51 protein-coding genes, 1 pseudogene and 1 riboswitch (2 of these 53 running past the window's edge) are annotated in these 57,671 nt (G+C 68.1%); of the genes and pseudogenes, 24 read left to right on the plus strand and 28 right to left on the minus strand.

Annotated elements, in window-relative coordinates; all coding sequences use genetic code 11:
* Positions 1-467 carry the 3' portion of a glycosyltransferase family 1 protein gene (locus E3T34_RS07835; RefSeq protein ID WP_134342659.1) on the plus strand. 679 nt of this gene lie to the left of the window's left edge, so only the last 467 of its 1,146 coding nucleotides appear in the window; its start codon lies off the left edge, out of view; the stop codon is at positions 465-467.
* A gap of 50 nt (positions 468-517) precedes the next feature.
* Here the strand turns inward: E3T34_RS07835 and E3T34_RS07840 are convergent, their stop codons facing one another.
* The 3 genes from E3T34_RS07840 to E3T34_RS07850 form a co-directional block, all read right to left on the minus strand.
* On the minus strand, positions 518-1,876 hold the full coding sequence (locus tag E3T34_RS07840) for an LCP family protein (protein ID WP_134342693.1): 1,359 nt from the start codon (positions 1,874-1,876) through the stop codon (positions 518-520).
* Positions 1,876-2,343 carry a 5-(carboxyamino)imidazole ribonucleotide mutase gene (purE, locus tag E3T34_RS07845; protein WP_104100370.1) on the minus strand — a complete coding sequence of 156 codons (468 nt, stop codon included), beginning with the start codon at positions 2,341-2,343 and terminating at the stop codon, positions 1,876-1,878. Before purE ends, E3T34_RS07840 begins: the two co-directional genes overlap by 1 nt.
* Positions 2,344-2,430: 87 nt before the next feature.
* Positions 2,431-3,567 carry a 5-(carboxyamino)imidazole ribonucleotide synthase gene (locus tag E3T34_RS07850; RefSeq protein ID WP_104100328.1) on the minus strand — a complete coding sequence of 379 codons (1,137 nt, stop codon included), beginning with the start codon at positions 3,565-3,567 and terminating at the stop codon, positions 2,431-2,433.
* A gap of 120 nt (positions 3,568-3,687) precedes the next feature.
* On the opposite strand from E3T34_RS07850, the gene E3T34_RS07855 reads away from it, so the two are divergent.
* Positions 3,688-4,179, plus strand: coding sequence for a GtrA family protein (locus E3T34_RS07855; RefSeq protein WP_134342660.1), 492 nt, complete (start codon positions 3,688-3,690; stop codon positions 4,177-4,179).
* On the opposite strand, the gene E3T34_RS07860 is transcribed toward E3T34_RS07855, so the two are convergent.
* A complete protein-coding gene (locus tag E3T34_RS07860; RefSeq protein WP_241977364.1) occupies positions 4,176-4,733 on the minus strand; it encodes a PH domain-containing protein in 558 nt (185 codons plus the stop codon). The two genes, E3T34_RS07855 and E3T34_RS07860, sit on opposite strands and share 4 nt — an antisense overlap.
* A gap of 6 nt (positions 4,734-4,739) precedes the next feature.
* A complete protein-coding gene (locus E3T34_RS07865; RefSeq protein ID WP_134342661.1) occupies positions 4,740-5,582 on the minus strand; it encodes a biotin--[acetyl-CoA-carboxylase] ligase in 843 nt (280 codons plus the stop codon).
* Positions 5,583-5,767: 185 nt separating this feature from the next.
* On the opposite strand from E3T34_RS07865, the gene E3T34_RS07870 reads away from it, so the two are divergent.
* Complete coding sequence (locus E3T34_RS07870; protein WP_369827947.1) at positions 5,768-7,381, plus strand: acyl-CoA carboxylase subunit beta; 1,614 nt, start codon at positions 5,768-5,770, stop codon at positions 7,379-7,381.
* Between the two features lie 9 nt (positions 7,382-7,390).
* On the plus strand, positions 7,391-7,684 hold the full coding sequence (locus tag E3T34_RS07875; RefSeq protein ID WP_241977365.1) for an acyl-CoA carboxylase epsilon subunit: 294 nt from the start codon (positions 7,391-7,393) through the stop codon (positions 7,682-7,684).
* A 384-nt stretch (positions 7,685-8,068) separates the two neighbouring features.
* Here the strand turns inward: E3T34_RS07875 and E3T34_RS07880 are convergent, their stop codons facing one another.
* The 4 genes from E3T34_RS07880 to E3T34_RS07895 all read right to left on the minus strand — a co-directional run bounded on the left by E3T34_RS07880 (position 8,069) and on the right by E3T34_RS07895 (position 12,470).
* Complete coding sequence (locus E3T34_RS07880; RefSeq protein WP_134342662.1) at positions 8,069-9,109, minus strand: hypothetical protein; 1,041 nt, start codon at positions 9,107-9,109, stop codon at positions 8,069-8,071.
* Positions 9,106-10,404, minus strand: a complete 1,299-nt coding sequence (locus tag E3T34_RS07885; protein WP_134342663.1) for a sensor histidine kinase — start codon at positions 10,402-10,404, stop codon at positions 9,106-9,108. The genes E3T34_RS07880 and E3T34_RS07885 overlap by 4 nt, the downstream gene beginning before the upstream one ends.
* Positions 10,391-11,077 carry a response regulator transcription factor gene (locus tag E3T34_RS07890; protein ID WP_134342694.1) on the minus strand — a complete coding sequence of 229 codons (687 nt, stop codon included), beginning with the start codon at positions 11,075-11,077 and terminating at the stop codon, positions 10,391-10,393. Before E3T34_RS07890 ends, E3T34_RS07885 begins: the two co-directional genes overlap by 14 nt.
* A gap of 79 nt (positions 11,078-11,156) precedes the next feature.
* The gene (locus E3T34_RS07895; protein ID WP_134342664.1) at positions 11,157-12,470 is read right to left on the minus strand and encodes a class I SAM-dependent RNA methyltransferase; all 1,314 of its coding nucleotides are present in this window, start codon (positions 12,468-12,470) and stop codon (positions 11,157-11,159) included.
* Between the two features lie 45 nt (positions 12,471-12,515).
* On the opposite strand from E3T34_RS07895, the gene E3T34_RS07900 reads away from it, so the two are divergent.
* Positions 12,516-13,169, plus strand: a complete 654-nt coding sequence (locus tag E3T34_RS07900; RefSeq protein WP_134342665.1) for a nucleoside triphosphate pyrophosphatase — start codon at positions 12,516-12,518, stop codon at positions 13,167-13,169.
* Between the two features lie 109 nt (positions 13,170-13,278).
* The gene (locus tag E3T34_RS07905; protein ID WP_134342666.1) at positions 13,279-15,075 is read left to right on the plus strand and encodes a biotin carboxylase N-terminal domain-containing protein; all 1,797 of its coding nucleotides are present in this window, start codon (positions 13,279-13,281) and stop codon (positions 15,073-15,075) included.
* An 87-nt stretch (positions 15,076-15,162) separates the two neighbouring features.
* On the opposite strand, the gene E3T34_RS07910 is transcribed toward E3T34_RS07905, so the two are convergent.
* Positions 15,163-16,599, minus strand: coding sequence for an NAD(P)H-quinone dehydrogenase (locus tag E3T34_RS07910; RefSeq protein WP_104194458.1), 1,437 nt, complete (start codon positions 16,597-16,599; stop codon positions 15,163-15,165).
* 191 nt (positions 16,600-16,790) lie between these two features.
* Here E3T34_RS07910 and E3T34_RS07915 point away from each other — a divergent pair, with 191 nt between their 5' ends.
* Both E3T34_RS07915 and E3T34_RS07920 read left to right on the plus strand, forming a co-directional pair.
* Positions 16,791-17,624, plus strand: coding sequence for a purine-nucleoside phosphorylase (locus E3T34_RS07915; protein WP_134342667.1), 834 nt, complete (start codon positions 16,791-16,793; stop codon positions 17,622-17,624).
* Between the two features lie 140 nt (positions 17,625-17,764).
* Positions 17,765-19,558 carry a phospho-sugar mutase gene (locus E3T34_RS07920; RefSeq protein ID WP_134342695.1) on the plus strand — a complete coding sequence of 598 codons (1,794 nt, stop codon included), beginning with the start codon at positions 17,765-17,767 and terminating at the stop codon, positions 19,556-19,558.
* Between the two features lie 113 nt (positions 19,559-19,671).
* On the opposite strand, the gene E3T34_RS07925 is transcribed toward E3T34_RS07920, so the two are convergent.
* The 10 genes from E3T34_RS07925 to E3T34_RS07970 form a co-directional block, all read right to left on the minus strand.
* Positions 19,672-19,944, minus strand: a complete 273-nt coding sequence (locus E3T34_RS07925) for a PTS sugar transporter subunit IIB (RefSeq protein ID WP_104100338.1) — start codon at positions 19,942-19,944, stop codon at positions 19,672-19,674.
* A complete protein-coding gene (locus E3T34_RS07930; protein ID WP_104171377.1) occupies positions 19,941-20,405 on the minus strand; it encodes a PTS sugar transporter subunit IIA in 465 nt (154 codons plus the stop codon). The genes E3T34_RS07925 and E3T34_RS07930 overlap by 4 nt, the downstream gene beginning before the upstream one ends.
* A 41-nt stretch (positions 20,406-20,446) precedes the next feature.
* Positions 20,447-21,568, minus strand: a complete 1,122-nt coding sequence (locus E3T34_RS07935; RefSeq protein ID WP_104100340.1) for an adenosine deaminase — start codon at positions 21,566-21,568, stop codon at positions 20,447-20,449.
* 96 nt (positions 21,569-21,664) lie between these two features.
* The gene (locus tag E3T34_RS07940; protein ID WP_104100341.1) at positions 21,665-22,978 is read right to left on the minus strand and encodes a thymidine phosphorylase; all 1,314 of its coding nucleotides are present in this window, start codon (positions 22,976-22,978) and stop codon (positions 21,665-21,667) included.
* 2 nt (positions 22,979-22,980) lie between these two features.
* Entirely contained in the window at positions 22,981-23,418 is a 438-nt protein-coding gene (locus E3T34_RS07945; protein WP_255409024.1) for a cytidine deaminase, read from the minus strand.
* Positions 23,415-24,710 carry an ABC transporter permease gene (locus tag E3T34_RS07950; RefSeq protein WP_369827948.1) on the minus strand — a complete coding sequence of 432 codons (1,296 nt, stop codon included), beginning with the start codon at positions 24,708-24,710 and terminating at the stop codon, positions 23,415-23,417. Before E3T34_RS07950 ends, E3T34_RS07945 begins: the two co-directional genes overlap by 4 nt.
* The gene (locus tag E3T34_RS07955) at positions 24,707-25,975 is read right to left on the minus strand and encodes an ABC transporter permease (protein ID WP_174722148.1); all 1,269 of its coding nucleotides are present in this window, start codon (positions 25,973-25,975) and stop codon (positions 24,707-24,709) included. The genes E3T34_RS07950 and E3T34_RS07955 overlap by 4 nt, the downstream gene beginning before the upstream one ends.
* A complete protein-coding gene (locus tag E3T34_RS07960; protein WP_104100342.1) occupies positions 25,972-27,492 on the minus strand; it encodes an ABC transporter ATP-binding protein in 1,521 nt (506 codons plus the stop codon). Before E3T34_RS07960 ends, E3T34_RS07955 begins: the two co-directional genes overlap by 4 nt.
* A 177-nt stretch (positions 27,493-27,669) precedes the next feature.
* A complete protein-coding gene (locus tag E3T34_RS07965) occupies positions 27,670-28,764 on the minus strand; it encodes a BMP family protein (protein WP_104100343.1) in 1,095 nt (364 codons plus the stop codon).
* A gap of 212 nt (positions 28,765-28,976) precedes the next feature.
* Positions 28,977-30,098 carry a mannose-1-phosphate guanylyltransferase gene (locus tag E3T34_RS07970; RefSeq protein WP_134342668.1) on the minus strand — a complete coding sequence of 374 codons (1,122 nt, stop codon included), beginning with the start codon at positions 30,096-30,098 and terminating at the stop codon, positions 28,977-28,979.
* 79 nt (positions 30,099-30,177) lie between these two features.
* On the opposite strand from E3T34_RS07970, the gene E3T34_RS07975 reads away from it, so the two are divergent.
* The 9 genes from E3T34_RS07975 to E3T34_RS08015 all read left to right on the plus strand — a co-directional run bounded on the left by E3T34_RS07975 (position 30,178) and on the right by E3T34_RS08015 (position 39,105).
* A complete protein-coding gene (locus E3T34_RS07975) occupies positions 30,178-31,332 on the plus strand; it encodes a glycosyltransferase family 1 protein (RefSeq protein ID WP_134342669.1) in 1,155 nt (384 codons plus the stop codon).
* A 113-nt stretch (positions 31,333-31,445) separates the two neighbouring features.
* Positions 31,446-31,859 carry a succinate dehydrogenase, cytochrome b556 subunit gene (gene sdhC, locus E3T34_RS07980; protein ID WP_104100346.1) on the plus strand — a complete coding sequence of 138 codons (414 nt, stop codon included), beginning with the start codon at positions 31,446-31,448 and terminating at the stop codon, positions 31,857-31,859.
* 13 nt (positions 31,860-31,872) lie between these two features.
* Positions 31,873-32,325: a succinate dehydrogenase hydrophobic membrane anchor subunit gene (locus E3T34_RS07985; RefSeq protein WP_104100347.1), complete on the plus strand. Its 453-nt coding sequence runs from the start codon at positions 31,873-31,875 to the stop codon at positions 32,323-32,325.
* Between the two features lie 17 nt (positions 32,326-32,342).
* Entirely contained in the window at positions 32,343-34,157 is a 1,815-nt protein-coding gene (gene sdhA / locus E3T34_RS07990; protein WP_104100348.1) for a succinate dehydrogenase flavoprotein subunit, read from the plus strand.
* A gap of 1 nt (position 34,158) precedes the next feature.
* The gene (locus E3T34_RS07995; RefSeq protein ID WP_174843130.1) at positions 34,159-34,959 is read left to right on the plus strand and encodes a succinate dehydrogenase iron-sulfur subunit; all 801 of its coding nucleotides are present in this window, start codon (positions 34,159-34,161) and stop codon (positions 34,957-34,959) included.
* A gap of 99 nt (positions 34,960-35,058) precedes the next feature.
* Positions 35,059-36,150: a YihY/virulence factor BrkB family protein gene (locus E3T34_RS08000; RefSeq protein WP_134342670.1), complete on the plus strand. Its 1,092-nt coding sequence runs from the start codon at positions 35,059-35,061 to the stop codon at positions 36,148-36,150.
* Positions 36,151-36,169: 19 nt separating this feature from the next.
* Positions 36,170-37,096 carry an exodeoxyribonuclease III gene (locus tag E3T34_RS08005; RefSeq protein ID WP_134342671.1) on the plus strand — a complete coding sequence of 309 codons (927 nt, stop codon included), beginning with the start codon at positions 36,170-36,172 and terminating at the stop codon, positions 37,094-37,096.
* Positions 37,097-37,160: 64 nt separating this feature from the next.
* Positions 37,161-38,165 (plus strand): tryptophan--tRNA ligase, encoded by a 1,005-nt coding sequence (trpS, locus tag E3T34_RS08010; RefSeq protein WP_134342672.1) that lies wholly within the window; start codon positions 37,161-37,163, stop codon positions 38,163-38,165.
* Positions 38,166-38,301: 136 nt separating this feature from the next.
* Positions 38,302-39,105, plus strand: coding sequence for an HAD family hydrolase (locus E3T34_RS08015; RefSeq protein ID WP_134342673.1), 804 nt, complete (start codon positions 38,302-38,304; stop codon positions 39,103-39,105).
* 545 nt (positions 39,106-39,650) lie between these two features.
* Here the strand turns inward: E3T34_RS08015 and E3T34_RS08020 are convergent.
* The 4 genes from E3T34_RS08020 to E3T34_RS08035 form a co-directional block, all read right to left on the minus strand.
* Complete coding sequence (locus E3T34_RS08020) at positions 39,651-40,541, minus strand: endonuclease domain-containing protein (protein WP_134342674.1); 891 nt, start codon at positions 40,539-40,541, stop codon at positions 39,651-39,653.
* Positions 40,542-40,979: 438 nt separating this feature from the next.
* On the minus strand, positions 40,980-42,494 hold the full coding sequence (gene glpK / locus E3T34_RS08025) for a glycerol kinase GlpK (RefSeq protein WP_104100354.1): 1,515 nt from the start codon (positions 42,492-42,494) through the stop codon (positions 40,980-40,982).
* A gap of 68 nt (positions 42,495-42,562) precedes the next feature.
* A complete protein-coding gene (locus E3T34_RS08030; RefSeq protein WP_104100355.1) occupies positions 42,563-43,327 on the minus strand; it encodes an MIP/aquaporin family protein in 765 nt (254 codons plus the stop codon).
* A gap of 206 nt (positions 43,328-43,533) precedes the next feature.
* Complete coding sequence (locus tag E3T34_RS08035) at positions 43,534-45,222, minus strand: glycerol-3-phosphate dehydrogenase/oxidase (RefSeq protein ID WP_241977369.1); 1,689 nt, start codon at positions 45,220-45,222, stop codon at positions 43,534-43,536.
* Between the two features lie 168 nt (positions 45,223-45,390).
* On the opposite strand from E3T34_RS08035, the gene E3T34_RS08040 reads away from it, so the two are divergent.
* A complete protein-coding gene (locus E3T34_RS08040; protein WP_104100381.1) occupies positions 45,391-46,359 on the plus strand; it encodes a sugar-binding transcriptional regulator in 969 nt (322 codons plus the stop codon).
* A gap of 58 nt (positions 46,360-46,417) precedes the next feature.
* Here E3T34_RS08040 and E3T34_RS08045 read toward each other — a convergent pair whose 3' ends face one another.
* From E3T34_RS08045 to dhaK, 4 genes are all read right to left on the minus strand, one after another.
* Positions 46,418-47,563: a glycerol dehydrogenase gene (locus E3T34_RS08045; protein ID WP_104100357.1), complete on the minus strand. Its 1,146-nt coding sequence runs from the start codon at positions 47,561-47,563 to the stop codon at positions 46,418-46,420.
* A 338-nt stretch (positions 47,564-47,901) separates the two neighbouring features.
* Positions 47,902-50,352: a phosphoenolpyruvate--protein phosphotransferase gene (gene ptsP / locus E3T34_RS08050; RefSeq protein WP_134342676.1), complete on the minus strand. Its 2,451-nt coding sequence runs from the start codon at positions 50,350-50,352 to the stop codon at positions 47,902-47,904.
* A 3-nt stretch (positions 50,353-50,355) separates the two neighbouring features.
* Complete coding sequence (dhaL, locus tag E3T34_RS08055; protein ID WP_104100359.1) at positions 50,356-51,000, minus strand: dihydroxyacetone kinase subunit DhaL; 645 nt, start codon at positions 50,998-51,000, stop codon at positions 50,356-50,358.
* A 4-nt stretch (positions 51,001-51,004) separates the two neighbouring features.
* On the minus strand, positions 51,005-52,003 hold the full coding sequence (dhaK, locus tag E3T34_RS08060) for a dihydroxyacetone kinase subunit DhaK (protein ID WP_134342677.1): 999 nt from the start codon (positions 52,001-52,003) through the stop codon (positions 51,005-51,007).
* A 208-nt stretch (positions 52,004-52,211) separates the two neighbouring features.
* Between dhaK and E3T34_RS08065 the strand changes: the two genes are divergently transcribed.
* From E3T34_RS08065 to E3T34_RS08090, 6 genes and pseudogenes are all read left to right on the plus strand, one after another.
* Positions 52,212-52,967, plus strand: coding sequence for an IclR family transcriptional regulator (locus tag E3T34_RS08065; RefSeq protein WP_134342678.1), 756 nt, complete (start codon positions 52,212-52,214; stop codon positions 52,965-52,967).
* A 111-nt stretch (positions 52,968-53,078) separates the two neighbouring features.
* Positions 53,079-53,210: riboswitch (FMN riboswitch) on the plus strand.
* 98 nt (positions 53,211-53,308) lie between these two features.
* Positions 53,309-54,325, plus strand: a complete 1,017-nt coding sequence (gene ribD, locus E3T34_RS08070; protein ID WP_134342679.1) for a bifunctional diaminohydroxyphosphoribosylaminopyrimidine deaminase/5-amino-6-(5-phosphoribosylamino)uracil reductase RibD — start codon at positions 53,309-53,311, stop codon at positions 54,323-54,325.
* A gap of 7 nt (positions 54,326-54,332) precedes the next feature.
* Positions 54,333-54,965, plus strand: coding sequence for a riboflavin synthase (locus E3T34_RS08075; RefSeq protein WP_134342680.1), 633 nt, complete (start codon positions 54,333-54,335; stop codon positions 54,963-54,965).
* Entirely contained in the window at positions 54,962-56,224 is a 1,263-nt protein-coding gene (gene ribB, locus E3T34_RS08080) for a 3,4-dihydroxy-2-butanone-4-phosphate synthase (RefSeq protein WP_104100364.1), read from the plus strand. Before E3T34_RS08075 ends, ribB begins: the two co-directional genes overlap by 4 nt.
* Positions 56,221-56,691, plus strand: coding sequence for a 6,7-dimethyl-8-ribityllumazine synthase (ribH, locus tag E3T34_RS08085; RefSeq protein ID WP_104100365.1), 471 nt, complete (start codon positions 56,221-56,223; stop codon positions 56,689-56,691). Before ribB ends, ribH begins: the two co-directional genes overlap by 4 nt.
* Positions 56,692-56,785: 94 nt before the next feature.
* Positions 56,786-57,671: pseudogene (locus tag E3T34_RS08090) on the plus strand (MFS transporter) (it continues 200 nt past the right edge of the window).

A 57,671-nucleotide genomic window follows, 5' to 3' on the forward strand; every position in this document is an offset into this window, starting at 1 on the left:
TGCCGGGAGCGCCGGATCTCCCGCTGATCGTTCTGGGACCGGCCGCCTGGGGTGAGCTCGACGTGGCATCCGTCGCCGACGAGGCCGGCCTCCCGTGGGGCCGGGTGCGCGCCCTGAACGGGCTGACCGACGAAGAGTTGGCCGTGGTCATCTCCCGGGCGGCCGTGTTCGTCTACCCCAGCCGGGAAGAAGGCTTCGCCGGGCCGATGATCCAAGCGTTTTACCTGGGCACCCCGGTCGTGCATTCGGACGCCCCGGCCCTGGTCGAGGCCGCCGGCGACGCGGGGCTGGTCGTCGAGCGTGAGGATGCATCCGGGTACCCCGAGCGACTGGCTGCGGCCGTCACCCAGGTGCTGAGCGACACCACTCTCGCAAACCGGCTGCGCATCTTCGGTAGCGATCGAGCCCAGGCCTTCACCTGGCGCGATTCCGCCGAGCGCATCTGGCTGCTGCACGCGGACCTGTAACAGCACCACCGAGTCCGGGGCCGTTCGACCGAACCCGAACCCAACCGACCCTACGGAGCCGGTTCCGCCGTGGGCGGCGGAATCAGGGCGGCTTCGATCAGGCTGCGGATGACGTCGTAATCGGGATCCTCCGGGTCGACGTCGTTTTCCGGCACCAACTCGACGGACTGGATCGGCAGCGCCTTCGTCTTCGACGCCAGGTGCGTGAAATAGCCGAGCATGCCCTGAGGGATGTCGGTCTTCACGACCTGGCTGCCGGCCGATGCAACCGCCTGGAACTTCGTCAGTACGTTGGCGGGGCTCGCCTGCTGCAGGATCGCCTCCTGCACCTGCCGCTGCCGCACCATCCGGTCGTAGTCGCTCGTGTCATGGCGTGAGCGTGCGTACCAGAGGGCGTGGTACCCGTCCATGTGCTGCCTGCCGGGCTCGAACCAGAAGGCAACCTCGGTGAAGGTCTCGTCGGTATGCACGGGGACACGGTGGTCGACGTTGATGTCGACTCCGCCGAGCGCGTCGACGAGGTCGGAGAATCCCTGCATGTCGATCAATACGTAGTACTGGATCGTCAGCCCGGTCACGCCCTGGGCCGCGTCGCGCATGCCTTCGATGCCCGGTTCGCTGCCGCTGCCGACAGCATCCGGGTACATCTCCGGGCTCTTCACCTCCACCTCGGTGTAGATCGAGTTCAGCATGCACGCGGAGACCTCACAGCCGTCGATCGATCCGTACCCTTCCGGGTACAGGTCGGCGAGTGGCCCCGCAGAGAACGGCACGTCCTCCAGGTTGCGCGGCAAGCCGATCATGCTGGCCTGGCCGGTCTCCGCATCGATGCTGACCACGGAGATGCTGTCGGGGCGTAGACCCTCACGGTCGGGGCCGGCGTCGCCGCCGAGCAGCAGGATGTTGTAGCGGCCGTCGGAGGGCGGCTCCGTCGGGCCTGCCACGAAGACCGAGGAGAGGAACCCGCTGGCCGTCGTGGCCACGTACGCGCCGTACCCGGCCGTGCCGACCACGCCCACCATCAGCACCGTCGCGAGCCCGGCGATGATCGGGCGGGCCTTGGGGGTGGCGCGCACGAGGCGCACGAGGCGCAGCGTGTCCAGGGACAGGATCAGCCAGACCACACCGGAGAAGGCCAGCAGCAGGGCGGCCGCCCACAGGCCGATCGAGTTGGTGAACACGGTCAGAGCGACGGCAGGCCAGAGAGTGTAGACGACCCCCACGACCACCGCGAGGGCGAGCAGCGTGAGCGTCATGCCGAGGCCGAACCGGCCGAGCCGACGGTTGCCGGCCAGCACCTGCGCGGAGCCGGGCAGCACGAAGTTGAGCACGACGAGCCACCAGGCCCGTTTGGTCATGATCGGGGCGGACCCGAGATCCGGATGCCGGATCGGCGTGCGTGCACTGATCATAGTTTTGCTTGGAGGTCCAGGTTCTTCTGCTCGACTTGTGCGGCGAGCATCTCCCGATAGCCGAGCAGCTTGACCCGCAGGGAGTCGTCGGCGATGGCGAGGACCTTGACGGCGATCAGGCCGGCGTTGCGTGCTCCGCCGATGGAGACGGTGGCCACGGGCACCCCGGCCGGCATCTGCACGATCGACAGGAGCGAGTCCAGGCCGTCGAGCCGACCCAGCGGAACGGGCACGCCCACCACCGGCAGGGTGGTCACGGCCGCGAGCATGCCGGGCAGGTGGGCGGCGCCGCCGGCGCCGGCGATGATCACCCGGATGCCGCGCGCATGGGCGCTCTGGCCATAGGCGATCATCTTCTCCGGGGTGCGGTGCGCGGAAACGACCTGCACCTCGAAGGGAACGTCGAAGTCGCGCAGGAGTTGCGCCGCGTCGCTCATCACCGGCCAGTCGGAATCGGAGCCCATCACGACGCCGACCAGCGGCACCAGGGCGGTTTCGCGCGGGGCGGTCTCGAGCTCAGGGTTGTCTGTCACGCAGTCGATCCTATTTGGTCAGTCCTGAAAAACTGCCGCTGCGGCCCGCGCCTGGTACGCGACGAGGTCCAAATCGTCCCCACCGACGGTCACGTGGCCGACCTTGCGCCCCGGCCGGGGGTCCTTGCCGTAGGTGTGCACCTTGGCGGCCGGGTAGGCCTCGAACGCGGTCGGGTAGCGCGCGGACAGGGGCTCCGACGCCGGCCCGCCGAGGATGTTGACCATGACCGTCCACGGGTCCCTGACGTCGGTCGCCCCGAGGGGAAGGTCGAGCACGGCGCGCAGGTGCTGCTCGAACTGGCTCGTCGTCGACCCCTCGATCGACCAGTGGCCGCTGTTGTGTGGGCGCATCGCCAACTCGTTGACCAGGATGCGCTCATCCGTCGTCTCGAACAGTTCGACGGCCAGCATGCCGGTGGCGCCGATGCCCTCGGCGATGCGCACGGCGATGTCGGCGGCGGCCCGGGCCAGCCTGCCCTCGGACTGGGGTGCGGGCGCGATGACCTCGGCGCAGACGCCGCCCTGCTGCACGGTCTCCACCACGGGCCAGAGCGCGATCTGGCCGGACGGGCGTCGCGCGACCAACTGGGCGAGCTCGCGACGGAACTCGACCAGCTCCTCCACCAGGAGGGCGCCGTCGTTGCCGTCTTCGGCGAGCGCGGCGAACCAGTCGTCGGCCTCGTGCTCGTGGGTGACCAGCCGAACGCCCTTGCCGTCGTAGCCGCCGCGGGCCGTCTTGACGACCCCGCGACTGTTGTGCGCGGCCAGGAACGCGCCCAACTCAGCGGCGTTCTCGACCCGCGCCCAGTCGGGCACGGGCAGACCCAGCTCGCTCAGGCGCTGACGCATCAACAGCTTGTCCTGGGCGAAGAGCAGCGCGTCGGGGCCCGGGTGCACGGCCACGCCCCTGGCCACGAGCTCGCGCAGGATCCCCTGCGGCACGTGCTCGTGGTCGAACGTGACGACGTCGACGGTGTCGGCGAAGGCCAGCACCACGTCTCGGTCGCGGTAGTCGCCCACCTGCACCGCGGCCAGGTCGGCCGACATACCCTCGTTCTCGGCCAGCACCCGGATCCGGATGCCCAGGTTGACGGCCGCCGGAATCATCATCCTGGCCAACTGGCCGCCGCCGATAACGCCCACAGTCGTGTTCATCGCTCCACCAATTCCTTGGTACCGGTCATTGCCGGTACGGGTTCTCTCAGGCTGCAGGCTGGACCTCGCCGTAGACTCGGGTTCTCGACCTCTATCTTTGCCCATCATCCGGAGGGATGCATGCCGAGTACACAGCGCCGGTCAGCACGGCTTCTGGCCTTCGCCCACCAACTCGGCAAGTTCGGGGCTGTCGGCCTCGTCGGTTTCGTCGTGGACTTCACGGTCTTCAACCTGCTGCGCACCACGGTCTTCGACCCCGCCGTGGTGGAGTCCGGACCGATCTACGCCAAGGTCGTGTCGACCACGCTGGCCATCATTGTGAACTGGATCGGCAACCGCTTCTGGACCTTCGGGGCCAACCGCCAGTCGCGCACGTTGCGCGAGGCGGCCGAGTTCTTCGCGGTCAGTCTCGTCGGCATGGCCATCGGCCTCGCCTGCCTCTGGGTCAGCCGCTACGGGCTCGGCTACACCAGCCTGCTCGCCGACAACATCTCGTCGAACGTGATCGGGCTGGGGCTGGGCTCGGCCTTCCGTTTCGTGCTCTACCGGCACTGGGTGTTCTCCCCGCGGCGCGCGGCGACGGCCGACTCGGAGCGGGCGCTGGCTGCCTAGCGGGAGCCCCAGCGCGCGGTCTCGTCGGCGAGTGCTGACTGTTCCTGGCGGCGCAAGCCCATCAAGGTATGCGAGGACTCCATCAGGTCGTGCAACACCTGTTGCACCAGGGTGGCGTTGGGCACGTCTTTCAAGACGAGCGGATGCTCCAGCCCGGCGTTGATCAGAACGTCACCCGAGTGGGCCAGCGACTGCAGCCAGTTCTGGCGCACCGTCACGTCGTAGCCGCGGCTGTGCAGCAATTCCTGGCGGGTGCGCACGAAGAATCCGTGCCGGAAGATGATGCGCCGGGTGGTGATCGTGTAGCGGTTGTTCAGCCACGACATCAGCGGCAGTAGCCAGAGCAGCAGCACGAGGGCGGCCGCGGCAGCCAGCAGCGCGATATTCTGCCACGGCTCCGGCAGGGAACCGTAGAAGTACCCGGTGGCCGCGGAAATGGCCAGCAGCGCCAGGGTGGGCCAGAACAGGATTCGGGCGTGCGGCCGGAGCCCGGCCACGACCGACTCGGCCGGGGGAAGCACCTCGGCCGCCCCGAAGCCCGCTGTCTTTGTCATAATCCATTAATACCGCAGGTGGGTGACATCCCCGGCGGCGACAGCCTGCAATTCGCCGCTCGTCTGGTCTTCGACGATGAGCCGGCCGCTCCGGTCGAGCGCAATCGCGGTGCCGACCAGGTCGGTGCCACCGGGCAGTTCCACCCGCACGACCCCGCCGAGTGTGCCGCACGCTTCGGTCACCGCGCGCAAAAGCCCGCTTTGGACCGGGTCGCCCTCCGCGTCGAGGAAGGCCCGGGTGAGCTGCCGCAGTTCGGTGAGGTAGCGGGCGAGCACGGCATCCGGATCGGGGGCCGAACCGGTCACCAGCAGCAGCGACGTCGAGGTGAGCGTGGGCAGGTCGTGCTCGTCGAGGGACACGTTCAGGCCGGCGCCGATAACCAGCCCCTGCGCGCCGGGCAGCAGCTCCGAGAGGATGCCCGACACCTTGTAACCGTCGATCAGCACGTCGTTGGGCCATTTCAGGGTGACCTCGTGTCGGGGCGCCTCCTCGCCGGGTTCGTCCACCCGGGCTGCCAGGCTCGCCTCGACGACCGCGCGCACGGCCCGGGTCATCGCGGCTCCGGCGAGCAGGGGGAACCAGCCGAAGTGGTCGATCGGGAGCGGGGCGGCCGAGGCCCTCGGGCGGAGCAGCACCGAGATAGCGAGCGACTTTCCGGTGGGGGCGAGCCAGGTGCGACCCAGTCGGCCGCGACCGCGAGTCTGGTTGTCGGTGACGACCGTCGACAGGTCGGGCCAGGCTGCGGCATCCTCGCCCGCAGTGTGGGCGACGAGCACGTCGTTCGTCGACCCGGTCTCGGGCAGGTACTCGAAACGCGGCACGACCTCGCGGCTGAGCGGAAACTCCATCTGGTTCTCTCTCCCTGTGGCTAACTCCTGTAATTCTGGCGAATACGAGCGCAAATGGCACAATTCCGGCCCGAATCCGCCAATCCTCAGGAGTTGGCCACAGGAAGGCAGACGCACCCGACCAGCAAACCGGCCGGTTTTTGTAGACAATCGTCAACGATCGGGAGCAGGGGCTGGCCGGTAGAGTGAACCGCGTGACTGAGAACTCGCCCCTTGCGGGCCCCGACCTGTACACGACGGCTGGAAAGCTCGCCGACCTCAAGCTGCGCTATCACGAAGCCGTGACCGCCAGCGGCGAGGCCGCGATCGAGAAACAGCACGCCAAAGGCAAGATGACCGCGCGGGAACGCATCGACCTGCTGCTCGACCAGGGCTCCTTCGTCGAGATCGACGAGTTCGTGCGGCACCGCACGCACGCATTCGGCATGGAGAAGAAGCGGCCCTACGGCGACGCGGTCGTCACGGGCACCGGCACCATCCACGGCCGCCAGGTCTGCGTCTACTCGCAGGACTTCACCATCTTCGGCGGCTCGCTCGGCGAGGTTGCCGGCGAGAAGATCATCAAGGTGATGGACCTTGCCCTCAAGACCGGGGTGCCCATCATCGGCATCCTCGACTCCGGCGGAGCGCGCATCCAGGAGGGCGTCGTCGCCCTCGGCAAGTACGGCGAGATCTTCCGCCGGAACACGGCCGCGTCAGGCGTCATCCCGCAGATCTCGATCATCTGCGGCCCCGCCGCCGGCGGCGCCGTCTACTCCCCTGCCCTGACCGACTTCGTGATCATGGTCGACAAGACCAGCCAGATGTTCGTCACCGGCCCCGACGTGATCAAGACCGTCACGGGCGAAGACGTCGGCATGGAAGAGCTCGGCGGCGCGCTCACGCACAACACGATCTCCGGTGTGGCGCACTACCTGGCCAGCGACGAGCCCGACGCCCTCGACTACGCCCGCACCCTGCTCAGCTTCCTGCCGGACAACAACCTGGCCGACCTGCCCGTCTTCGACAGCGACATCGAGCTCGAGACGACGGATGGCGACCGGAACTTGAACACGATCATCCCCGATTCCGCGCACCAGCCCTATGACGTGAAGACCGTGATCGAGCACATCGTCGACCACGGCGACTTCCTCGAGACGCAGCCGTTGTTCGCCCCGAACATCGTCGTCGGCTTCGCCCGCGTCGAGGGACGCTCGATCGGCATCGTCGCCAACCAGCCCAACGCCATGGCCGGCACGCTCAACATTCCGGCCGGCGAGAAGGCCGCCCGGTTCGTGCGTTTCTGCGACGCGTTCTCGATTCCTATCCTCACCCTGGTCGACGTGCCGGGCTTCCTTCCCGGCACCGACCAGGAGTGGACCGGAATCATCCGCCGCGGCGCCAAGCTGCTCTACGCCTACGCGGAGGCGACCGTGCCTCTGGTCACCGTCATCCTGCGCAAGGCCTACGGCGGTGCATACATCGTGATGGGCTCCAAGCAGCTCGGCGCGGACATCAACCTGGCCTGGCCGACCGCGGAGATCGCCGTGATGGGAGGCCAAGGCGCCGTGAACATCCTGTACCGTGCCGAGATCAAGAAGGCCGAAGCAGCCGAGGAGGATGTTGCCGCCGTGCGCACCCGGCTGGCCAACGAGTACACCTACAACGTGGCGAGTCCGTTCCTGGCGGCCGAGCGCGGCGAACTGGACGGCATCATCGAGCCGGCCACGACCCGCGTCGCGGTGACCAAGGCCCTGCGCGCCCTGCGCACCAAGCGAGCGAGTCTGCCGCCCAAGAAGCACGGGAACATTCCGCTGTAGGCGGGTGCTATGACCGATTCATCGAATGTTACGAATGCCCCGAGCGCCCCGAGCTCAGCCGAGGAGACCGAGTCTGCGTCGCCCGAGGGTCCCCCGGTGCCCGGGCTGCGTTTCCTGACCCGCGGCGTCTCCCCCACCGAGGCGGCCGCCGTGTCGGCCGTGCTGCACGGCCTGGTGCGCGAGGAGGGCGACAACCTGCGCCAGGCGCCGGTGCGCGGCCAGAGCGCGTGGCAGCGCAGCCAGCGCAGTGTCCGGGTGGCTCTGACCCCCGGCGCGGGCCGCTGGCGCGGGTTCTCGGCCTGACCCTTCGGTTCCCAACCGTCGGGGGCTCCCGGTCCCCCTAAATGCCGACTTTTTTTACCGAACCGGTTCGACCAGTATTGGCATTGCTCGGTGATGCTCTTAAGAGTTCACGACTAAAGCCCGTCGACTAGGGTAAGCAGTCGGGTTTTGGGGGCGCGTCAGGGTGACATTCGGGTTGTCGCCCTGGCACGAAAGTCGAAAGGGATCAACCACGGTTGGTCCCTTTCGCATTTGCCGGCGTGGCCCGGGTGTAACCCCGTCTCGAACGAATTCGACGGAGATTTTGAGGAAAACGGCCCCAAACACTCCGAAAAAGTGGTTGCAGACGAAAATCTCCGTCGAATTGGTGTGCGCTCGGCGCACGGTGCTCCGCGTGCTGACCAACTAGCCCGGGCCGGAGGACGTCAGGACCGGGTTGCGCGGGATCTCCAGCCACAGGTGCACCTCAGGCTCCGGTGACTCCTGGCCGAGGGCGATCAGCTTCGCGTCTGCGCTGCTGAGACCCACCACGGTGACCGCGGTCGCGGACCCGTCGCCGGCGGTCCGGGCGATGATCGTGTCCGCCAGGGTGGAGTTGATCGCGGTCGCCAGAGTGTTGAGCACCGATTCCAGCTCCGCGCCGCGGATGTCGTCGATACTGCCCTCGTCGAGCAGGGTGACGATGGCGCCGCGGCGACGCGCGGCCATGATCGCGTCACGCACGGCGTCATTGAGCAGCTTCCGTCCGCGGATCTCGTCCCGCACAGCCGCCTCCAGGTAGCGGGACTCCTGACGCTGCTCGTCGTTCAGCACCCCGCCCTGGTCGATGATCCGGCGCAGCATCGGGGCCGCAAGCCGGATGGTCTGGGCGAGCCGAACCTGGCGCTCGTAGAGGTGCGCGTCCTGGGCGGCCTGCCACTCGGTGGCCTCCTGCTCGGCCAGGGCGTACTGCCGGGCGTCGCGGCCTGCCTTGGCCAGCGCCCGCGCCAGGATGACCGCGACCGCGACCCAGACCACACTGCCGATGACGCCCATGGAGCCCAGGGCCGCCGGGCCAGCCCAGAAAATCGTGTGCACGACCAGCGTCGCGGCGCCGACCCAGGCCAGGCCTGGGCGCCGGCGGGTGGCGGTAATAGTCATCAGGGTGCCCACGGCCGCGACATTCCAGGTGGCGTAGCCGTTGTCGACGGAGCCGTCGAGCTGGCTCCCCACGAGCAGCGGCAGCATCGCACAAACAGCGACGTTGAAGAACGCCAGCCACACCGGCATCCGCATCGGGCTCGTCGGCCAGAGGCTGAGCACGGTCGCCACACCGTAGACGAGCAGCGCCAGGATCGCCGGCACCGGGCTGCGCGGTTGGCCCAGCGAGTAGAAGCCGAGCACGATGTGGTAGGCGGAGAACATTGCGGCCAGGGAGAGCACGAGTCCGCGCGGAACGGTGATCACTCGGGACGTCCTTTCTGGGCCGGCGGCCACTCGATGGTGATCGTCGTTCCGCGGCCCACCCCGGCGCGCACGCGCACGGATCCGCCGGCGCTGGCCACCCGGTCCTGGATCGAGATGCGCAGTCCGAGCCGTTCCGCCGGCACAAGCTCTGGGTCGAAGCCCACGCCGGTGTCGGCGATCGTGATGGTGCAGCCCCCCCGGGCGTTCCCGCTCATCGTGAGGGCGCGGTCGGGCTCGAAGCTCGGCGTGCCGGCATGCTGGGCGCTGTTCACCATGGCTTGCACGCTCGCGGCGAGGATCGCCTCGCTCGCGTGGACCGGGAGGCGCAACCCGTCGATCTCGCACTCGTCGACGGTGAACGGCACCGGCAGCCGGTCGGCGGCGGCCCGGATCTGCGCACTGAGCTCGCTGAAGGCAACCGTGCTGTCGTCACCGGCAGGCACGATGGCGGCGTCGTTGAGCCGGGTGAGGGCATCAGAGGCCATGCCGGAGGCCAGCTCGGCCGCCTTCGGGCTGCCGGCCGCGGCGGCGGCGAGGAACGTGGCCAGCACGCTGTCGTGCACGATCGAGTCGACCTGCACGCGCTCGACCTCCGTCGCGTGCTGCCGCACGGCGTTCCCATACTGGTGCAGCGCGTTGGTCTGCGCGTTGTCGACCGCGAGGGCCGTCTGCCGCAGCATGAAGATGATGATCAGGATGACCTGGCCGAGGATTATCGCGTAGACCGTGTCCAGAGACGACAGAAGAACATCGGCGTCGCCGCCGGACGGTGTCGACCGCACCACGCCGTAGACGATCGGCACGACCACCGTGTAGATGACGGCCCAGAACACCGGGAAGGCCAGAGCGGCGCAGGCCGTTGCGATGGTGCACATGTACCAGAGCCACGGTTTGCCGTCGAGCACGGCCGCGGGGTCACGCATCAGCATGGGCCAGGCCAGCAGCGCCGCCAGATAGAGCATCGCCACGGTTCCGGCAGATGCCCGCACCCCGACCTTGGTCACGGCGGCCACCACGACCGCCGCCAGCGACAGGCCGAGCAGCAGCGGCGCGAGCAAACCCATCACCGGCACCCGCACCGGGGCCTGCGCGAGCATGATCGGCATCGCCTGGAGGGCGAAGACCACGCCGACGCCGGCGACGGAACGCGAGGCCACGACTTCGATCCGGGTGCGGCTGATCGGGTTGCGCGGCTGTTTGGGCCCCACGATCGGGTCGGAATCGAGCAGCTCGGCGTCCGAGTGCGCCGCGGTGGAGCCCAGAGGGCCGGAGCCCGCGGGCTTACCCGCGGGCATCTCCGCCATCCGGGTCGAGGCCCGGCAGGATTCCGTCTTCGACGGCGCGCCGGAGCAGGTCCACCTTGGTGGGTGCCGGACGGCCGACCTCCACGTATTTCACCCGGATCCGGTCGAGGTACTCACGGGCGGTCGAGTGCGCGATGCCAAGCTGCATCGCCACCATTTTGAGGGGGAGCCCCGACGCGTAGAGGTGCAGCACGTCACGTTCGCGCCGGCCGAGCTGGGCCTTGGCGAAGTCGCGGTCGGCGTCGATGGCCGTGGCCCACTCGAGGTTGTTGAGAACGTCGCCGCGGGCCACGGATGCGACGGCCGCCATGACCGTGGTGGTGGGGGACGATTTGGGGATGACGCCGGCCGCGCCCGCGGCGAGCGCCTCGCGCACCAGGGCGACCCGATCGGCGATGCTGTGCACGAGGACCGACGCGCCCGTGCTCCGGGCACGGTGCACATTGTCGGTGACGCGGGATCCATCGCCCAGCGACAGATCCAACACGATGACGTCTACGGCGCGGCCGTCGATGCCGTTCACGAGCTCCTGCACGGTGGGCGCGGTGAAGACGACCTCGTAGCCGACGTTCTCACAGGCCGCCTTGATGCCCAGGCGCACCGACTCGTGATCGTCGGCGATGCCCACCCGCACGGGATGGCCGAGTTCGAGGGCGCCGGGAATTCCCGGGGCCGAGGGGAGAGGTGTTGCTGGCTGGTTCACGGTTCCTACATCCTCACGTTGTCGTACAGGTCAACGATAGCTACCGGGACAGGAGCGCGACGGCTTCGACATGGTGGGTATTGGGGAACAGGTCGAAGGCACGCAGCCGGCGCAGGATGTACCCGTGACCGGCGAGGAGGGCGATGTCGCGGGCCAGGGCGACGGGGTCACAGGCCACGTAGACGATCTGGGCCGGTTCCACGGCGCCGAGCAGGTCGATGACCTCCTTGCCGGCGCCGGAGCGTGGCGGGTCGAGGATCACCGTGGCGGCCGACTGGCGAGCCTTCTCGGCGGCGCTCGAATCGCGCACGAGCGCGTTCAGGAACCGGTCGACGCGGGAGGTCTGCACGCTGGCCCCCACCCATTCGGCGAGGTTCTCAGCCGCGAAGTCCGTGGCCTGCGGGTCGCTCTCGACGCTGGTCATGCGCACCACGCTGCCGAACCGGTCGCCCACGGCGGCGGCGAGCAGGCCGACCCCGCCGTAGAGGTCCAGGTTCGCGGCCCGGGGGTCGAAGGCGTCCGCGTCGATGATGTCCTGCACCGCGCGGTAGAGGGTCTCGGCGGCGCTGGTGTGCACCTGCCAGAACCCAGCGGCGTCGAGGCGGAACTCGCGCTCGCCCACAACCTCGCGGATCAGCGTTTTCGGGGTGTGCCGGCGCCGGCCCTTGTCGTCCTGCTCCGCCACCAGGATCTGCACGGTGCCCAGGCTCGGGGCGACGATGTCGACGGATGCGGCGCCGGGAAACATTTTGTCCAGCGGTGCGGCCGCCTCGAGCAGGCGGTCGGCCAGCGGCAGGTCGCCGACCGGGATCACCCGGTGCGAGCGGGCGGCATAAGGGCCGACAGAGCCGTCCTCGTCCACGTGCAGGCGCACGCGGGTGCGCCAGCCGGTGCCGTCGGCGGCGTCGCCGGGCGAGGCGTTGGGGCCGACCGGGACCGGCTCGACCATGACCTCGGACTCGATACCGGCCATCCGTTTCAAGGCGTCAGCCAAAACCTGGCGCTTCAGCTCGCGCTGGAAACCGAGCTCGATGTGGCCGAACTCGGCGCCGCCGGCCCGGTCTACGGGGTCGCGGTCGAGGGCGGCGGCGGCCCAAATGTGCGGCTGACGCTCCGGTGCCGGGGTGAGCACTTCGACGGTCTCCGCCCGCCAGAAGCTTTTGTGGCTGGCCGAGGTCAGCCGGGCGCGCACGCGCTCCCCCGGCAGTGTGTCACTCACGAAGACCACGCGGCCCTCGTGCCGGGCGATGAAGATGCCGCCGTGGGCTACGTTGGTGACGTCGAGTTCGAGTTCCGTGCCCACTTCTGCGGAGTGCCCGTTCGAATCTGCCTGAATGTCATTGCTGGAGCCCATCCTTCGATGATCCCACACCACGTGCACCCCCACCGAAGGAAACCCATGCGCTTGTACCTGGCGTCCACGTCTCCGGCCCGGCTGATGCTGCTGCGCACCGCGGGGATCGAACCTGTCACAGTTGCGCCCGACGTCGACGAGGACGTGGTCGCCGCCGACGCGGCCCGGTCGGGCGGCGGACCACTGACTCCCCACCGGGTCGTGGAGCTGCTGGCGCGGGCCAAGGCGGAGGCCGTGTCCCGCGTGTTGACCGACAGCGGCGACATCACCGACGGCCTCGTGCTCGGCGGCGACTCGGTCTTCGTGATCGACGACGTCATCTACGGCAAGCCGCACACCGCCGAGAAGGCGCGGGAACGCTGGCACCTGCAGCGCGGCCGAACCGGGCAGCTGTATTCGGGCCATTGGCTGATCGACCACTCGGCCGGCGTGGCCGGGCACGGTGTCGGCGCCGTCGCCGTCGCGGACGTCACCTTCGCCGACGACATCGAGGATGCGGAGCTGGACGCCTATATCGCCACCGGCGAGCCTCTGCTCGTGGCCGGGGCCTTCACCATCGACAGCCTCGGGGCGCCGTTCATCACCCACATCAGCGGGGATCCGTCCACCGTCGTCGGGCTCTCGCTGCCGACGCTGCGCCGGCTGGTGACCGGTCTCGGGCACGCGTGGCCGAGCCTGTGGAACCGCACCGACAACTGACAGATTGCTGGTTTTCGAGGTTGTTTGTAGGCATCCGCACCTTTCTCCGGCCTCTTTTTGTGGGAGAGAACCAAAAACCCGGTCGCTCTGCCCCATAAGCTAGGGCACTGTGCCCCCAATAACGAAGGTCCTCATCGCAAACCGGGGCGAAATCGCCGTCCGGGTGATCCGAGCCGCAAAAGACAGCGGCATTGCCTCGGTTGCCGTCTACGCTGACCAGGATCGCGACTCGATGCATTCGCATCTGGCCGACGAGGCCTACGGTCTCGACGGAACCACGAGCGCCGACACCTACCTCGTCATCGAAAAGCTGCTCTCCGTGGCCCGACGGTCCGGCGCCGATGCCGTGCACCCCGGCTACGGGTTCCTCGCCGAGAACGCCGACTTCGCCCGCGCCGTGATCGGGGCCGGCCTGATTTGGATCGGCCCCTCCCCCGACGCCATCGAGAAGCTCGGCGACAAGGTCTCCGCACGGCACGTCGCCGAGAAGGTGCATGCGCCGATGGCGCCCGGCACCCTCAACCCGGTGGCGGATGCCGCGGAGGTGCTCGATTTCGTCGACCTCCACGGCCTGCCGGTCGCGATCAAGGCGGCCTTCGGCGGCGGCGGTCGCGGCCTCAAGGTCGCCCGCACCCGCGAGGAGGTGCCCGAGCTCTTCGACTCCGCCACCCGCGAGGCCATTGCCGCGTTCGGTCGGGGCGAATGCTTCGTTGAAAAGTACCTGGACAAGCCGCGCCACGTCGAGACCCAGTGCCTCGCCGACGCATCCGGTACGGTCGTTGTCGTCTCCACCCGCGATTGTTCCCTGCAGCGCCGCCACCAGAAGCTGGTCGAGGAGGCCCCCGCGCCGTTCCTGACCGACGCGCAGCGTAACGAGATGTATCGCGCGTCCAAGGCGATCCTCGCCGAGGTCGGCTACGTGGGCGCCGGCACCTGCGAGTTCCTGATCGGCCAGGACGGCACCGTCTCGTTCCTGGAGGTCAACACCCGGCTGCAGGTCGAGCATCCCGTGTCCGAGGAAGTGACCGGAATCGATTTGGTGCGCGAGCAGTTCCGCCTGGCCGAGGGCGGTCGCCTCGACTACCCCGACCCGGAGCCGATCGGACACTCCTTCGAGTTCCGCATCAACGGCGAGGATGCCGGCCGCGGCTTCATGCCGGCCCCCGGCCCCGTGCACGTCTTCAAGCCCTCCGGGGGCCCCGGGGTGCGCGTGGACAGCGGCGTCACCGCCGGCGACGTCATCTCGGGTTCGTTCGACTCCCTTCTCGCAAAGCTCATCGTCACCGGCGCCACCCGCGAGGAAGCGCTCGAGCGTTCCCGCCGGGCCCTGGACGAGTTCGAGGTCGCGGGTCTCCCCACCGTGCTGCCGTTCCACCGCCGGATCGTGCGCGACCCCGCGTTCGCCCCTGCCGACGGTGAGCCGTTCACGATCTTCACCCGGTGGATCGAAACCGAGTTCGTCAACGACATCGAGCCGTGGAACGGCTCGCCGGAAGTGCTGACCGGCCCCGCTAAGCGCCACAACGTCGTCGTCGAGGTGGAGGGGCGACGGATCGAGGTCAGTCTGCCGGTCCGCCTGCTGCCCGGCGCCGCCTCCGAGAACACGGCCGGCCCGGCACCCCGTCGGCGCGGCGGCTCCCCCTCCGTCAGCTCGGCCACCGGCGACGCCGTACACGCCCCGATGCAGGCGACCATCGTGAAGCTGGCCGTGGCCGAGGGCGACCTCGTCGTCAAGGGTGATCTGCTGCTGGTGCTGGAGGCCATGAAGATGGAGCAACCACTGACCGCCCACAAGGACGGCATCGTCGGCAACGTGGGGGCGATCATCGGCGCGACCGTGGCCTCTGGCTTCCTGCTGATGGCCGTCATGGACGCCGTGGAAGCCGTGGAAGCCGTGGACGCCTGACCCGCGTCACCGGCTGACACGTCAACGCCCTCGTTCCAAGAGCGAGGGCGTTGTCTTTTCTTTCGTTTGTGGTGTCTCTCGAAGGCGTCAGAGCACGATGTGCATGGCGCGGGCGGCATCCGTGATCGAATGCGTCAGCGACGGGTAGACCGGGAACGCTCGTGCGACCTCGTCGACGGTGAGCCGGTGCTCCACGGCCAGGGCTAGCGGGAAGATCAGTTCGCTGGCCTTAGGGGCCACGATCACGCCGCCGATGACGGTGCCGGTGGTGGTGGTGGCGAACAGCTTCACGAAGCCGTCCTTGATGCCCATCATCTTGGCCCGAGGGTTCGAAGCGAGCGGAAGCTTGTAGATGCTGCCGCGAGTGAGGCCGTCCTCGATCTGCTTCTGGGTCCAGCCGACCGTGGCGATCTCCGGCTGCGTGAAGATGTTGGCCGCGACGTTGCGAATCTCGATCGGGTTGACCGCGTCGCCCATGGCGTGGAACACGGCCGTGCGGCCCATCATCGAGGCGACGGATGCCAGCGGCAGCTCGGTCGTGCAGTCCCCGGCCGCGTAGATGTTCGGCATCGACGTGCGCGCGACCCGGTTCACCCGGATGTGACCGGAGTCAGTGAGCTGCACGTCGGCTTCCTCGAGGCCGAGGCCCTTCGTGTTCGGCACGGACCCGACCGCGATCAGGCAGTGGCTACCCTCGACGGTTCGGCCGTCGGCCAGCGTGGCCAGCACTCCACCCACCGTGCGCACGACGGACTCGGCGCGGGACTTGCTGAGCACGACCATGCCGTTGCGCTTGAATACGTTCTCGACCACGTTCGCGGCGTCGGCGTCCTCACCGGGCAGCACGCGGTCGCGGCTGGAAATCAGGGTGACCTTGGCACCGAGGGCGCGGTAGGCGGAGGCGAATTCGGCCCCGGTCACCCCGGAGCCCACGACGATGAGGTGTTCGGGTACGGCCCGCAGGTTGTAGAGCTGCGTCCAGGTGAGGATGCGCTCGCCGTCGGGGAGCGCGGTGGGCAGGATGCGCGGGGTTGCCCCGACGGAGACGACAATCGTGTCGGCCTCGATCCGGTCGAAGTCCGTGCCGGAGCCGTCTTCGGCCGTGGACACGATCACGCCGCTGGTACCGTCCAGCCGGCCGTGGCCGTGCACCAGGTTGACCCCGGCGCGCATGAGGGTGGACTTCATGTCTTCGGACTGCTGGCGGGCCAGTGCCAGGAGCCGCTTGTTGACCGCGGCGAGGTTGATGGCCACCTCGGGGCGGGCCGGCTTGCCTTTTTCGCCGCGCACGAACAGCTGTACGCCGAGCTCGGTCGCGTCGTGGATCGAGTTGGTGGCCTCGGCCGTTGCGATGAGGGACTTGGACGGGACGACGTCCGTGATCACGGCCGAACCGCCGACGCCGACACGCTCGATCAGGGTGACCTCGGCGCCCTGCTGAGCGCCGGCCAGGGCGGCCTCGTACCCACCGGGGCCTCCGCCGAGGATAGCGATGCGCTGCTTGCGTTCGAAGTCGTAGGCCATGCTCATATTCTCCTGCCCCGGCGCGCCCGCCGCCAAACCCCGGGGCTCCGCTCCCCCGTCGACGAACCAATTCGACGGAGATTCTGCCCAAAATTGACGTTCAGGCCCCTTTTTCGCCGTGAAATCCCAAAATCTCCGTCGAATTGAACAAGGGAACGGTCCCGAAATCGGCGGGCAATTAGAGTAGGGGGATGCTGAAGACCGACAATAACTTGCTTGACGCGCCAGAAACCGATCCGTTTGATGTTGCACGGACCGCCGCTTCTGAAATCGCCGAAGCCACGGGCGTAGCCCGCCACGACATCGCCCTGACCCTGGGCAGCGGATGGGGCAAGGCCGCCGATCTCATCGGCGAGACCACGCACACCCTCGACGCGCAGTACATCACCGGTTTCAGTGCACCCGCCCTGGCCGGCCACGCCGGCACTCTGCGCTCGGTGCTGCTGCCCAGCGGCAAGCGCGCCCTCCTCATCGGCGCCCGCACGCACTATTACGAAGGCCACGGCGTGCGCCGGGTCGTGCACAGCGTGCGCACCGCCGCCGCCACCGGCGCGACGACCATGATCCTCACCAACGGTGCCGGCGGCATCCGGGAGACCTGGAAAGCCGGCACCCCCGTGCTGATCAGCGACCATATCAACCTCACCGCCGACTCGCCCCTCGAGGGCGCGACGTTCGTCGACCTGACCGACCTCTACTCGCGCCGCCTGCGCGACCTGGCCCGCACCATCGACCCATCGCTCGACGAGGGCGTGTACTGCCAGTTCCGCGGCCCGCACTACGAGACGCCGGCCGAGGTGCAGATGGCCAAGGTCATCGGCGGCCACATCGTCGGCATGTCGACCGCCCTCGAGGCGATCGCCGCCCGCCAGTCGGGCATGGAGATCCTCGGTCTGTCGCTGATCACCAACCTCGCGGCCGGAATCCAGCAGGACCCGCTCAGCCACTCGGAGGTGCTCGAGGCCGGAAAGCTCGCCGAGCCCTTCATCAGCGCGCTCCTCGCCCGGATCGTGGCCGCACTGTGAGCCTCGACAATACCGACCCGCAGATCACCGGCCGGCATTCCGCCGCTGCCGACGCTGCTCCCGCGTCCGCTGCCGGTGCCGATGCCGGTGCCGATGCCGCCACCGGCACCGGCGCCACCGAAACAGTCCTGCCCGACACGATGGTCATCAACACCATCGGCGCCGACGACGACACAGGCACCGGCACCAGCACGGATGCCGTGAGCGGCAGCGAGACCGGCACCGACTCCGCTCCGGCCGCGGCTGCCACGCCGACCGTGATCGCCGTGGCCAATGCCTGGCTCAGCCAGGACCCCGATCCCGAGACCCAGGCCGAGCTGCGCCTCCTGCTGCGCGGGGCCGGCGACGGCGACCCCGTCGCACTCGCGGAGCTGCACGCCCGCTTCGACGAGCGCCTCGCCTTCGGCACGGCGGGTCTGCGCGGCGCCATCGCCGCAGGCTCCAACCGGATGAACCGCGTACTCGTCTGCCAGGCAGCCGCCGGCCTCGCCGCGTTCCTGACGAAGAACGCCGCCCCGGGCCGGGTCCCCTCGGTCGTCATCGGCTATGACGGGCGCAAGAACTCGCAGGTCTTCGCCACTGACTCGGCCGCGATCATGGCCGGTGCAGGGGTACGCGCCATCCTGCTCCCCCGTTTACTACCGACCCCCGTGCTCGCGTTTGCTGTGCGCCACCTCGACGTCGGCGCGGGCATCATGGTCACCGCCTCGCACAACCCGCCCAACGACAACGGCTACAAGGTCTACCTGGGCGGCGCCAACCAAGGCTCCCAGATCGTTTCGCCCGACGACGCCGCGATCGCGGCCGAGATCCTGCGCGTCGCCGCGGAGGAACGGGTTCCCGACCTGCCCCGGGCACCCTACGAGACGGCGCCCGAGTCGATCGTGCAGGCCTACATCGACGCGACGGCAGGTCTTGCCCGCCGGCCCCTCGCGCAGGTCAACACGGTTTACACGGCCCTGCACGGCGTCGGCTGGGACACCACCCGCCGGGTGCTTCAAGCCGCCGGCTTCGACCTTCCCACGCTCGTCGACGCCCAGATCGCCCCGGATGCCGCCTTCCCCACGGTCTCCTTCCCAAACCCCGAAGAACCCGGCGCGATGGACCTCGCCTACGAGACGGCCCGTGAGACCGGCGCCGAGCTGATCATCGCCAACGACCCCGACGCCGACCGCCTTGCGATCGCCATCCCGCAAGAGGGGTCCCCCGACGGGTACCGGCGTCTCAGCGGCAACGAGGTCGGGGCGATCCTCGGCTGGCGAGCCGCGGAACTGGCCGCGAGCGTCACCGGTGACGGCGGCGCCACCGGCACCCTCGCGTGCTCCATCGTCTCCACCCCGGCGCTGGAGGCCGTGGCGAAGGCCTACGGGCTGCGGTTCACCGACACCCTCACCGGCTTCAAGTGGGTGTCGCGCGCGCCCGACCTGATCTTCGGCTTCGAGGAGGCCCTCGGCTACCTCGTGAACCCCGAGACCGTGCGCGACAAAGACGGCATCTCCGCCGCCGTGGCGCTGCTCTCCCTGGTCAGCAATCTGAAGGCGGAGGGCGTCACCCTCGCCCAGCACCTCGACCGTTTCAGCGAACGCTTCGGCCACTTCGCCTCCGGCCAGATCTCGGTGCGCGTCACCGACCTGACCGAGATCGAGCAGGTCATGGCGCGGCTGCGCGAGACACCCCCGGTCTTCGTCGGCAGCATCGCCGTCGACCACATCGACGACCTCTCCGGGGGCTTCAACGGCCTGCCGCCCAGCGACGTGCTGCGCATCCGGCTGGCCGACGGCTCCCGCGTCATGGTGCGCCCGAGCGGCACCGAGCCCAAGCTCAAGGTCTACCTCGACACCAGCAGTTCCGTCGGCACGGTCGCCGAACGCCGGGCCGCCGCCGAGGCAACCCTCGCGGAGCTCGACCGGGGCATGCGCGACCTGATCGCGTAGCCCCGCGAAGCGCGGTGCAGCATCCGTTCGCACGGCGCGCGGGTGTTGCGCCGCTGCGCGGGTGGCGTGCCTCGCGCGCAAGGGCGCAGCTGCAGCGCACCGCCGCGAGGGCGTCAGCCCAGGGCGGTCTCCAGCTTGGCGGTGAGCTCGTCCACATCGAAGTAGTTGTCGATCACGACGATATCGGCATTGGTCTTGCCGATGGCGTCGACCAGCTCCGACGAGGTCAGGATGACCTGGGCATCCGCCCCGACCGTGCTCACCCCGGCGATGTCGGTGGCCGTGACGAAGGCTTCGATATCGAGGCGTTTGAGCGCGCGCTCGGCGTTGATTTTGAGGATGGCGGAGGTTCCCACTCCCACCCCGCAGAGTGCGACGATCTTCATGAGGGCTCCTCGGTTGCGGTCGGCACGCCGAGCAGGGCGCGGATGGCGTCGGCATCCGTGGCCGCGGCGAGCGAGGGGATGACGTGCGCGTCGTTGAAGACGTTGGCCAGCTCGGCCACGAGCAGCACGTGCTCGTCGGAGCTGGTGACGGCGAGCCCGAGCACCACGCTGACCGGGTCGTTGTGCGGATGTCCGAACGCGACCGGGTCGGCCAGGGTCACGATGCTGAGACCCTCGGTGTGCACATCGGGTCCGGGTCGGGCGTGCGCGAGCGCCAGCCCGGGGGCGATGACCACGTAGGCACCGAATTCCTCGATGACGGCGATCATGCGCTTCGTGTATTCGGGGGCGGTGGCGCCGGAGCGCTCGAGGGCGCCACCGGCGGCGGCCACCGCGCCGCGCCAATCGTCGACGTGGACGCCGATCGCGATGGCTTCGAGGGGCAGGGGCGGAAGGGGCATGGGAACTTTCACGGGGTAGGGGGTCGGCTTTCGCGAGTCGCTCAGGCGCTTTCGAAACCGGCGACGATGGCGTCCGCCAGTTCTTCGCGTTCGTCGAGCGGAAGGAACGCGGCCTGCGCCGCGTTGAGCTGGAAGACCTCGAGGTCGTCGATGTCGTAGCCGAACGCATCGCTGAGCAGCGCGAGTTCCTGGGTCAGGGTGGTGCTGCTCATCAGGCGGTTGTCGGTGTTGACCGTGACTCGGAAGCCCAGCTGGTAGAGCAGGTCGAAGGGGTGGTCGAGCAGGTCCGCGCCCCACGCGGCGATTGCGCCGGTCTGCAGGTTGGACGACGGGCTGAGCTCGAGGGCGATGTCGCGGTCGCGCACCCACTGCGCCACCGGGCCGAGCGTGACGTAGGTGTTCTCCGCGTCTTCGCGCCCGATCACGATTTCCTCGGCCAGACGCACGCCGTGGCCCAGGCGCAATGCCCGGCCGTCGTAAAGCGCCCCACGGATGCTCTCCAACCCGTCAGCCTCGCCCGCATGCACGGTGACGGGCAGGAAGGCCTTCGCGAGGAAGTCGAACGCGTCCCGGTGGTGGTGGGCCGGGAACCCCAGTTCGGCCCCGGCGATGTCGAAGCCGACAACCCCGTTGGAACGATGCCGCACGGCGAGTTCCGCGATCTCCAGGCTGCGCTCGGCATGCCTCATGGCCGTGATCAGCTGGCCGATCCGAATGCGGGACCCGGCACCCGCGACCAGCGCGATGCCGGCCTCGATGCCCTCCTGCACCGCCTCGACGCTCTGGTCGAGGGTGAGGCCGCGGGCCAGGTGCTGCTCGGGGGCCCAGCGGATCTCCCCGTAGATCACGCCGTCGGCGGCGAGGTCCTCCACGAATTCGCGGGCCACGCGCACCAGGGCCTCGCGGGTCTGCATCACGCCGACGGTGACGTCGAAAGTCTTCAGGTAGTCGACCAGGGTGCCGGAGTCGGCCTGGGTGCTGAACCAGGAGCCGAGCGATCGGGCATCCGTCGCCGGCAGCGCCAGCCCGACCGCGCCGGCCAGCTCGATGATGGTCTGCGGGCGCAGGCCGCCGTCGAGGTGGTCGTGCAGGGAGATCTTCGGCAGTGCGTTGATGCTCGTGCCGGCACCGGGCAGCAGGTAGTCCTCAGGGCTCGTGTTCACCCCCCTAATCTACCGGCTGGGTGCTGAGAGTCACACTGCTGGCTGAGCCGGCCCGCACATCCGTTCAGATGCACGGGCCGAGACCGGCCGGGCGGTTCAGCGGCCGATACGCTCGGCGATCAGCGGGCCGCCGTCCTGCACGGGCTCGCCGGGGTCGCCGATGCGATATGCGCCGTCCACGGCCTCCAGGGCCCGCGCGAAGCGCTCGGGTTCGTCGGCACTGAGGGTGAACAGGGGCTGGCCGGCGCGCACGGTATCGCCCGGCTTGGCGTGCAGGTCGATGCCGGCGGCGTGCTGCACCGGATCCTGCTTGCGGGCGCGGCCGGCGCCGAGGCGCCAGGCGCCGATGCCGAACGGCAGCGCCTGCTGCTCGACGAGCACACCGTCGCGCAGGGCGGTGACGACGTGGGTCTCCCGGGCCACGGGCAGCGGGGCGTCGGGATCGCCGCCCTGGGCACGGATCACGTCGCGCCACTTGTCCATGGCGCGTCCGTCCGTGAGAGCGGATTCCACGTCGACGTCGGTGATGCCCACCAGAGCGAGCATCTCCCGGGCCAGGGCCACGGTGAGCTCGACGACATCCGCCGGCCCGCCGCCGGCGAGAACCTCGACCGATTCACGCACCTCGTTGGCGTTTCCGATCGCGAGCCCGAGCGGCACGTTCATATTGGTGAGCAGAGCGGATGTCGCCACGCCGGCGTCCTCGCCGAGGGCGACCATGGTGCGGGCGAGCTCCCGGGACCGTTCGATGTCTTTCAGGAACGCGCCCGACCCGAACTTCACGTCCAGGACGAGGGCGCCGGTGCCCTCCGCGATCTTCTTCGACATGATCGACGACGCGATCAGCGGGATCGCCTCGACGGTGCCGGTGATGTCGCGCAGCGCGTAGAGCTTGCCGTCGGCCGGGGCCAGACCGCCGCCCGCAGCGCAGATCACGCCGCCGAATTCCTGCAGCTGCGCGAACATCTCCTCGTTGGTGAGGTGCGCACGCCAGCCGGGGATGGATTCGAGCTTGTCGAGGGTGCCGCCGGTGTGGCCGAGGCCGCGGCCGGACAGCTGCGGCACGGCCGCACCGAAGACCGCCACGAGTGGCATCAGCGGCAGGGTGATCTTGTCGCCGACGCCGCCGGTGGAGTGCTTGTCGGTGGTCGGCTTGCCGAGTCCGGCGAAGCTCATCCGCTCACCGCTGCTCAGCATCGCCATGGTGAGATCCTTGATCTCCCGGCGATTCATGCCGTTCAGGAAGATCGCCATGGTCATGGCGGCCATCTGCTCGTCGCCGACGTAACCGCGCGTGTACGCGTCGATCAGCCAGTCGATCTGCGGCGTGCTGAGCTCGCCCCGATCACGCTTGGCATGGATCAGGTCCACGGCGTCGAAGGCCTCGATACGGTTCTCGTTGGTGCTCACAGCTACTCTTCCTGATATTCGGCGAGCTGCCTCGGCCCGAAGGCGTCCGGCAGCACTTCATCGATGGTGCGCACACCCGACACCGTCTCCAGCAGCATGCCGGGCGCGGAATGTTCGTACAACAGCTGGCGGCAGCGGCCGCAGGGCATCAGCGTTCGGCCGTTGCCGTCGACGCAGGTGAACGCGACGAGGTGGCCTCCCCCGGTCAGGTGCAGCACGGAGACGAGGGCGCATTCGGCGCAGAGGGTGAGCCCGTAGGAGGCGTTCTCCACGTTGCATCCGCTGATCACACGACCGTCGGTGACCTGCGCCGCGGCGCCGACCGGGAACTTCGAGTACGGCACATAGGCCTGGGCCATCGCCGTCGTCGCGGCCTCCCGCAGCGCCGCCCAGTCGATGTCGCCGGCCGCTGGCGAGGCGCCGTGGCTCACGCCGGTCACGATTTGATGTAGGGCTTGCCGGATGCCGCCGGTCCCCGCGACGTTCCGACGAACCCGGCAACGGCGGCGATGGTGATCAGGTACGGCAGCATGAGCATGAACTCGCTCGGCACCGGCGAACCGATGACACTGAGCACGTTCTGCAAGTTGCTCGCGAACCCGAACAGGAGGGCGGCCAGCGTGGCCCGGATCGGATCCCAACGGCCGAAGATCACGGCGGCCAGCGCGATGAAGCCGGCTCCGGCGGTCATCTCCTTGCCGAAAGCGCCCACCGAACCGAGGGTGAAGTAGGCGCCGCCGAGGCCGACGATCGCGCCGGCGAGCGACACGTTCCAGAACCGGGTGCGGCCGACGTTGATGCCGACGGTGTCTGCCGCCTGGGGGTGCTCGCCCACGCTGCGGAGGCGCAGGCCCCACCGGGTGTGGAAGATGCCGTAGTACACCAAGGCGACGGCCACATACATGATGTAGACGATCAGGGTCTGCCGGAACAAGACCGGTCCGATGATCGGGATCTCGCTGAGCAGCGGGATGTTGATCCGCTCGAATCGAGGCGGCTGGTTGAGCAGGGCCGCGTTGGGCGCCATCACCTGGGAGTAAAGGAAACCGGTGACGCCGATCACGAGAACGTTGAGCACGACACCGACGATGACCTGGTCGACGAAGTACTTGATCGAGAACGAGGCGAGCACCATCGAAACGAGAACGCCGGCGAACATGGCCGCGACGAGGCCGAGGATGGGCTGGTTGGTCAGGGACGCCACCATGGCCGAGGTGAACGCCCCGGCGAGCAGTTGCCCCTCAATGGCGATGTTGACCACGCCGACCCGTTCGGAGATGACACCGCCGAGAGCACCGAAGATCAGCGGTACAGCCAGGCTGAGCGAACCGAACAGCAGCCCGGGCACCGGGATGGACTCGCCGGCGGCGGCCCAGACCAGGAATCCGATCAGGAAGAGCACCGCGTAGACGGAGATAAGCCAGATCGGCACCTGACGCCGGGACTGCACCAGCCACACGCTCACGCCCGTGATCACAAGCAGCAGCACACTGATGACGATGCCGGTCAGCCGGGTGGGCAGCAGGAGATCGGGAAGCTGGATCAGGTCGCTCGAGGTGGAGAGCCGCATGGTGCTGACGCCCTCGCGGCCGAAGGCCACGAAGAGCGCGAAGGCGACGACGGTGAAAATCGCCAGGGCGATGGGCGACTTCCAACTCTTCACGATTTTGAAGTCGGGGCGATCGTCGGCGGTCGACGATACGGGCTGGACGGCCGGGGCAACGGTGCTCACTGTGCAGCCACCTCCTGGGAAACGTTGGGCAGTGCCCGGCGGGGCGCGGAGCCCGGGGCCGGCAGTCGGAAGATGGCCCGCACGAGAGGCGGAGCCGCGATGAAAAGCACGATCAGTGACTGCACGACGAGCACGATGTCGATCGGCACACCCTCGGCCGCCTGCATCGAGAAACCGCCGGCCTTGAACGCGCCGAACAGGATGCCCGCGGCGAACACACCCCAAGGCTTGGAACGGCCCAGCAGCGCGACCGTGATCGCATCGAAGCCGATACCGGAGTCCAGTCCGGCGCCGAAACCGCTGGTCGTGGTGCCGAGCACCTGGTTGATGCCGGCCAGGCCGATCAGTCCACCCGAGAACAGCATCGCGTAGACGTAGATGCGCTTGACGCTGATGCCGGCGACGCGCGCCGCGTGGGGGTTCAGTCCCACGGCCCGGAACTGGAAGCCCAGGTTCGACCGGGACAGCAGCCACCAGGTGAAAACCGTGGCGGCGATGGCCAGGATGAAGCCGAAGTGCAGCGAGTACGTCGAGCCGAGAAGGTCGGGGAAGACCGCGGTGACCTTCGTCGCCGGGCTCTTCGGGTTGTTCGATCCGGGGGTCTTCAGGAAGCCCTCACGCAGCAGGTAGCTGACCAGGTAGAACGCGACGTAGTTGAGCATGATCGTGGTGATCACCTCATGGGCGCCGGTGCGGGCCTTGAGCAGACCCACGATCCCACCCCAGAGGGCGCCGCCGAGCACGCCGGCCACGAGGGCCGCGACCATGTGCAGGCCGTAGGGCAGGTCGACGGCGAAACCGACCCAGCCGCCGAGGGCGGCGGCGATCAGCATCTGGCCGCGGCCACCGATGTTGAACATGCCCACCCGGAAGCCCAGCGCCACGCCGAGCCCCGCCATGATCAGCGGGGTCGCGAAGGTGAGCGTCTCGGTGAGCGGCTTGATGCCGGCAGCGAAGCTCGGTCGACGGAAGTTGTAGACCGACCCCTGGAACAGGGCCGAGTAGGCGCCGGACACGGAATACCAGACTTCCCGCAGCAGGTCGCCGGGCCGGGAGAAGAAGTAGCCTGCGGCTTCCTGAACGCCCTCGTTGGTGAAGGCGATCATGATGCCGCCGACGAAAAGCGCGAGCACGACGGCGAGCACGGAGATGATCGCGTTGCCGGTGGTGATCTCGCGAAACGCCTGGTTCCAGCGGGACGGCTGTTCGGGGGCCGGGATTGACGGCGTTCCTGACTCGGTCGTGGGACCCTGTGTCGCGCTCACGCGGCAGCTCCTTCTCCGGCGGGCGTTTCGCCGGCCATCATCAAACCGAGTACGGCGCGCGGCGTGTCACCGGGAACGATGCCGACGATGCGACCGCGGTACATGACCATGATCCGGTCCGCGAGGGCTGCCACCTCGTCGAGCTCCGTCGAGATGACGATCACGGGCGTGCCGGCATCCCGGGTGGCCACGATGCGTTCGTGGACGAACTCCACCGAGCCGACGTCGAGCCCGCGGGTGGGCTGGGCTGCGACGAAGAGGCGCAGATCGCGGCCGAGCTCGCGGGCGAGCACGACCTTCTGCTGGTTGCCGCCGGAGAGCTTGCCGACCGGGGTCTCGATGCCCTGGGCGCGCACGTCGAACTCTGTGACTTTTTTTTCGGCGAACGCGGCGAGGAAGGCCCGCTGCACGTTCCACCGTTTGACGAAGGGGAGCTTGTTCGAGCGGTCGAGCATGAGGTTCTCGGCGATGGTGAACTCACCGACCAGTCCGTCTTCGTTGCGGTCTTCCGGCACGAATCCGACTCCGGCGTCGAGTACCTGGCGCACCGAATGCCCGCGCAGCGACTTGCCGTCGAGGGTGATCTCCCCGGAAACCCGCGATTGGAGCCCCATCATCGCCTCGGTGAGTTCGGTCTGGCCGTTTCCCTGCACCCCGGCGATGGCCAGGATCTCGCCCTTGTGCACCTCGAAGCTGACGTTGTTGACCAGGATCTGGCCGTGCGGGCCCAGCACGGTGAGGTTCTTCACCGACAGAACCACCTCACCGGGCAGTGCCGGGGACTTGTCCACGGTGAGGTCGACCGCACGGCCGACCATCTGGGTGGCCAGCTCGACGTTGCTCGCGGTCGGGGACGCCTCACCGACGACCTTGCCCAGACGGATGACGGTGATCCGGTCGGCGACTTCGCGCACCTCGCGCAGCTTGTGGGTGATGAACACGATGGAGGTACCGCTCGCCTTGAGCTGGCGCATGATGACCATCAGCTCGTCGGTCTCCTGCGGCGTGAGCACGGCGGTGGGCTCGTCGAAGACGAGCACCTTCGCGTCGCGCGAGAGCGCCTTGATGATCTCGACCCGCTGCTGCACGCCGACGGGGAGGTCTTCGACGAGCGCATCCGGGTCGACGTCGAACCCGAACCGTCGGGAGATCTCGCGCACGTGCTTGCGGGCCGCGGGCAGGTCGAGGCGACCGCCCGCCTTGGTCTCCTCATGCCCGAGCATGACGTTCTCGGCGACGGTGAACACCGGGATGAGCATGAAGTGCTGGTGCACCATGCCGATGCCGGCGGCCATGGCGTCGCCGGGGCCGCTGAAGTGCTGCACCACGTCGTCGAGGAGGATATCGCCCTCCTCGGCCCGGTACAGGCCGTAGAGCACGTTCATCAGGGTGGATTTCCCCGCGCCGTTTTCGCCGAGCAGTGCGTGGATTTCTCCGGCCTCGACGGTGAGGTCAATGTGGTCATTCGCGACCAGGGCACCGAATCGCTTCGTAATGCCTCGAAGTTCGAGCTTCATGTCGTCGATTCTATTCAGTGACGAGCGAAAGTTGACGCTCTTGCTCATATGTTGGCGGGGTGGCACCGTTCGCTTGGGTGTGCAGGCATCCCGGCCGACGACATCCGCCCACTGACGCAAGAGGGGAGGCCCGCAAGATGCGTGCCTCCCCGACTGCGTCTGAGTGCTGCTTCGGTGCTACTTCGGGGTCGCGGGCGACTCAACCTTGAGAGCACCGCTGATGATGTCGGCCTTGATGGCCTCGATCTCGGTCATGACCGCGGGGTCGACCTTGGACTCCCAGTCGTGGAGCGGGGCGATGTCGACGCCCTCGTTCTCGAGCGTGCCGACGTAGGGGGTGGACGAGAAGTCGCCCTCAGCGTCGTCGAGGATGATCTGCTCGGTGGCATCCGTCATCTGCTTGAGTACCGAGGTGAGGTACAGCGATGCGAACTCGGGCGTGGTCTCGAACAGGTCGCTGTCGACACCGATGATGGCGACGTCCTTGCCGGAGTCCTGAATGGCCTGCGCGGTGCCCTGGAAGAGCGGTCCGGCGACCGGGAGGATGATGTCAGCGCCGGCGTCGATCAGAGTGGTGCTGAGCGCCTTGCCCTGGTTGATGTCGTCGAAGCCACCGGCGAACAGGCCGGTCTGGGTGGCCTTGTCCCAGCCGCTGACGGTGACGTCGGTGCCCTTCTTCTCGTTGTGGTACGCGACGCCGTCGACAAAGCCGTCCATGAAGATGGTGACCGACGGGAACTGGAGTCCGCCGTAGGTGCCGACGACTCCGGTCTTGGTGGTGCCCGCGGCCAGGTAGCCGGCCAGGAACGCGGCCTGCGCCGTGTCGTACAGCACCGGCTTCACGTTGTCGAGCGTCAGTGGGCTGAAGTCGTCATTGGAGAGCGCGGAGTCGATCAGCGCGAAGTTGGTGTCGGGCGCGGCCTGGGCGGCATCGCGGGTGGCGTTGGAGAGGGCGAAACCGACGGTGAGGACGAAGTCGCAACCCTGGTCGACCATGCTCGAGACGTTCGGGCCGTACTGGTCTTCCGACTTGGACTCGGCCTGCTGGAATTCGATGCCGAGCTCGTCGGAGGCCTTGGTGATGCCCTCGAAGCTGGACTGGTTGAAGGACTTGTCGTCGAAGCCGCCGAAGTCGGAGACGATGCAGGGCAGGTAGTCGGATTCGGCACCGCCACCAGCGGTTCCCTCATCGGTCGGCGCCGGCGCACAGGCTGCGAGAAGGGCCACGACGCCCAACGTGGCAAGGCCGCTGAATGCGACCCGTCGTTTCATGATTGTCAAAATGACCTCCAATGGTCGCCCGGCGCGGGTTCGCAAGGGGCTGTATTGGTTTACACGCTATCGAATGATTCTCTGCTCAGAGGAGCAAAACGGGCCCGCGGGCGAAAGGTTATCAAGACGCGATACTGGTCCGCGGGAGGCCCGCCGGACGCCCCGGCCGAATCGGGCCCGAAAATGCCCCCGATCGGGGGGTTTGATGCCGATTAGAGCACGTCGTTGCTGCCGGACAGCTTTAGCGCGTCGACGACGGCCTTGACCTTCTGCGCGTTGGCGCTGGTGGTGATGAGGAGGGCGTCCGGGGTGTCGACCACGACGATGTCCTCGACGCCGATTAGGGCGATCATGCGCCCGGTGTGGCTGACCACGATCCCGCTCGAGGAGTCCGCAAGCACCCGGGCACCGTCGCCGAGGATGGCGAGATCGCGCTTGCGGCCGTTGGCGTGGATTTTCGCGATCGATGCGAAGTCACCCACGTCGTCCCAGTCGAACTGGCCGGGGATCACGGCGAGCCTGCCGCGGGCGGCCGCCGGTTCGGCGACCGAGTAGTCGATCGCGATCTTCTTCAGGCGGGGCCAGACGCGGTCGACCACGGCGCCGCGGCGCGGGGTATCCCAGGCCTCGGCCAGTTCGAGCAGCCCGGCGAGAAGTTCGGGCTCGGACGCCCCGATCTCTTCCAGCAGGCGGTCGGCGCGGGCGATGTACATGCCGGCGTTCCAGAAATAGGTGCCGTTGGCCAGGTAGTCCTGGGCGGTGGCAAGGTCGGGCTTCTCCACGAAGGAGTCCACCGACAGGGCGCTGGCGGCGCCGGCAATGTGCAGCGCGCCGGCGGTCTTGATATAGCCGAAGCCGACGGCCGGCTCCGTGGGCTGGATGCCGATGGTGGCGATGTAGCCGGCGTCGGCGGCGCGCACGGCCTCGGCGACCGCCTGGCGGAACAGGTGGTGTCCCTTGATCACGTGGTCGGCGGCGAAGGAGCCGATGATGACGTCCGGTTCGCGTTTCTCCAGAATCGCCGCGGCCAGGCCGATGGCGGCGGTGGACTCGCGCGGCTCGCTTTCGAGCACCACGTTCAGGTCGGCGAGCTCGGGGAGCTGCTCCTCGACGGCGGCGCGGTGCGCGCGGCCGGTGACCACCATGATGCGCTGCTCGCCCGACAGAGGTGCGAGGCGATCCCAGGTGGCCCTGAGCAGGGTCTGGCCGGAGCCGGTCAGGTCGTGCAGGAATTTGGGGGCGTCGGCGCGGGACAGCGGCCACAGCCGGGATCCGATCCCACCGGCGGGAATCACGCTGTAGAAACGATCGAGTGGTTCCGTGGAAGGCAGCATTCGGCCAGACTACCGCCCGGTCCACGCCGTTCACGGTGCGTTCACCTGCGCGCCGGAGGGCGTGCCTAGGGTCACCCTCATGAGGGTTGCACTCATCACCGAAAGTTTTCTGCCCACGGTCAGCGGAGTCACCACGAGCGTGTGCAAGGTGCTCGAGCATCTTTCCCGCACGGGCCACGACGCGATGGTCATCGCCCCGGCCGGCGCCCCGGCCGAGTACGCCGGGTTCCCCGTGCACGGTGTTCCCGCGGCACGCTACCGGCAGTTCCCGGTGGGAATGCCCAGCCCGCAGGTGCACCGCCTGCTGGCCGATTTCGCCCCGGACGTGCTGCACGCTGCGTCGCCGTTCCTGCTCGGCGCACAGGGCATCGCGGCCGCGAACCGGCAGGACGTTCCCAGCGTCGCCGTTTTCCAGACGGATGTCGCCGGCTACGCCCGCCGCAACCGGCTCGGCCCGGCCGCGCAGTCCGTCTGGCGTTTCGTCAAGTGGGTGCACGAGGGAGCCGACCTCACCCTGGCTCCCTCCTCCGCGTCGATGGCGGACCTGCGCCGCATCGGCCTGCGGCGGCTGGCGCACTGGACCCGCGGCGTCGACCTGGTCGGCTACCACCCCAACCGGAGATCCGACCCGGAGGCGTCGGCGCTGCGGAGCCGGCTGGCCCCGAACGGGGAGGTCGTCGTGGGCTACGTCGGCCGCCTGGCACCGGAGAAGCAGGTGGAGAGGTTCCGGGCCCTGCACGGGCTGCCCGGCATCCGTCTCGCCCTCGTCGGCGACGGCCCGTCGCGGCCGGCGCTCGAGCGGGAGCTCGCCGGGATGCCGGTGACCTGGCTCGGCCGCCTGGACGGGGCGGATCTCGCCCGGGCTTACGCGAGCTTCGACCTGTTCCTGCACGCGGGCACCGAGGAGACCTTCGGCCAGACCCTGCAGGAGGCGCACGCCGCCGGGCTGCCGGTCGTCGCACCGCGGGCCGGCGGCCCGATCGACCTGGTCAGCCACGGTGAAAACGGTTTCCTATTCATTCCGGACGACGAGAGAGACCTGCGCCGCTGCGTCGCCCGGCTGGTCCTGGACCCTGCGCTGCGGCGGCGGATGGGCGAGGCGGGACGACGGAGCGTGCTCGGTCGATCCTGGGAAAACGTGTGCGGCGCGCTGCTGGCGCATTACGAGCAGGTCGTCGACGAACGAGCCGCCGTTCGCGCCATGGTTGCGGTTCCGCTGTCAATGCAGCGCTAGCCGGACATTCGCGTTTTATCTCGGCACAGAGACACTTATAATTGTTCTGTGCGCGCACGGCGCATTGTCGGCCAGCTTCGTCGAGGCCGCCACACAGCCAGGGAGGGTTGGTCATGCCAGAGCAGGCAGCGACACTGACATCCCAGCAGAAGACGACATCACGTCGCCCCGCCGGAACCCTGTATCGGGGCCGTGAGGGCATGTGGTCGTGGGTCCTCCACCGCATTACGGGTGTTGCGATCTTCTTCTTCTTGCTGGTTCACATCTTGGACACCGCGCTGGTGCGCGTCAGCCCGGAGGCCTACAACGCGGTCATCAGCAGCTATCAGACGCCGATCATGGGCCTCGGCGAAACCGCGCTCGTCGGGGCCATCGTGTTCCACGCCTTCAACGGGATTCGGATCATCCTGATCGACTTCTGGAACGCCAAGTACCAGAAGGCCATGTTCTACGTCGTGGTCGCCCTGTGGGTGGTAACGATGCTCGCCTTCGTGCCGCGCCACCTGATCAACGTGTTCAGCCACTAGAACGGGGAGAGCCATGACATCCACAATCGAAGCTCCCCGCAGCCCCTACTCCCGCGCGCCGCGCTCCCGCGGCGTGAACTGGGAGAAGTGGGGCTGGATCTACATGCGCGTCTCCGGCGTCGTGCTGGTCGTGCTCATCTTCGGACACCTCTTCGTCAACCTGATGGTCGGCGAGGGCGTCAGCGCCCTCAACTTTGCTTTCGTCGCCGGCAAGCTGACCACCCCGTTCTGGATGGTCTGGGACGTTCTCATGCTCTGGCTCGCCCTGATCCACGGCGGCAATGGCATGCGCACGCTGGTCAACGACTACGCCACGCAGCGTCTGACCCGCGGCATCCTGAAGTCCGCCATCCTGGCGGCCGTCGTGATCCTGATCGTGCTCGGCACGCTCGTGGTCTTCACGTTCGACCCTTGCCCGGCCGGTTCGCCCGCCGATCTTCTTCCCTCGTTTTGCTCGGCCATTTAGGAGCTGCTAAAACCCATATGACTACGGATGCTTCAACCGCGCCCTCAGAGTCCACCGTCATCGACGGTGTGCACTACCACCAGTTCGACATCGTCATCGTGGGAGCCGGGGGTGCCGGTATGCGTGCCGCCATCGAAGCCGGCTCCGGCGCCAGCACGGCCGTGATCTCCAAGCTGTACCCGACGCGTTCGCACACGGGTGCGGCGCAGGGCGGGATGGCCGCGGCCCTCGCCAACGTCGAAGAAGACAACTGGGAATGGCACACCTTCGACACGGTCAAGGGTGGCGACTACCTGGTGGACCAGGACGCGGCCGAGATCCTCGCCAAGGAAGCCATCGACGCGGTCATCGACCTCGAGAACATGGGCCTGCCCTTCAACCGAACGCCGGAGGGCAAGATCGACCAGCGCCGGTTCGGCGGCCACACCAGCGACCACGGCAAGGCACCGGTACGGCGGGCCTGCTACGCCGCCGACCGCACCGGCCACATGATCCTGCAGACGCTCTACCAGAACTGCGTCAAACGCGGCATCAACTTCTTCAACGAGTACTACGTGCTCGACCTGGTCATGACACCGGTCGACGGGGTCGACCAGCCCTCGGCCGTCGTCGCCTACGACCTGTCCACCGGCGAACTGCACGTCTTCCAGGCGAAGGCGTTCATCTTCGCCACCGGCGGGTTCGGCAAGATCTACAAGACCACCTCCAACGCGCACACCCTCACGGGCGACGGCGTGGGCATCGTGTGGCGCAAGGGCCTGCCGCTCGAGGACATGGAGTTCTTCCAGTTCCACCCGACCGGACTGGCGGGCCTCGGCATCCTGCTCACCGAGGGCGCGCGCGGAGAGGGCGCCATCCTCCGCAACGCGGCCGGCGAACGGTTCATGGAGCGCTACGCGCCCACCATCAAGGACCTCGCCCCGCGGGACATCATCGCCCGTTGCATGGTCAAGGAGGTCGCGGAAGGCCGCGGTGCCGGTCCCAACAAGGACTACCTGTACCTCGACTGCACCCACCTCGGTGCCGAGGTGCTCGAGACCAAGCTGCCCGACATCACCGAGTTCGCCCGCACCTACCTGGGCGTCGACCCGGTCACCGAACCGGTGCCGGTCATGCCCACCGCGCACTACGCGATGGGCGGCATCCCCACCAACGTGAACGCGGAGGTGCTGCGCAACAACACGACCGTCGTGCCCGGCCTCTACGCGGCCGGCGAATGCGCCTGCGTGTCCGTGCACGGCTCCAACCGCCTCGGCACCAACTCGTTGCTCGACATCAACGTCTTCGGCAAGCGCGCCGGCAACAACGCCGTCGCCTATGTCACGACGGCCGAGTTCACGCCGCTGCCGACCGACCCGGCCCGGGGTGTGCGGGAGCTGCTGGAAGGAATCCGCACCTCGACCGGAACCGAGCGCATCGCCGTGCTCCGCAAGGAGCTGCAGGAGACGATGGACGCCAAGGCGCAGGTGTTCCGCACCGACGAATCGCTCTCCGACGTCACCAACGTGATCCACGGCCTGCGCGAGCGGTACAAGAACATCGGCGTGCAGGATAAGGGCCGCCGGTTCAACACCGACCTTCTCGAGGCCGTCGAACTCGGCTTCCTGCTCGACCTGGCCGAGGTCGTCGTGTACTCCGCACGCAACCGCAAGGAGAGCCGCGGCGGGCACATGCGCGACGACTTCCCCCTGCGCGACGACGCAAACTACCTTGTGCACACCATGGCCTACCTGACCGGAGACCCGCTCTCCGCCGACGCCGCCGACCACATTGCGCTCGACTGGAAGCCGGTCACCATCACGCGCTACCAGCCGATGGAAAGGAAGTACTGAGTTGAGTACCGCAACCGCAACCGCAACCGCAACCGCAACCGCTACCGCACCGACAACTGCGAGTGCCCCGGTCGTGCCGGAGGAAATCCAGTCCTTCACCGTGACCCTGATCATCCGCCGGTACAACCCGGAGGTCGACGACGAACCGCACTGGGACGACTTCGACGTACAGATGTACCCGACGGACCGCGTGCTCGACGCTCTGCACAAGATCAAGTGGGAGCAGGACGGCTCACTAAGCTTCCGCCGCTCCTGTGCGCATGGCATCTGCGGCTCGGACGCCATGCGCATCAACGGCCGCAACCGCCTGGCCTGCAAGACCCTGATCAAGGACCTCGACATCACCAAGCCGGTATACGTGGAGGCGATCAAGGGCCTGCCGCTGGAGAAGGACCTGATCGTGGACATGGAGCCGTTCTTCGAATCGTTCCGTGCCGTGCAGCCGTTCCTGGTGGCGAACAACGCCCCCACCGATGGCAAGGAGCGCATCCAGACCGTCGCCCAGCGCGAACGCTTCGATGACACGACGAAGTGCATCCTCTGCGCCGCGTGCACGTCGAGCTGCCCGGTGTTCTGGACCGACGGACAGTACTTCGGTCCGGCCGCGATCGTCAACGCGCACCGCTTCATCTTCGACTCGCGCGACGACAACGCCGCCGTGCGCCTCGATATCCTGAACGACAAGGAAGGCGTGTGGCGCTGCCGCACGACCTTCAACTGCACCGAGGCGTGCCCCCGCGGGATCCAGGTCACGCAGGCCATCTCCGAGGTCAAGCAGGCCATGCTGCGCGGCATGGTGTAGCCGGTCCGAACCCTGGGGCCGGTCTTGTCACGACGTTTCGTCGTGGCGAGACCGGCCTTTCGCTTTCTCCGCTGCCCGGCTGCCGCTTAGGCTGAGCGGGTGAACACTCCCACGGCGATCGACCGGATCAAGACCCTCATCGCGCGGGTCATGCGCTCGCGCCCGGTGCGGGTCTTCACCCGGTTCGGTGAAAGCGGCGGCGGCATCCTGGCCGGCGGCATGTCCTACCAGGCCATCTTCGCGACGTTCGCGGCCCTCTGGCTGACCTTCTCCATCGCGGGACTGTGGATCACGTCCAATCCCGACCTCGAGCTGACGCTCTACTCCTTCATCAACCAGTCCGTGCCCGGGCTGATCGGCGAGGAAGGCGTGATTGACCCAAGCGTCCTCGCCGACGCCAGGGTCCTCGGCTGGTCCGGCGTCATCGCACTGGTCGGTCTGCTCGCGACCGTGCTCGGCTGGCTCTCGACAACGGCGCAGGCGGTGCGCACAATCTTCCGGATGCCGCCCGACAAGACCTTCATCCTCCTCGTCAAGCTGCGGGAGCTGGGCCTCGGAGTGCTGTTCGCGGTCGTGCTCGTGGTGTCGGCGTTGATCTCGATCGCGAGCACCGAGGCGCTCGGGGCCCTGTTCGGGCTTTTCGGGGTGTCCCGGGATTCGTTCTGGTTCAACGGCGCCGCCCGAGCGGTCGGCCTGCTCCTCGTGCTCCTGATCGACACGATCACCCTCGCCGCACTGTTCCGGGTGCTGTCGCGGGTGCGGATCCCCGTCCGCCAGCTCATCACCGGCTCCATTCTGGGCGCGGTGGGCCTCGGTGTCCTCAAGGTCCTCGGCAGCACGCTGCTCGCCGGCGCCGGCCGCAACCCGCTGCTCGCCGCATTCGCGGTGATCATCGGACTCCTGATCTGGTTCAACCTGACCAGCACCCTGACACTGCTCGCCGCATCCTGGATCGCCGTCGGCATGGACGACGCCGGGTTCTCACCGCGACGGATCAGCGCGGACGAGGTTGCCTCCGAGAAGCGCCGGCAGGAGGAGGAGGCGTTCCGCGTGGTGGTGCAGGCCGAGCTTCGGGAGGCCCGCCTCGCGCACGACACCGCGGCCTGGCCCCAGCGGCTGCTCACCGCGCGTCGCCTGCGCGCCGCCGAGAAGCGAGCCGCTGAGCTGACGAACGACGGCCCCAAGGCCTGAGCCAAAGTAGAATTGGGGAATGCCTTCCGCCTCGACTGCCGCTTCCACCCCGGCCGCGTCCGACCCTGCTTCCTCCGCCGCCTCCGCCGACTCCGCTGTGTCCGCGGCTTTCGCCGGCGAGCGCCTGCGGATCGCGAGCGTGAACGTGAACGGCGTGCGCGCCGCCTTCCGCAAGGGAATGGGCGACTGGCTGTCCGAACGCGACGTGGACATCCTCGCCCTTCAGGAGGTGCGTGCCTCGACCGAGGACCTCGAGGGTCTGCTCGGGCCGGGGTGGAGCATCCTGCACGACGCCGCCACCGCGAAGGGCCGGGCCGGGGTGGCCCTGGCCAGCCGATCGACCGCGGCCATCCACCGGGTCGAGCTCGGTGCCGCCGAATTCGACAGCGCCGGCCGCTGGCTCGAAGCCGACTACGAGGTCAACGGCAAATTGATCACCGTCGTGAGCACCTATGTGCACTCCGGCGAGGTGGGTACCCCGAAGCAGGTCGAGAAGTACAGGTTCCTCGACGCCATGCTCGAACGACTGCCCGAGCTCGCCGCGCACAGCGACCGGGCCGTCGTGCTCGGTGACCTGAACGTCGGGCACCGCACGCTCGACATCAAGAATTGGCGCGGAAACGTGAAGCGCGCCGGGTTCCTGCCCGAGGAGCGCGCCTACTTCGACCGCATCGTCGGCGCCGAAGACGCCCCGGACTACAACGCCGGGGCCGGACTCGGCTGGATCGACGTGGGGCGCCGGTGGTCCGGCGAAGTGGACGGGCCGTTCACCTGGTGGTCGTGGCGCGGCCAGGCGTTCGACAACGACACCGGCTGGAGGATCGACTACCAGCTGGCCACATCGGCGCTCGCGGCATCCGTCACCGGCTACGTCGTCGACCGCGCGGCCGCCTACGACCAGCGCTGGTCCGACCACACCCCCGTGGTCGTCGACTACACCATCTGACTTCCCCTTCAACTCGCGCCTTCGGCCCGGCCGGCGGCCACACGCTACGAAAAGATCTGATCCCATGACCAAGCCCCGCCTCTACTCGGGCATGCAGCCGAGCGCCGATTCCCTGCAGATCGGCAATTACATCGGCGCCCTCCTGAACTGGAAGGCGCTGCAGCAGACCCACGACGCGTACTTCTCCATCGTCGACCTGCACGCCCTGACCGTGGCGCAGGACCCGGTGAAGCTGCGGGAGAACACCCGCCGCACCGCCGCCCAATACATCGCGAGCGGCATCGACCCGTCGGCGTCGACACTGTACGTGCAGTCGCATGTCGCCGCGCACGCCCAGCTGGCCTGGGTGCTGAACACGATCACCGGTTTCGGCGAGGCCAGCCGGATGACCCAGTTCAAGGACAAATCCGCCCGGCAGGGATCGGACGCGACCACCGTGGGACTGTTCGCCTACCCAATGCTGATGGCCGCGGACATTCTGCTGTACGACACCGAGATCGTGCCGGTCGGCGAGGACCAGCGTCAGCACGTCGAACTGACCCGCGACCTCGCGGCGCGCTTCAACGCCCGGTTCGGGCAGACATTCACAGTGCCGGAGGTCGCCATCGTCACGGAGACCGCCAAGATCTACGACCTGCAGAACCCGACGTCGAAGATGTCGAAGTCGGCCGAGTCGCACGCGGGCGTGATCTGGCTGCTCGACGAGCCGGCAGTGACGAATAAGAAGATCATGCGCGCGGTCACAGATGCCGAGGGCGGCGTGGTCTTCGACCGCGAGAACAAGCCGGGCGTGGCCAACCTGCTGACGATCTACTCGGTGCTCGCGGAACGCTCGGTGGGTTCGATCGAGGACGAGTACGCCGGCCGCGGCTACGGCGACCTGAAGAAGGGTCTCGCCGAGGTGGTCACGGGCACGTTCGGGCCGATCCGGGCGCGCGTTCTCGAGCTGCTCGACGACCCGGCCGAACTCGACCGACTCCTCGCCCTCAACGCGGACCGGGCGGCGACGGTGGCCAACGAGACGCTGGCGCGCGCCTACGACCGCGTCGGCCTGCTACCGCGGCGCTAGGGCGGTGGTGGCGATTGTGGTGAGCTCGCTACTGATGGGGCGGGGCCGGCCCCTCGTCGTCATGGTCGTCATGGTCGTCGACGTCGTCGTTGACGTCGTCGTTGACGTCGTCGTTGACGTCGTCGTCGGGTAGCGGATGTCCGCGCCCGCGCCCGCGGTCGTTCTGTTCGACCTCGATGACACCCTGTTCGCCCATCGCGGTGCCGCGGCCGACGGCATCCGCGCCTACCTCGGCTCTCTGGGCGGCACCTTCACCGACGCCGACCCCGGCGCGGCGCTGGCGCTCTGGGACGACCTGGAAGAGCGGCATTACCACGCCTACCTCGCCGGCAGTCTGGACTTCGCCGGGCAGCGCCGGGAGCGGGCCCGCGACTTCGCGGCGGCGCACGGCGTGACCCTGACCGGGCCGGCTGCGACGAGCTGGTTCGACGCGTATTTTCTACACTATCGGGCGAGCTGGCGCCTCCACACCGATGCGCTCCCCTGCCTCGACGCGCTGGCCGTCGCCTTTCCGGGCGTGCGGATCGGGCTGATCACCAACGGTGAGTCGACGCCTCAGGGGCACAAACTGGCGGACACCGGGCTCGACGTGCGGTTGGAGCACGTAATCGCATCCGGCAGCCTGGGCTTCGCCAAGCCGGATCCTCGCATCTTCCGGCATGCCTGCATGGTGTTCGGGTCGGAGTCGGAGCAGACCGTCTACGTGGGCGACCGGCTGCGCACGGACGCGATCGGAGCCGCCGCGGCGGGGCTGACCGGAGTCTGGCTGGACCGGACCGCGGCCGGGGCTGGGGGTGGTGCTGGAGGTAGTGGTGCCGGGGCCGGGGCGGATGCGGCCGAGGCCGCCCGGCTGGGCATCATCCGGATCACCAGCCTCGCCGCGCTGCCCGGGGCCCTCGCGGCCCGCAGCCTCGCCCCACTGACCGCCGGCCCCCGCTGACGGCTGGCCTCCGCCCCGCTGACGGCTGCCCCCCCTGACGGTGCCGCCCCCCTGACGGTGCCGCTGGGGTCCCCCTGGCCTGCCCCGGTGTGGCCAACTCAGGACATCCGTCGCATTCGTTTCTATTTGACCAGGAAACACGCGGGTCTGATACTGCGATTCGGCAGATTTCCTGAGTTAGCCACACGAGGGTGGGTCTCGACCGCAAGGAGGTCGGGTCCGCGGGCGGGCCGCCCCGCTGCGCGCGCCGCCCGGCCACGCTGACGGCAACGCCGGGCTCGAAGCAGGCACGGCTCCTGCCTGCGTGGCCAACTCAGGACATCCGTAATATGCGTTCCTCTTCGCCCCGGAAACACGCGGGTCTGATACTGCGATTCGGCAGATCTCCTGAGTTAGCCACATGGGGGTGGGTCTCAACCGCATGACCGGCAGGTTGGGCGTCCGCCGAGCCGGACCCGGCAGCCCCGCGGGAGCGGATGTCGGCTTGCCGCGAACCGACTAGACGATGGAGGTGCGGGAGCGGATGTCGGCTTGCCGGGAACCGACTAGACGATGAAGGTGCGGTAGTGACTGGTCGACGCCAGAAGGCCGGTGATCGCGGCGATGACGCGCTCCGGGTGGTGGATGATGTCCCGGTAGAGAACCCGCAGAGTCAGGTACCCCCGCATGGCGAGGTCGCAGTCGCGGGTGCGGTCGCGCGCGTGCGCCTCCCAGCCGTCGTGGAACTGCCGACTGTCGGCCTCGACCGCTATGCGCCCCTCGACGATCATATCGACGCGACCGACGCCCCCGATCTCGACCTGGATCTCGACGTCGAAGCCGGCTCCCGTGATCACGAGGCGGAGCACGGTCTCCTGGCCCGATTCGCTGCGACAGTCGATGAGCGGGCGCAGGGACTGCAACTCCGCGGGCAGGGCTGCGAAGATCTGGGCCACGGTCTGCTCCGCGAGCAGTCTCTTGTACAAGGCATTATCGAGTGACGCGATCGCGAATCTCGGTTCCTGGCACCGGAAAACCTGGACCAGCGCATCGGCCAGCCCGATACGGAACTCGGTGCCGCCGCAGGGGTCGAGCAGCTGACCCCAGTGGAGTTCCACACCGTCTCGGTTGTGAGCGTTGAGCTGCTGAAATCGATCGTGCGGCGCCCGCAACCGGGAAGCGGTGGGGTCGACATGGATGTGCGCGAAGGTGCTGTCCAGGGCGAAGATCCCGGTATTCGCAACCGCGGAGACGCAGGCGAGTCGCCCACCCAGCCGCACCGCTTCGAGGATGTGCGAATCCGTATCGGGAAGCGCATAGTGCCCTCGACGCGCCCTCACCAGATATCCACTCTCCACGGCCGCCCTCAGCACCCGCCAATTGGCGCCGGCGGCGTTCAGCGCCCCGGTTTCGGCGATCTGCACATTGTGGACGCGGAAGTACTCTGCCCAAGTCATGTCGACAGTGTGGACAGCGCGGGCCCCGTCTGCCGCGTCGGCTGCCCACCTGTGGCCTGCTCCGGTCAGCCTGTGCTGTGGAGGATCCGAGGTGTCGCCGCCGACCCGTGGCTAATTCAGGAGAAACGGCTGTGAAGCGAGGGACAAACTACACCAGTCCGGCATCCGTTGGCGCCGCCGGGGTAGATCTCCTGAGTTAGCCACACACCACCCACGGGAGCTGCCCTCCGGGAAGCGCCACGAAGGAACTGTCCGACGGGGCACGGATGCCGGCCGGCGCGAGGGGAAGACGGGGACGGGCACGGGCACGGGGAACTGGCCACGGGGCACGGGGAACGGGGAACGGATGCCGAAACCCGGCGGCCAGGGGCGGCCGCCGGGTCTCGGTGGGGTGCGTCGTGCGCGCGCGGGAACGCGGGGGGAAGAAGGGGGCGCGGGCTAGATCACGTCGGCGTCGACCCAGTCCAGGGACTTGGTGACGGCCTTCTTCCAGTTGCGCAGCAGACGGTCGCGCTCGGCGATGTCCAGGCTCGGCTCCCAGCGGGCGTCCTCCTGCCAGTTGGACCGCAGCTCACCGAGGTTGTTCCAGAAACCGACCGCCAGGCCGGCCGCGTAGGCGGCACCCAGGGCGGTCGTCTCCGCCACCACCGGGCGCACGACAGACACGCCGAGGATGTCGGCCTGGAACTGCATCAGCAGGTCGTTGGCCGAGGCCCCGCCGTCGACCTTGAGCTCGGTCAACGGAACACCGGCGTCGGCGTTGACCGCGTCCAGCACCTCGCGGGTCTGGTACGCGATCGCCTCGAGGGCGGCGCGGGCGATGTGGCCCTTATTCACGTAGCTGGTGAGGCCGACCAGGGCACCACGGGCATCCGCACGCCAGTACGGCGCGAACAGGCCGGAGAAGGCGGGCACGAAGTAGGCGCCGCCGTTGTCCTCGACCGACAGGGCGAGTGCCTCGATCTCCTCCGCAGAGTTGATGATGCCCAGGTTGTCCCGCAGCCACTGCACGAGCGAGCCGGTGACCGCGATCGAGCCCTCCAGGGCGTAGTGCGGTTCGGCGTCGCCGAGCTTGTAGCCGACCGTGGTGAGCAGACCGTTCTTGGAGTGGATGATTTCGGTGCCCGTATTGAAGATCAGGAAGTTACCGGTGCCATAAGTGTTCTTCGCCTCACCCTGGTCGAAGGCAGCCTGCCCGAACGTCGCGGCCTGCTGGTCACCCAGGATGCTCGCAATCGGGGTTTCGCGCAGCAGGCTGTGGCCGCTGGCGATGCCGTAGACCTCGGAGGAGGAACGGATCTCGGGCAGCATCGACTTGGGCACGTCGAACGCCGCGAGGATCTCGTCGTCCCACTGCAGGGTTTTCAGGTCCATGAACATGGTGCGGCTGGCGTTGGTGACGTCGGTTGCGTGCACACCGTCCTCGAGGCCGCCGGTCAGGTTCCAGAGAATCCAGGTGTCGGTCGTGCCGAACATGAGGTCGCCGGCCTCAGCCTTCTCTCGCGCCCCTTCGACGTTCTCGAGGATCCAGACGATTTTGGTGCCGGAGAAGTAAGTCGCCAGCGGCAGGCCGACCTGGGCCTTGAAACGATCGACACCGCCGTCGGCGGCGAGTCGGTCGACGATGGGCTGGGTGCGGGTGTCTTGCCAGACAATGGCGTTGTAGACGGGGATACCGGTGTGACGGTCCCAGACGACGGCGGTCTCGCGCTGGTTCGTGATGCCCACGGCCGCGATGTCGTGGCGGGTCAGGTTGGCCTTGGCCAGAGCCTGACCGATGACCTCACGGGTGTTGCTCCAGATCTCCAACGGGTCGTGTTCGACCCAGCCTGCCCGGGGAAAGATCTGTTCGTGTTCGAGCTGACCGGTCGAAATGATCGACCCGGCCTTGTCGAAAATGATCGCACGGGAACTGGTGGTTCCCTGGTCGATTGCGATGACGTACTGTGCCATTTTTAACTCCTTTGTCAATGCTGGGTACACGGGTATTCAGGAATGGAAAAAGAAGAAGCGAGCGGCGCCTACGCGAGGATCGGCAGGAGGAACGCGGAGGTCCAGCCGGCCAGCAGGCCACCGATGACGGGACCGACGACGGGCACCCACGAGTAGGCCCAGTCGGAGGAACGCTTGCCCTTGATCGGCAACAGGAAATGCGCGATGCGCGGGCCGAGGTCACGGGCGGGGTTGATCGCGTAGCCGGTCGGTCCACCCAGCGAGGTGCCAATCACGATCACGAGCAGGGCAACCGGAAGGGCGCCAAGGGCGGCCAGGCCGCCGCTCTCGCCCTGGCGCCCGCCGCCGAACGCGATGACGACGAAGACGAGCACGAAGGTGCCGATGATCTCGGTAATGAGGTTCCAGCCGTAGGAACGGATGGCCGGACCGGTCGCGAACACGCCGAGCTTGTTGGCCGGCTCCGGTTCCTGGTCGAAGTGCTGCTTGTAGGCGAGCCAGACGACGGTGGCACCCAGGATGGCACCAACCAACTGAGCCCCGATGTACGCCGCCACGGACACAGCGTTGACCGGAACCCCCGAGCCGAACTCGGTGGCCCCGGACGACACGAGTCCCAAGGTGACGGCGGGGTTCAGGTGAGCGCCCGAGTTATAGGAGACGATCACGCCGGCGTACACCGCGAGGCCCCAGCCGATGGTGACCATCAGGAATCCGCCGCCGAAGCCCTTGTTCTTGGTCAGGGCGACGTTGGCGACCACCCCGCAGCCCAGCAGGATCAGGAGAGCGGTTCCCACCACTTCCGAGAGGAATACGATACCGAGATTGTCCACGTTGACATCCTTTTAGGTCATTGAAATGAAGAAAGCGAAGGAAACGGATAGTAGAAAACCTAGCGACTCGAGACCGCCGATGGTCCTGACCTTTCTGCACGTTTGTGCAGATCAGCCTTCAAGTCTGCGGGTACGGAGCCGGGCCGGAGGGCAGGCTGCGGGCAGGCGACCGCAGCGCCCGCCCGCAGGGCAGTCCCGAGCAGTCCCTAGACGGCCGGCACGGCCGGCGTTTCCGCCGGGGCCAGGTGCACGCCGTACATGTCGCGCAGTGTGTTCACCGCGGTGTCGACCTCATGCGCGCTCCGGGCGGCGTCCCAGCCGAGGACCGGCGCGAGCACGCCGGCCAGCTCGGTGAGCAGCGGCAGAGTCACTTCGCCGCGGAAAGCGATGCTGGTGCGGCGCAGCAGCAGGTCCATCAGGTGCATGACCGATTCCGCCCGGGCGATGAGCTCGATTTCGCGCCGGGTGTAGCCGGGGTGCTGCATGAGCGGCGCGTCCGGTTCGGCGGTGAGCCAGGTGATCACCTCGGTGGCGCGCGTGCCGTACCGGGTCAGCAGCACATCGGCACGCTCGGCGCCGACCTTGTCGCCGTTGGCGGCAACCCAGACCCCGCGTGCGGCATCCGTCGCCGGGAAGTCTCGACCGCCACCGATGGGCAGGCCGACCGTCGAGACGGTGCGCGGCAGGCCGAGCAGGGTCAGGATGTCGCCGCTCAGGTGTTCGGCCAGGGCGCGGAAGGTCGTCCACTTGCCGCCGACCAGGCTCAGCAGGGTGCCGGGCCGGGCGCCGAGCGGGCGCGATTCGATGCGGTAGTCGCGCGAGACGAAACCGGGCGCCTCGTCGTCGTGGCGGGGCAGCGGGCGCACGCCGGCGAACCGGAACACTATCTGCGACCGGTCGACGGCCACCTTTGGGAAAACGTGGTTGACGAGTTCGAAGAAGTAGTCAACCTCGACTTCGGTGCAGCGCGCCGGCTGAGTCATGTCGTGCTCGAGGTCGGTCGTGCCGACGAGAACGCGGCCCGCGAGCGGGAAGATCAGCACGATGCGGCCGTCTTTGTGCTCGAAAAAGATCTCGCGACCGCCGGTCGCGGCGAGCAGTTCGGGGTTGTCGAGCACGACGTGCGACCCCTTGGTGCCGCCCATATAGGTGCTGGCCTGGCCGAGGGCCGTGTTCGTGAGGTCGGTCCACGGTCCGGACGTGTTGACCACGATGTCGGCCTCGAAGCTGAATTCGGCGCCGGAGACCGTGTTGCGCAGGCGCACACCCGCAGCATCCATGCCGACGGCCTCGATGTAGTTGGCGCTCCGGGCGTGGGTGCCGGCGGCCAGGCCGTCGGCCAGCACGTCGAGGGCGAGGCGCTCCGGGTCGTGCATGGAGGCGTCGTAGTAGGTGGCCGTGTACTTGAGGCCCGGGTTGATCTGCGGCAGCACTTCGAGCGACGCCTTCTTGCCGAGGAATTCATGCCGGGGCACATTGCCGCCGTCGCGGGAGAAGGAATCGTAGAGCATCATGCCGATCTTGATCAGTAGAGCTCCGCGCTCCTGGGCCGCACCCTGTTTGTGGGTGAGGAACCGCATCGGCGCCGACATCACTCCGGAAAAGGTGGAGTAGATCGGGATGGTCGTCTTGAGCGGCTTGACGTAATGGGGGGCGATCTTGAGAAGGCTGTTGCGCTCCTCCACAGACTCCTTGACCAAGCGGAATTCGCCGTTCTCGAGGTAGCGCACACCGCCGTGGATCATGTGCGAGGAGGCCGAGGATGCGCCGGAAACGTAGTCGCCCTTGTCGACGATGGCGACGTCCACGCCCTGCAGGGCCAGATCGCGGAAGGTCGCGATGCCGTTGATGCCGGCTCCGATGATGAGAACTTGAGCGCGGGGGCGGTCCTGGATGGCGGCCTGGGCGGCGGCACCACTGGACTGTGACGGTGCGGAAGATGACTGATCGGGTGTGGACAGCACTGTTCGCTCACTTCTCTGTGGGTGGAGGGGAATTGCTTCTACCCTGCTAGGTTCGACACAAACGGTCAAGAGGTTTGAACATACGTGCAAGGAGTTAAAATGGCCCATCCAGACGATCCGTCCCTGTCGGACCGAACCAGTGACGCGCTCACGGCGGCCCACCTGTATTACATGCAGGACCTGACCATGGAGGCCATCGCGCGGGAACTGCACACCTCCCGCTCCTCGGTGTCCCGTCTGCTCAGCCAGGCCAGAACCAGCGGGTTGGTCGACATCCAGATCCGGTCCCCGCTCGACGCGACGAGCCGGGTGGAGAAGCTCATCCTGAACCGCTTCCAGGTCACCGCGCACGTCGTGCCGGTGCCCGACCACGCCAGCGACGTCGATCGGTTGGAGCGCGTGGCCCTCTCGGTTGCACGGATTCTCGGCGAGTTCTTCGACTCGAACATGATTATGGGCATCGCCTGGGGCTCCACGATGAATGCGGTCAGCCGCCACGTGACCCCTAAACGCACTCACAACGCACAGATCGTGCAGCTGAACGGCGCCGGCAACACACGCAGCACCGGCCTCGACTACGCCAACGAGATCCTGCAGCGGTTCAGCAACGCGTTCGGCGCCCGCCTGGAACAGTTCCCGGTTCCCACCTTCTTCGACGACCCGGCCACACGCACGGCGTACTGGCGGGAGCGCGGCTTGCGCCGGCTGTTGGAAATGCAGAGGAACATGGACGTCGCGCTCTTCAGCGTGGGTTCGCCCTTCTCCAACGTCCCCAGCCACGTCTACGTCGGAGGCTACCTGGACGACGACGAGCTCACCGCTCTTAGCGACGCCGGGGTCGTCGGCGACGTCGCGACAGTCTTCTACCGCGCGGACGGCTCGACCGATGGCATCCCGCTCAATGATCGCGGCACCGGCCCGGAACTGTCGGTGCTGCGCCGCACCCCCCGGCGCATCTGCGTCGTCTCGGGCCAGTCCAAGGTGGACAGTCTCCGCGGCGCGCTGGCCGCGAACCTGATCACCGACCTGTTCATCGACGAGAGCAGCGCCCGGGCACTGTGCGAGTGAGCAGACGGAGGCCCGCCGGCGGCCACTGAAGGTTCGTGGCGACCGGCGGGCCGACGGATCAATGCTTCTGCACGTACTTGACGGGAGCGGGCAGGCCGCGCGCCGCGCGCACGGACCGCGAGAGCCCCTCGATCGACTTGAGGGCGTCGAGAACGTCGTCTGCAGTGACCACGAACGGCATGTTGTGAATCGTCTCACCCGGCAGGGTTGACGCCGTGGCGATGGCCCTCAGCTCCTTCTCGTCGTCCAGGCTGAGACCGATCTCGGTCAGCGTGGTGGGCAATCCGACGAGAGTGGTGAACTCGATGAAGTCTTCCACCTCGGTCCGTGGCGCGCCCTCGAGGACCAGCTGGGTCAGCGAGCCGATGTTCACCTTCTGACCGTGGGTGAGACCGTGGGTCTGCGGGGCCGCGGTCAGGCCGTTGTGGATGGCGTGGGCGGCGGCCAGACCGCCCGACTCGAAACCGAGTCCGGACAGAAGCGTGTTCGCCTCCACCAGCTTCTCGAGAGCAGGTGTGACCAGGTTGTCACGCACGGCATCGAGGGCCGGAAGGGCGTTCTCCCAGATGACGTCCCACGACAACTTGGCCAGCGCGGTGCCGGTCTGGGTCGGCAGCCCCCCGGCCATCGTGGTCGCATGGGCAGCCGCCGTGGCCCGGGCTTCGAGCCAGGTCGCCAGCGCGTCGCCGACTCCGGCGATGAGGAACTCGACCGGCGCGTTGGCCACGATCTGGGTGTCGATCAGCACGAGGTCGGGGTTGCGCGGGAAGAAACGGTATTCGACAAACTCGCCCTCCTCCGTGTAGATCACCGAGAGCGCGGAGGTGGGAGCGTCGGTCGACGCCACGGTGGGCACGCTGACCCAACGAATTCCAGCCAGGAAGCCGGCGGCCTTAGCCGAGTCGATCGTGCTTCCGCCGCCCAAGCCGATGATCACGTCGGCCGTGGTTACGCGGATCTTCTCGACCAGCGCGTCGACCGCGGACGCAGTCGCAAAGCGGTCGAATTCGACCCGTTCGACGCGGAGGCCGGCAGCAGCGAAGCTCGCCGAGACCTGCTGCCCTGCGAAACCCCACACGACGTCATCAGCGACGATCAGGGGGGCGGAGCCGATCTGGGATACGAATTCGCCGAGGCGATCGATCGCTCCCTTGCCTTGGACGTAACGTCCGGGGCTCATGACTGTGCGGATTGAAGTGGTCATCGTGGAACTTCTTCCTGGTCGAACTGCGTCTACATCTTTGTGGGACGGTGGCGGTGAACCGGTCTTCCGGGGCACAGATTTCACATTACGCCCGCCGATTCGACCGACATCGGCTGCCCTGCAGCGGGCGACCGTGCGAGCGCACCCTCCGAGCGGTTTCCGGCACATCCGCCCAGTCTGATGTCACGGCTCAGAGATCGGATCTGACGCACAAACACGCGCTCTTGGCCAATTTTTTGAATGCTATTCAGGATTTACAGGAAATACGTCGCTGTTTCTGAAAGCCAGCGTTGCACATTTGTGCAGATCGGACGCCCGGGAGGGGCCGACACCGGCAGCTACGCCCGTGTCGGCTCCAGCAGGAGCGCGGCGGCGGATCGCGCCGCGCCGGCGCTGCCGGCGGCGACCGCGGCGAGTGCGGCATCCCGGCACTGGTCCGCCGTCACGCCGCGTAGGAACTCGGCCACGCCGCCCAGGGCTCGCGGGGACATCGACAGGCTGGTCGCCCCGAGCCCCACCAGGATGGCGGCAAGCATCGGATCTGCCGCGGCCTCACCGCAGACCCCGACCGGCTTGCCGGCCGCCAGACCGGCCTGGCAGGCCTCCCGGATCATCCGCAAGACCGCCGGCTGCCAGGGGTCGTTGAGCAGGGCGAGCTCCCCCATCAGCCGATCGGCCGCCATGGTGTACTGGGCGAGGTCGTTGGTCCCCAGACTCGCGAAGTCCACCCGTTCGAGGATGGGGCCAGCCGTGATAGCGGCGGCGGGAGTCTCGATCATCACGCCCACGTTGTGCAGGCCGTGCGCGGCACAGCGGGCCGCGAAGTCCACGGACTCGTCGACGGTCGCGATCATCGGCGCCATGACGCCGACGTCGGCGTCTTCCGCGGCGGCCGCCGCTGCGATGGCCTGCAGCTGGGTGTCCAGCAGTTCCGGCCGCTGCCACGCTGTGCGATACCCCCGGATGCCCAGGGCAGGGTTGACTTCGTCGGCCGCCGTGACGAAGGCCAGCGGCTTGTCGGCTCCCGCATCCAGCGTTCGGATAGTGACCTTCTTCCCGGGGAATCCGGCGAACACCTGCCGGTACGCGGCGACCTGTTCGTCGAGTCCCGGAGCCTCGGCGTGGTCGAGGAAGCAGAATTCGGTGCGGAAGAGGCCGACACCCTCGGCGTTCGCCTCGATCGCGGCGGCAACGCTGTCAGGCGAAGCCACGTTCGCGAGGAGCTGCACGCGGTGCCCGTCCCTGGTCCTTCCCGTACCGTCGAAGGTGATCACCCGGCGGATCTGTTCCTCGGCTCGCAACACTTGGTCGTCGGTGGGGTCCACGACGATCTCACCGGTCGTGCCGTCAACGATCACCATGCTTCCCTCGGGCAGGTCCATCGCATCGCGGGCCGCCACCACGGCAGGCAAGCCAAGCGCCCGCGCGAGAATGGCCGTATGGGAGGTGGGCCCGCCCTCGACGGTGACGATCGCCCGACACACCATGGGGTCGATCAGCGCCGTGTCGGCGGGGGCCAGGTCCCGGGCCACGAGCACATACGGCTCCACACGATCCGGCAGGCCCGGTGCCGGTCGGCCGAGCAACTCGGACACGATGCGGTTGCGCACGTCGTGCAGGTCCGAGACACGTTCGGCGAGGAGCCCACCCTGCTCCTTAAAAACCGCTGTGACCTCGCTCACAGCCGCCCAGACGGCACGCTCCGGAGTGTGGCCCTGCCCGGTCACTCGGGAAACGGCAGCATCGATCAGCCCGGGATCCGCCGCCATCAGCGCCGTTGCCTCCAGGATCCCACGCGCCGCTCCCGACACCCGGGCCGCCTTGTCCCGCAGGGCCAGGGCTACGGATGCCGCGGCGGCCACGATCCTCTCCGCGGCCGCCGCCCGCTCGCGCAGGGGGAGTGCGACTGCCGGCCCCGGCTCGTTCACCGGTTCCTGCATCCGCACGATCGGACCGACGGCGAAGCCGGGGCTCACGCCCAGAGGCCCGCTCGACGGCGCCCCGCCCTGCGGCCGGGCCTGCGGCCGGGACGCGGAACGCGCCGGCCTGGGCGCGGGAGCGTGGGCGGCCGCGAGCTCGCCGAAGCCCTTCCCGACCAGTTCACTCACGGCCTCGAGCGCCTCCACAGCCTGCCGCCCGGCCGCCGCGACGGAGATCGTGTCGCCCTTCCGGGCGCCGACGGTCAACAGGGCAGTCGGGCTGTTAGCCGGCACCGGGGTTCGGCCGGTGCGGAGGTTGGCGACCGTCACCGTCGCCTCAAAGGCGCTGATGGCGGTGACGAGCATCGAGACCGGTCTCGCGTGCAGGCCGTCGGGGTTCAGCAACGTCACCTCGATCGTGTGTTCCGCCGCCGGGCCGGAGTCGACCGGCAGGCCGGCCGGGTCCTCGTCGCCCAGGTGACTCTGCTTGGCACGAAGAGCACCTCGGGCCTCACGTTCCACTTCGTCAAGGGTGGCGCCACCCGCCGCGCGCACCACTGCCGCCATCAGGCCCTCTACGAAGGGACCGCTGCTGAGCCGGACGGGCAGGTCGGGGTCGTCCGAGAACTCCAGCGCCATTTCCGCGCTCATCACAGCCGATCCCAGATCCATCATCACGAGCACGCCCTCGGGAGAGGAAACCTCGGCGATGGCCTCGGCGACTTTGGACGCGTCCGTTCCGATCACCCCTGCGCCGGCACCGGCTGCGATCGCGATGGCCGGGCCGTTGACCCCGACCATTTCCACTGCGAGGTCCACTGCTGCCTGCGCGAGCCGGGGGCTGTGCGATACCACTACGATTCCGATCACGATCTACTCCTTGTCGAGGATCTCGGCCAGAGCCTGGAAAAGCAGCGACGTCGACGCGGCTCCCGGGTCGATGTGGCCGATGCTGCGTTCCCCCAGGTAACTGGCCCTGCCCTTGCGGGCGATCAGGGGTGCGGTGGCATCCCGCCCCGCTTGTGCAGCGGAGTAGGCAGCACGGGCCGCCGAGGAGATATCGGAGAAAACGACGAGGTCGGCGTCGAACGCGTCGAGCGCGGGAGCGAGGACGTCGAACATGGTCTTATCCCCGGCCTCGGCCTTGCCGCGGGCAACGACGCCGCCCAGCCCTGCACGAAGCGCGGCCGCCAGGCCGGGCGCGTCCAGGGTGCTGACCGGTCCTGCCGAGGTACCGATCCGCAGGAAGAAGGTGCCGTACAGGGGGCCGCTGGCACCACCCACGGACGTCACCAGGGTCATGCCCACGCCCTTGAACAGTTCGTCGACGGCCACGACCGGTGAGGCCTGGATTTTCTCGAGGACCGCATCCATGCCGCGGGTCATGTTCGAGCCGTGGTCCGCGTCGCCGATGGCCGAATCCAGTTCGGTGAGGTAGGAGACCTGCTCGGTCACCAAGTCGCGAAAACGGGTGAGCCAGCCGGTGAGCTGGTCAAGGCTGATCGTGTCATTCGTCATGGTGCTAGATTCCCCAGCGCAGCCCGGCGGTGTTCACCGGCGCATCCCACAGATGAAGCAGGTCCTCGTCGGCCTTGAGGATCGTGACGGAGCAGCCCGCCATGTCCAGCGCGGTGATGTAGTTGCCCACGAGGGAGCGGGCAACCGTGATGCCGGCGGCGTCGAGGATCTTCCTGACTTCGGCATACATGACATAGAGCTCGATCAACGGGGTTCCGCCCAGCCCATTCACCATCACGATCGTCGGGGCGCCGGTGAAGTCCAGGTCGGCGAGGATCGGCTCGACGAGCAGACGGGCAACCTCGGCGGCCCCGGCCAGCGGCACCCGGCGGCGGCCCGGCTCCCCGTGAATGCCCACGCCGATCTCCATCTCGCCTTCGGCAAGTTCGAAGGTCGGTTTTCCGGCCGCGGGAACCGTGCAGCTGCTGAGGGCCACGCCCATGGAACGGCCGGACTCATTGACCTGGCGGGCCACCGCGGTGACGGCCGCGAGGTCGCGGCCTTCCTCGGCTGCCGCACCCGCGATCTTCTCGAGCAGGACAGTGGTTCCGACGCCCCGGCGGCCTGCGGTGAAGGTGGAATCCTCGACCGCGACGTCGTCGTTGACGACCACGACGGCAACCTCGATCCCGGTCTCAGCCGCGGCCAGTTCCGCGCCCATTTCGAAGTTCATCACGTCGCCCGTGTAGTTCTTGACGATGTGCAGCACGCCCGCTCCGCTGTCCACGACTTTCGTGGCCTCGAGCATCTGGTCGGGTGTCGGCGAGGTGAAGACCGCCCCGGCGCAGGCCGCGTCAAGCATTCCCACACCGACGAAACCGCCGTGGAGCGGCTCATGGCCGGTTCCCCCACCAGAGAGCAGGGCGACTTTGCCTGCTCTGGTCGGGTCTGTCCGGTAGATGATGCGGTTGACGTGGTCGACGCGAAGTTCCGGGTGTGCGGCCGCCACGCCGATGAGGGAATCGGCGAGAACCGTCTCCGGGGAATTGATTAGTTTCTTCATGTTGAGACCTCCAGGATTATCTTCATGTTTGCTCTCCGTTGAACTTTTCGAGCTGGATCCGCGAGACACTTTCCCTCGCGACTCAAAGAAATACAGAACGCAATTCGATAATGTCGAATATCCTCCAGAGAGTGGCCCAATGTCAACACGTCGCATGAAGACGCGTTGGTGACGCGGCATACTTAAGGAATCAACCGGAGGTGCAGCTGTGATTCAAGCCATCGATCGTGCGGCAAAAGTGCTGTCGACGTTGCAGGGCGCACGCCACCTCGGCATAACCGAACTCGCCACCGAACTCTGGTTGCCGGTCTCGACCGTGCACGGCATCGTCAAATCGCTGCAGGGCCACGGTCTTGTCGCGCAGGAGCCTGGCGGCACCCGGTACATGCTCGGCCCGGCCCTGCTCAAACTCTCGAATGTCTACCTCGACACGCTCGACGTGCGCGCGCGGGCCATGCGCTGGACCCTCGAACTCGCGCGCAGAACCGGACTGTCCACACGTCTGGGGGTGCAATTGTTCGACGAGGTCATCATCATTCACCACAACCAGCGGCCTGACGGCAGCCAGCAGATGCCCGAAACGGGCCTGTCCATCCCGGCCCACGCCTCGGCAATGGGCAAAGTCCTCCTCGCATACAGTCCGGAATACGCCTCCGGACTGCTGGGGAGGCCCCTGCGCAGTCTCACCGGCGCCACGATCACCGACCCGGCTCAGCTGGCCATCCAATTCGTGTCGATCGTGAGCGACGGCATCGCCACCGAAGAGGACGAGGCCGTGCTGGGCGAGTCGTCGATCGCGGCGCCCGTGGTCGACACCCGCGGCAATGTCATAGCCGCGGTCGCCGTTGTCGTACCGTCGAGCGAGTGGCCTCCCGACTCCAGCGTGCTGAACGGATTGCGTGAGACGGCCCGGAACATCTCCCGGGAACTCGGCGCCAGCACCTGGCCGCCGCGGGCCCTGTAACCGGCCGTCGCCGCGCATCCGCAGTCGTGAGCGCCCATCGCAGGCCGCACTCTCGAACGGGAATTTTTCTATGGCCGACGCGTTGGGATATAACTAGTAGTAGTTATATGAAACGTGCTCCGGGGTCGGTGTAAGTCCGAACCGGCGGTGAAAGTCCGCGACCCGTGCCGCTCCCAAAGCGGAACGGTTGAGCTGGTGAAATTCCAGCACCGACGGTTAAAGTCCGGATGAGAGGCGCACGAGTCGATGGACCATTCCGGTCGGTCGGCGGGTTTCGCAACCCACATGGTGTTCGCCGCACCGAAAACCCGGAGTTCGTTGCACCAACGGACAGGACGGGAATGACGGACCAAGCGGCGCTCGAGGCCACCATGCGGCGTGCGCTCGCGCTGGCCGCGAATGGGCCGGCCACAGGCCCGAACCCCCGCGTCGGCTGTGTTCTCCTCGACGATTCCGGGCAGGTCCTGGCCGAAGGCTGGCATCTCGGCGCCGGAACCCCCCACGCCGAGGTTGTCGCCCTGAGCCGGCTCGCCGCCGGCGCCGCCCGCGGTGCCACCGCCGTCGTCACCCTCGAACCCTGCAACCACACCGGCCGCACCGGCCCCTGCTCGCTCGCCCTGATCGACGCCGGCGTCCGCCGGGTCGTCTACGCCGTCGCCGACCCCGGCGTCGGCTCCTCGGGCGGGGCCGACCGGCTCCACGGCGCCGGAATCGACGTCACCGGCGGGCTGCTCGCCGACGAGGTCGAACCATTCCTCGCCGACTGGCTCGTCGCCGCCCGTCTCGGGCGCCCGTTCGTGACGCTCAAGTGGGCGTCGAGCCTCGACGGGCGCGCGGCGGCCGACGACGGGACCAGCCGCTGGATCACCGGACCGTTGGCCCGGCAGGACGTGCACCGGCGGCGCGCGGCAGCCGGCGCCATCCTCGTCGGCACCGGCACCGCGCTCGCCGACGACCCTGCCCTGACCGCCCGCGACGCCGCTGGAAAGCTTCTGCCCACGCAGCCGGTGCCGGTCGTGATCGGCACCCGCGGCATCCCCAACGACGCCGCCCTCCGCGCCCACCCGCATCCGCCCCTCTTCTTCGCCACCGACGATCTGCTGGCCGTGCTGCACGACCTGCACCGGCGCGGCATCCGTCACGCCTTCATCGAGGGTGGGCCCACTCTCGCCAGTGCGTTCGTCGCGGCCGGGCTGGTCGACGAGTACCTCGTGTACCTCGCGCCCACGCTGCTCGGCGGCGCCCGGCTCGCCCTGGGCGACATCGGGGTGGCCGGCATCACCGACCAGCGCCGCCTGGCCATCGACCATTACGACCGACTCGGCGACGACCTCCTCGTCGTCGCCCGGCCGAGATAGGACAATCATGTTCACCGGAATCATCGAGGAACTCGGCCAGGTCGAGAAGGTGGAGCGATCCACGGATGCCGCCCGCCTCACCATCCGCGGCCCTAGAGTCGTAGCCGACGCCGGCCACGGCGACTCGATCGCGGTCAACGGCGTCTGCCTCACCGTGGTGGAGCGGACCGGCGACACCTTCACCGCCGACGTGATGGCCCAGACCCTCCTCATGTCCACCCTCGATGCCGCCCGCGCCGGCAGCCCGGTCAACCTCGAGCGCGCCGCCCTCGTCGGCGACCGCCTGGGCGGCCACATCGTGCAGGGCCACATCGACGGCACCAGCACCCTGCTGGCCGTCATCCCCGGTGAGGCCTGGCGGGTGCTGCGGTTCAGCCTCTCCGCCGAACTCGCCCCGCTCGTGGTGGGCAAGGGCTCCATCGCCGTGGACGGCGTCTCGCTGACCGTCAGCAACATCAGCCCGGCGAGCGAACCGGACCAGTGGTTCGAAGTCTCGCTCATCCCCGAAACCCTCACCGTTACGACGCTGGGACAGCGCGCGATCGGCGATCACGTCAACATCGAAACCGACATCCTGGCCCGCCACGTGGAGCGCATGCTCGCCCTGGCGGACGCCGGATCGAAAAGGAGCCACTCATGAGCCTCGCCGACATTCCTACCGCGCTGGATGCCCTCCGGCTCGGGAAACCGGTCATCGTCGCCGACGACGAGGGCCGTGAGAATGAGGGCGATGTGATCATCTCCGCCCAGATGGCCACGCAGGAGTGGATCGCCTGGACCGTGCGGTACTCCTCCGGCTTCATCTGCGCGCCGATGACCAACGACCTAGCCGACAAGCTCGATCTGCCGGTGATGGTGCCGAACAATGAGGACCCCCGCGGCACGAACTACACGGTGTCGGTCGACGCGGCCGACCGGCTCAGCACCGGGATCAGCGCGGCCGACCGCGCGCACACCCTGCGCGTGCTGGCCGATCCGGCCTCGACGCCGTCCAGCCTGCACCGGCCCGGCCACATCATGCCGCTGCGTGCGAGGGATGGCGGTGTGCGCGAGCGGGACGGCCACACGGAGGCGGCCGTCGACCTGATGAAACTGGCCGGCCTCGTACCGGTCGCCGGAATTTGCGAGATCGTCGCCGAAGACGGCGAGATGATGCGCCTGCCCGGGCTCCTCGCCCTCGGCGAGCGCGAGGGCGTGCTGGTGATCACCATCAAGGACCTGATCGCCTACCTGCAGGAGTTCCACACCGACACCGAGCTGCCCACAGTCAGCCCGATCCTCGAATCGCCGCGGGTGGACTTCGAGGTGGAGACCACGGTGCCCACCCGGCACGGCTACTTCCAGGTGCGCGCCTACCGGGACCGGATGACCGGCGCCGACCACGTGGCCATCGTCTCCGGCACCCCCGCCGACGGCGCGATCGTGCGGGTGCACTCCGAGTGCCTCACCGGTGAGGCGTTCGGCTCGCTCAAATGCGAGTGCGGGCCTCAACTGGATGCCGCCCTGGAGACCATTCAGGAGCTCGGCGGCGTCGTCGTCTACCTGCGCGGCCAGGAGGGCCGCGGCATCGGGCTGATCAACAAGCTGCGCGCCTACAAGCTGCAGGAGGACGGCCTGGACACCTTCGACGCCAACGTGGCGCTGGGCCTTCCCGCCGACTCCCGAGACTACGGCGCCGCCACGGCCATCCTGCACGACCTGGGCCTGTCCGCCGTGCGGCTGCTGACCAACAACCCGGAGAAGGTGCGCCAGCTCGAGGCGCACGGCATCACCGTGACCGAGCGAGTGCCGCTCGTCGTCGGCGTCGGCACGCACAATCAGGACTACCTGGCCGTCAAGCGCGACCGGATGGGCCACCACATCACAGAAGCAGACATGCTGAAAGGAATCGCACTATGAGCGGAGCAGGCTCCCCGGAGATCGAGATCGACGGAACCGGGCTGGACATCGTGATCGTCGCCGGACGCTGGCATGACGTGATCACCGACGGGCTGATCGCCGGTGCGACCCGGGTGCTCGAGGCATCCGGTGCCCGCTACTCGCTCGTGCGGGTTCCCGGCAGCTTCGAGCTGCCGGTTGCATGCAAGGTGGCCCTCGACAACGGCGCCGACGCGGTTGTCGCGCTCGGCGTGATCATTCGTGGCGGCACCCCGCACTTCGAGTACGTGTCGTCGGCGGCAACGGATGGCCTCACCCGGGTGGCGCTGGACACCGGCAAGCCGGTGGGTTTCGGCGTGCTCACCCTCGACGACGAGCAGCAGGGCCTGGACCGGGCGGGCCTGCCCGGCTCGAAGGAGGACAAGGGCGAGGAGGCGGCCGCGGCGGCCATCGCGACCGCTCAGCTGCTGCAGAAGCTGCGCGAGTAAGACACGACCATAATGCGGCGGCATCCGTATCGTTTCCGGAGCGTGGGCCGAGGATTAGCGGAGCCGAGACTCCGGACGTAGGGTGCAAGGGCGGCTGTCACAAACGGCCGCCCTTCTCGACTTCCCGCACCTGTACTCTCGACCGGAAACGAGACCACGGCGCTGCCGGCGTCGTTCGCCGTCTTCGGCGCGGCCATGGTGGCCCGCCCCATCGGCGCGCTGGTCTTCGGCCACTTCGGCGACAAGAGGGGCCGCAAGGCCACTCTCGTCGGGGCACTGCTGACCATGGGCATCGCGACCTTCCTGATCGGGGTGCTGCCCACCTACGCCATGATCGGCTGGCTCACGCCGGACCTGCTCGTGGTCCTGCGCCTCGCCCAGGGCTTCGCACTCGGCGGGGAGTGGTCCGGCGCCGCGCTGGTCGCGACCGAGAACGCCCCGGTCGGCAAGCGCGCCTGGTACGGCACGTTCCCGCAGGTCGGCGCCCCGCTCGGCTTCATCATCGCCAACGGCCTGTTCCTGGCCATCGCACTGGCCCTGCCCGGTGATGACCCGACCCGCTGACGACCCGACCCGCCCCTCGGACGCGTTCCTCGAGTGGGCGTGGCGCATCCCGTTCCTCTTCTCCGCGGTGATGGTCGTCGTCGGCCTCTGGGTACGCCCGCGCCTAGTCGAATCCGACGCCTTCACACAGGTCGTCGCCACCAAGCGTGTGGAGAAACTGCCGCTCGCGGCCGTGTTCCGGTCGCACTGGCGCCAGCTGATCCTCGGCACCTTCATCATGCTGGCCACTTACGTGCTGTTCTTCGGCGTGTTCACGTTGGCCTCCGGCCCCTGGGCCGACAGGCACGGGCGCCGCAAGACCCTGATCTTCGTGACCCTGGCGATCATCGGATTCGGCCTGCTCTTCGTGCCGCTGATGGGAATGACCTTCGGGCCGATGGGCGCGCTGCTGCCCGAGTTGTTCCCGACCAGCGTGC

The sequence above is a fragment of the Cryobacterium sp. TMT1-62 genome, assembly GCF_004403145.1.
Taxonomy (GTDB): Bacteria; Actinomycetota; Actinomycetes; order Actinomycetales; family Microbacteriaceae; genus Cryobacterium; species Cryobacterium sandaracinum.

What these genes read in the sequence shown, in the direction of transcription:
- purE (WP_104100370.1), bottom strand. Translation starts at nt 2,343, where the DNA reads ATGGGCTCCGATTCCGACTGGCCGGTGATGAGCGACGCGGCGCAACTC.
- E3T34_RS07850 (WP_104100328.1), bottom strand. Translation starts at nt 3,567, where the DNA reads ATGAACACGACTGTGGGCGTTATCGGCGGCGGCCAGTTGGCCAGGATG.
- E3T34_RS07855 (WP_134342660.1), top strand. Translation starts at nt 3,688, where the DNA reads ATGCCGAGTACACAGCGCCGGTCAGCACGGCTTCTGGCCTTCGCCCAC.
- E3T34_RS07860 (WP_241977364.1), bottom strand. Translation starts at nt 4,733, where the DNA reads ATGACAAAGACAGCGGGCTTCGGGGCGGCCGAGGTGCTTCCCCCGGCC.
- E3T34_RS07865 (WP_134342661.1), bottom strand. Translation starts at nt 5,582, where the DNA reads ATGGAGTTTCCGCTCAGCCGCGAGGTCGTGCCGCGTTTCGAGTACCTG.
- E3T34_RS07875 (WP_241977365.1), top strand. Translation starts at nt 7,391, where the DNA reads ATGACCGATTCATCGAATGTTACGAATGCCCCGAGCGCCCCGAGCTCA.
- E3T34_RS07885 (WP_134342663.1), bottom strand. Translation starts at nt 10,404, where the DNA reads ATGCCCGCGGGTAAGCCCGCGGGCTCCGGCCCTCTGGGCTCCACCGCG.
- E3T34_RS07895 (WP_134342664.1), bottom strand. Translation starts at nt 12,470, where the DNA reads ATGGGCTCCAGCAATGACATTCAGGCAGATTCGAACGGGCACTCCGCA.
- E3T34_RS07900 (WP_134342665.1), top strand. Translation starts at nt 12,516, where the DNA reads ATGCGCTTGTACCTGGCGTCCACGTCTCCGGCCCGGCTGATGCTGCTG.
- E3T34_RS07910 (WP_104194458.1), bottom strand. Translation starts at nt 16,599, where the DNA reads ATGGCCTACGACTTCGAACGCAAGCAGCGCATCGCTATCCTCGGCGGA.
- E3T34_RS07915 (WP_134342667.1), top strand. Translation starts at nt 16,791, where the DNA reads ATGCTGAAGACCGACAATAACTTGCTTGACGCGCCAGAAACCGATCCG.
- E3T34_RS07920 (WP_134342695.1), top strand. Translation starts at nt 17,765, where the DNA reads ATGGTCATCAACACCATCGGCGCCGACGACGACACAGGCACCGGCACC.
- E3T34_RS07925 (WP_104100338.1), bottom strand. Translation starts at nt 19,944, where the DNA reads ATGAAGATCGTCGCACTCTGCGGGGTGGGAGTGGGAACCTCCGCCATC.
- E3T34_RS07930 (WP_104171377.1), bottom strand. Translation starts at nt 20,405, where the DNA reads ATGCCCCTTCCGCCCCTGCCCCTCGAAGCCATCGCGATCGGCGTCCAC.
- E3T34_RS07960 (WP_104100342.1), bottom strand. Translation starts at nt 27,492, where the DNA reads ATGAAGCTCGAACTTCGAGGCATTACGAAGCGATTCGGTGCCCTGGTC.
- E3T34_RS07965 (WP_104100343.1), bottom strand. Translation starts at nt 28,764, where the DNA reads ATGAAACGACGGGTCGCATTCAGCGGCCTTGCCACGTTGGGCGTCGTG.
- E3T34_RS07970 (WP_134342668.1), bottom strand. Translation starts at nt 30,098, where the DNA reads ATGCTGCCTTCCACGGAACCACTCGATCGTTTCTACAGCGTGATTCCC.
- E3T34_RS07975 (WP_134342669.1), top strand. Translation starts at nt 30,178, where the DNA reads ATGAGGGTTGCACTCATCACCGAAAGTTTTCTGCCCACGGTCAGCGGA.
- sdhC (WP_104100346.1), top strand. Translation starts at nt 31,446, where the DNA reads ATGCCAGAGCAGGCAGCGACACTGACATCCCAGCAGAAGACGACATCA.
- E3T34_RS07985 (WP_104100347.1), top strand. Translation starts at nt 31,873, where the DNA reads ATGACATCCACAATCGAAGCTCCCCGCAGCCCCTACTCCCGCGCGCCG.
- sdhA (WP_104100348.1), top strand. Translation starts at nt 32,343, where the DNA reads ATGACTACGGATGCTTCAACCGCGCCCTCAGAGTCCACCGTCATCGAC.
- E3T34_RS08005 (WP_134342671.1), top strand. Translation starts at nt 36,170, where the DNA reads ATGCCTTCCGCCTCGACTGCCGCTTCCACCCCGGCCGCGTCCGACCCT.
- trpS (WP_134342672.1), top strand. Translation starts at nt 37,161, where the DNA reads ATGACCAAGCCCCGCCTCTACTCGGGCATGCAGCCGAGCGCCGATTCC.
- E3T34_RS08015 (WP_134342673.1), top strand. Translation starts at nt 38,302, where the DNA reads ATGTCCGCGCCCGCGCCCGCGGTCGTTCTGTTCGACCTCGATGACACC.
- E3T34_RS08020 (WP_134342674.1), bottom strand. Translation starts at nt 40,541, where the DNA reads ATGACTTGGGCAGAGTACTTCCGCGTCCACAATGTGCAGATCGCCGAA.
- glpK (WP_104100354.1), bottom strand. Translation starts at nt 42,494, where the DNA reads ATGGCACAGTACGTCATCGCAATCGACCAGGGAACCACCAGTTCCCGT.
- E3T34_RS08040 (WP_104100381.1), top strand. Translation starts at nt 45,391, where the DNA reads ATGGCCCATCCAGACGATCCGTCCCTGTCGGACCGAACCAGTGACGCG.
- E3T34_RS08045 (WP_104100357.1), bottom strand. Translation starts at nt 47,563, where the DNA reads ATGACCACTTCAATCCGCACAGTCATGAGCCCCGGACGTTACGTCCAA.
- dhaL (WP_104100359.1), bottom strand. Translation starts at nt 51,000, where the DNA reads ATGACGAATGACACGATCAGCCTTGACCAGCTCACCGGCTGGCTCACC.
- dhaK (WP_134342677.1), bottom strand. Translation starts at nt 52,003, where the DNA reads ATGAAGAAACTAATCAATTCCCCGGAGACGGTTCTCGCCGATTCCCTC.
- ribD (WP_134342679.1), top strand. Translation starts at nt 53,309, where the DNA reads ATGACGGACCAAGCGGCGCTCGAGGCCACCATGCGGCGTGCGCTCGCG.
- E3T34_RS08075 (WP_134342680.1), top strand. Translation starts at nt 54,333, where the DNA reads ATGTTCACCGGAATCATCGAGGAACTCGGCCAGGTCGAGAAGGTGGAG.
- ribB (WP_104100364.1), top strand. Translation starts at nt 54,962, where the DNA reads ATGAGCCTCGCCGACATTCCTACCGCGCTGGATGCCCTCCGGCTCGGG.
- ribH (WP_104100365.1), top strand. Translation starts at nt 56,221, where the DNA reads ATGAGCGGAGCAGGCTCCCCGGAGATCGAGATCGACGGAACCGGGCTG.